Consider the following 57671-nt stretch of genomic DNA (forward strand, 5'->3'; position numbering starts at 1 on the left):
CCATGTTATCTCTAGTTGTGTTTCTTAATTATACAAAAAAGTACCCTATAGGTAGACTTTTTTTGGTGTCTACTCTATAGGGTACACTTTAAATCGAGGCTGGCTTTTTGTATTAGACGGGCTTGACGCGAATGCTCCATTCGGAGAGGTCAGGCTGCTCTTTTTTTATCAGTTCTCCTTGAAAAATAAACGTCCATGGTTTTGTTGTATTTCCTTTTACTTCAAAGGAATCAAAGTGGAACTGGCCTTCTGCAATGACTTCCTGCTGGCCGTTAAGCACTTGCAGCGGGAGCTTGTCAATGTGAATGGTCCGGCTGTGCCCGTTGCGGAGCAAGACGACTGTATGGAGCTGGCCATCTTCAGCAATGTTCGCCTGAAGGCCCGTCAGGTTCAATTCACTTTTGCGCGGGGCGCCGAGCTGCTCCACAATGTCTTCTAGCTTCCTTTTCTCCTCTTCGGGCAAGGAGGCTTCCCATGATTCGGCTAAATCTAACGTGTGCTCCTCTACTGACAAGTCAAAAGCAAGCGTCCAGTTTTCTCGGCCAAGCTCAACCTGCTGATCAACAGAGGCAGGTGGAAAAACAAATGTCCACGGCCGGCTGCTGGCCGCGGGGATTTCACCCAAACCGCTCAGGTCAAAATAATGTCTTGCTTTTACTTCTTCTTTCTCATTGATCAGAAGAAGGGGAATAGAAGTCAGCTTCACCCCATTGTTCACTGAGTTGCGGACAAAGGCAGTGACAGCCAATCCGTCCGGCTGTTCCGCCCATTCAATGCCGGCTAGTGCCAGCTGATTGGCCTTCAGCGGCGGCAGTTCGTTGTTTAAAAAGCGAAGTACATACATTTGCTCTTTTGAGATTTGAAAAGCAGGATGGAGGGAAAGCTCGGTTTCCACTTCCCGGGACGACTCTCCTGCATCCGTGCCAGTGATTTCACTGGACTGGACGGCGCTTTCCCGTCCTTCGTTCTTCAGCTGGTCAAGCTCTGTTTGTTTCTTCCTGAAAAAAGGAAACATTCCTCACACCTCTTTCTTATGCCACTCATTGAATGCCGCTCCGAACCGAATGGCAATGTCTTTATGGAGCTGGTGGTACATGTCTTTAAACAGCTGCAAGCCTTCCCGTGCATAGATTCTCATCGGGTCTTCCTGCTGGTAGTAGCGGAGACCGATACCTTCCTTTAAGCGTGTCATGTTCTCTAGGTGTCCCACCCATAGACGGTCCAGAGTCGACAGTATGACCCGCTTAATATATTCATCCCAATGAGACTCGTGAGCTGTGGACAATTCTTCCTTATATGCGGCTAGCGCCTGCTCGATCGGTTCCTTGATTTCTTTCCGGCTGATGACTTCTTCTGGAAGCTGAACCGGCCGGCCGCCAAGGATGGCGCTGACATTGCCTGCTAACTGATCGACCTGCCAGGTTTCCTCAGGTTCATCTTCCGGGCAAAGCCGGTCGATCTCGCCGTGGACCGCCTCATCCAAAATAGAGAGGAAACGGTCAAAGTGCTGCTCTTCATCCACCGCTTTATTGCGCAGCGTATAGATGATTCCGCGCTGCTCATTAATGACGTCATCGAGCTTCAGGTTATATTCCCGCATAGCATAGTTAGCGCCTTCCACAATGCGCTGGGTGCGGTCCACTAGTTCGTGAACCTTCTTATTCAGGACGAGGCCGTCCTCATCGGTTTCCATTTTCTTAGAAAACTTCTCAAGGTCGTCCTTCGCAAAACGGCGGAACATGTCGTCCTCGAGAGAAATGAAGAACTGACTCGTGCCGGGGTCGCCTTGTCGTCCGGACCGGCCTTTTAACTGATTGTCAATGCGGCGGCTTTCATGTCGTTCTGTTCCTAGAACGAACAGGCCGCCAAGCTCGGCTACGCCTTCTCCAAGGAGAATATCCGTTCCGCGGCCCGCCATGTTGGTGGCAATCGTAATATGATTTCTCTGTCCGGCTCTCGAAATTAGCTCGACCTCCTGCTCCACACTTTTGGCGTTCAAGAGCTCGAACTCAAGACCAGCATCCTTTAAGTAATCAGCGATCTTTTCCGACTGCAGAATGGAGGTTGTGCCGATTAAGATCGGCTGACCGTTAGCATGCCGCCTTTGCACCTCTTTCGTGACCGCTCTGTATTTCTCCTCTTTCGTGGCGTAGACGTTATCGTCCATATCCACGCGCTGCTTCGGCCGGTTCGTCGGAATCTGCACGACCTCCATATTGTAGACCTGCTGAAATTCCTTTTCTTCAGTTTTCGCTGTTCCTGTCATGCCGGAAAGGTACGGGTACATGCGGAAATAGTTCTGAATGGTAATAGAGGATTGAGTTTTGTTCTCCTCTGTGATTTCGAGGCCTTCCTTTGCCTCGATCGCCTGATGGAGGCCATCGCTTAATGTCCGGCCCTCCATGATTCGTCCGGTAAACATATCGACGAGCTGGATTTTGCCTTCCTTCACGATATAATCCACATCCCGCTCAAACATCACATGCGCGCGAACGGCTTGAATCATGTAGTGATACAAGGTCTGGTGCTCTAATTCATACAGGTTGTCGATGCCAAATGCTTTCTCGACTTTTTCAATGCCCTTCTCCGTTAAGCTGACGGCTTTCGTTTCTTCATCAAAGTGGTAGTCTTCGTCTCTGACAAAGCGTTTAGCGACACGGGCGCCGATCACATGCAAATCAGCGCTTGCCGGCATTTTGCCTGCGATGATGAGCGGTGTTTTGGCTTCATCAATGAGGACGCTGTCCACTTCATCAATAATGGCAAAGTGGTAGGGGCGCTGAACACGCTGGTTCGGATGCCACACCATATTATCACGCAAATAGTCAAAGCCGAACTCTGTGCCGACGCCGTAGGTGATGTCCGCATTGTAGGCTTCCTGTTTCTCATCCGGCGCTATTAAAGGTACGTTAAGGCCGACTGATAGGCCAAGAAATTCATGTACGGGGCCAATGGTTTCACGGTCGCGGTTAGCCAGGTACTCGTTAACAGTGATTACATGCACTCCCTTGCCTTCTAAAGCACGCAAATAGCTCGGTAAAGAAGCCACGAGGGTTTTTCCTTCACCGGTTGCCATTTCAGCAATATTTGCTTCTGTAAGCACGAGGCCACCGATGAGCTGCACATCATAATGGCGCATGTTGAGCACGCGCTTGGCCGCTTCACGGACGACGGCGAAGGCTTCTACCTTCAAATCATCAATCGTTTCCCCGTTGGCCAGCCGTTCCTTGAACGTTTCTGTCTGCTGCTTCAGCTCCTGATCGGAAAGCGCTTCGAAGGCTGGTTCAAGCTCATTGATTTTGTTCACTAATTTGTAATATTTTTTCAAACGTTGATCGTTAGAATTCCCCAGTTTCTTAAAAAACGAAATCATATATGTGACGCTCCCTTGAAGAGAATAATTCAATAACGGGCAGAAGTGTCATGCGTCTCGTCCCCCCGATTACGGCTTAACCCAGCCGTAATCAGGCTTTCCGCTTAGAGAGACAAGCATGGCCCATCGGCCCGGGATGTTCGGTTGACACAAGGCTTGTTAATAAAGGAAATATATAAAATCATTATTTTATTTTACCAAAAGGAGCATGGGATGACTAATATATCTTGAGGATTGTGACAATAAAGAGAGGGCTTTGTCGTTTTCTTGTTTAAAATGCCGAAAATTTGGGAAAGGAAAAATGACCGATTTTGGTCATTTTCTATGGAAGTTATTCCTATCAGGCATTATAATGTGAAAGTGAAGTGAGTTAATGAAGAAAGAACAGCAACGAAGCGGGAGCTTGTTTTTATAAATACACGAAATAACATGCACAATATTAAAAATGAACGAATAACAACATTAATTATTAGTCGTAACTGTCATTGCTGCAGTTGGAGGAGGTACTGCATGGTTTTCTTCGCTTTTATCATTTGTATATTAGCTTCATTGGCAATCACGCCGCTTGTGAAAAAGATGGCGATTGCTGTTGGTGCGGTCGACAAACCGAATTACCGTAAAGTTCACCAGAGAATCATGCCCCGTATGGGCGGCTTAGCGATCTTCTTTAGCTTCATGATCGGTGTGTGGATCCTGCAGCCGCAATCACCTTATAATGCAGCGATCATTATTGGTGGTCTTATTATTATCGTTACGGGTGTTTTGGACGATCGTTTCGAATTATCTGCTAAATTAAAGCTTGGCGGCCAGCTTCTAGCGGCATTGGTCGTTGTTGTATACGGCGGAGTGCACATGGAATTTATTACGCTGCCATTCGGCGGTGAGATGGAATTCGGCTTCCTCAGCGTACCGCTGACCATTCTTTGGATTGTCGGTATCACAAATGCCATCAACCTGATTGATGGGCTGGACGGGCTCGCTGCTGGCGTATCTTCTATTGCACTGTTGACCATCAGCTTGATGGCCGCGATGAAAGGCGACCTGTACGTTATGAGCATTGCGCTGCTTGTACTCGGCAGCACGCTCGGCTTTCTGCGCTATAACTTCCATCCGGCAAAGATCTTCATGGGAGATACGGGCGCGCTGTTTCTTGGGTACATTATCGCCGTGCTTTCTCTGCTCGGGTTCAAAAACGTTACTGTTATTTCATTAATCATCCCGATTATTATTCTTGGTGTACCGATTTCTGATACATTCTTTGCTATTATTAGAAGAAAGTTAAACAAGCAGCCGATTTCTGCTCCGGACAAATCGCACTTGCATCATTGCTTGCTGCGCATGGGCTACACGCACAAGCAGACGGTGCTGATCATCTATGCAATTGCTTCGATGTTCGGCCTGGCAGCGATCATCTTCTCTATGGCAACGGTATGGGGTGCATTCTTACTGATTGCGGTGCTCATCGTAGCCATTGAGCTGTTTGTCGAAAGTATCGGCCTTGTCGGCTCCAACTATAAACCACTTTTGAACTTCATGATGCGCCCGCGCATGAAGAAAAACTGAATGAAGTACTAAAGCCGCTGCGGTGAAAGCAGCGGCTTTTTCATGCTTTAAAGCAGTGGGGGACAGTCCCCCAGTACTTTAAAGCACAAAAGCATCAAGCAAAAATAAAAAGCGGGGAAGCCTTATGAGCTTCTCCGCTTTCGTTTTAGTGGCTAGTCGAGTTCAAGGTGTCGTTGGAGCTTGCGTTTGACGACTTCCAGCTCTACTTCGTCGAGGACATAAATATAGGCGCCGTTTGACATTTCGCCGTTGTCCCCTACTAAGGTTAACGATTCATAATCGAGCTTACCGCCGCTGCCGTAGCTGATCAGAGACTTCATTTCGCTGAAGGTCATATTCGTTCTCATGTTCGTGCCGACAGCTTCGAGAATTTCGTCGTACTTCGTAATGGAATTGAAGGAGAGGGCTTTTTTAATCACCGCCTGCAGCAGCTCCTGCTGGCGTTTGCCTCGTTCAATGTCATTATCGTACTGGCGTGTACGCGCAAGTGCGAGTGCTTCCTCGCCGTTTAGCTTTTGATAGCCTGGTTCAAGCTGAATGGCATTATGAATATCGTGGGAGTTTTTCTCAGAAATGGCGAATGGGACATCGTATTGAATACCGCCGAGAGCATCAACCACATCCATGAATGCATAGAAGTTCATACGGACATAATAATCAACTGGTACCTCCATCAGCTCCTCAACGGCTTCAATCGTTGCAGGCGGTCCGCCATAAGCATGGGCATGGTTGATTTTCGTCTTATACCCCATCGCTGGGACGTAGGCGTAGGAATCGCGCGGGATGCTTAATAGCTTGATGGACTTCTCTTCTACATTTAATGTAACAAGCATAAGGGCATCTGAGCGGGATAAGTCCTTTTTCTCTCGTACTTCGCTCTCATCTAAGCCGATAAACAGGATCGAGATGTTATCATTGAGCGGATGCACCTCGGCATCACGCAGCGGTGATTTCTCGCGTCCATCATCAGCATAGGAATCCGTGAGAACGGTTTCGGCTTTGTTGTATAAAAAAGCCCCATATCCAGCTGCGGTAAAAGCAAGAAACACAAGGGGCAGCAGGATAAAAAAGGCGACAAGCCGGCGTTTTTTTCGTTTTCTCTGCTTCTTCTGCATACGCTGTCTATCTGTTGACGCAGACATATCGTTAGCTCCTTTAGTAATAGTGCGGCTTACTGACCGCTACACAATATGAAAGAAAGTGACAAACTAACATCCATTTTACTACGAAATACGACCACCGTAAATTCTATTTCCATTTCTTTCATGAGTCGTTGGCGTCTGTGACGAGATGCTCCTGATAAAGAAGATCACCCTCTTTAATCTCAGCTTGTCCATTCGTCAATTCGGTTATCCACGCGGCAAACGCCTCTGTTTGGCTTTCCTCTACAAACGATTCGACCTTTACCGTATCCAGGTAATGAATATCCTTCAGCTCATAGACAGAGGAGCGGATTTCATTTTCGATTTTGCCAAGCCATGTATAGTCAATGGTCGTCTCCATCACCTTCATTAAGCGGCGTTCCACTACGCCGGCCGCGTTTACGCCTTCGGAAGCGGTTTTGCCATAAGCACGAATCAATCCGCCGGCACCGAGCTTAATGCCTCCGAAATAACGGGTCACGACAACGACCGTATCCTTCAAGTCGCGTTTTCTCAGCACTTCGAGTATCGGCAGTCCGGCTGTGCCGCTCGGCTCCCCGTCATCGTTCGCTTTCTGGATTTGGTTGTTCTCTCCGATCATGTAGGCGGAACAGTTATGCGTAGCGTTCCAATTCTTCTTCTTAATGTCTGCAATAAATGCCTGAGCCTCTTCTTCTGTTTCCGCTCTGGATACGTAGGCGATAAACCGGGATTTTTGGATGATAATTTCTGCTTCACCGTAGCCTTTTACTGTATAGTAATGAGGGAGCATCCTCCATTCCTCCAATCATATAGGGTACCATTTCAAAAATAGTGAAAAAATCTTAGAAAAAATAGGTTTACCGTTTAAAAAAACGGGTAATTAGTTTCTTTAGTGTGAACTACTTTATCATATATAAAAACAGATCAAGAGAAAAGTAATACGTCTAATGACCGGCAAGAGGAAATCTTTTTAATGTAACAGTCATGAAACTTTAATGTACGGATTTTGCAAGAATGATATAATGAACATGGTTTCATTATATGTATACCCGGCTGATGCCGGACAAGTCCCACGGCTTTACGTACTTGTTGGTGAATAGGCTGTACAGATGGGTGTCGGTTTTCTGAAGGAATCGCGCCGAGCTTGAACTTCTCTTGTCTCCATTACTTCAGGGGCGAACGGTCTGAACATCTGGCCTCAGGTGTTCTTTCTATGACATGGAACCTCTGGGATAGAATAGAAGTCGAGAAAGGGATTATACGATGTCTTTAAAAAATGTTCATACACCAGTACTTGATACAATCGTAGAGAAGATGATTGTAACGGTCGACCAAAGCAAAAAAGAGCTGTTCAGCATTGCTGAACAGAGCAGGGATGACTATGAGACGTTGTCTGCTGAGCTTGCACAAGTACGCACTCAAGTCCATGAATTAATTGAAGAGCAGGAAGAACTTGAAAGAAAAGCCCGGCTGGCAAGAAATCAGCTGTCTAGCGTAAGCAAGAATTTCCATACATATTCTGAAGCACGGGTGCGGGAGACATATGAAAGAGCTCATGACCTGCAGGTGAAGCTGCTTGTTTCCAGACAGCAGGAGAAACAGCTTCTTGATAGAAGGAACGAATTAGAGCGCCGCCTGCGCACGGTAGAATGCACCATCGAACGAGCGGAGCATCTCGTCTCGCAAGTATCTGTCGTCTTGAATTATTTAACCCAGGATATGAAGCAAATTGGCGAAGAGCTGGAGAATGCCCGGTTAAAGCAGGGATTTGGCTTGCAGATTATGGAGGCTCAAGAAGAGGAAAGAAAGAGGCTGTCTCGTGAAATTCACGATGGCCCGGCACAAATGATGGCCAATGTGCTGCTTCGTTCCGACTTGATTGAGCGAATCTACCGGGAGCGCGGCGGAGACGAAGCGATGAAAGAAATCCGCAACTTGAAAAAGATGGTTCATGCTGCGCTGTATGAGGTTCGGCGGATTATTTATGACTTGCGTCCAATGGCGCTGGATGACCTGGGGCTTATTCCTACATTAAAGAAGTATTTAGCCACCATCGAAGAACATATTCAGTCAGTCAATCAATCAACGACTATCCATTTTCACAATATGGGAAGTGAAAGACGTCTTCCTTCTAAATTAGAGGTAGCGTTATTTCGTTTAATTCAGGAATCGGTTCAGAATGCGCTGAAACACTCTGCAGCTACCGAGATTTCTGTAAAACTAGAAATTAAAGAACACCATGTGCTGGCTCTTATTAAAGATAACGGCCGTGGCTTTGATATTAAACAAAAGAAAAATCACTCATTTGGCATCATGGGGATGAAAGAGCGTCTAGAGCTGCTTGAAGGAGACTTATCCATTCGCTCTAAGCCGGATGAGGGGACGCTTGTCATTATCCGCGTCCCAATTGTTGAGTAGATGCTGAATTTTAAGGGAGGAACGACAATGACAACGAAAATCGTCATTATTGATGACCATCAATTGTTTCGAGAAGGGGTTAAACGGATTCTAGAATTTGAAGAAACGTTCGAGGTAGTAGCTGAAGGCGGAGACGGCAGAGAGGCAGCCGCTCTGATTGAACAATATCAGCCGGATGTGGTGCTCATGGATATTAACATGCCGGAGGTCAATGGCGTAGAAGCTACACGCAGCCTCGTGGATAAGTATCCGGACACGAAGATTATCATTCTCTCGATTCATGACGATGAGAACTATGTTACACATGCGCTCAAATCAGGTGCAATGGGTTACTTATTAAAAGAAATGGACGGAGACGCATTAATCGAAGCTGTTAAGGTCGTTTCAGAGGGAGGCTCTTACTTGCACCCGCGTGTGACTCCGAACTTAATTGCCGATTACCGCCGCCTGGCGAATGATGAAGGCAAGGGCAAAGGATTCCAGCAAGTGGAGGTTCGCCGCCCGCTTCACTTATTGACTCGCCGGGAATGTGAGGTGCTTCAGCTGCTTGCGGATGGAAAGAGTAACCGCGGCATTGGGGAAGCCCTGTATATCAGCGAGAAAACCGTAAAGAACCATGTGAGCAATATCCTGCAGAAAATGAACGTAAATGACCGTACACAAGCAGTGGTCACTGCGATCAAAAAAGGCTGGGTAGAAGTACGATAAAGTATAAGCTGCTTTGGAAGAGGTCTCTTCTGAAGCAGCTTTTTTTATGCTGTTTAAGCTGGATCGATGGCCTGCTATTTCCTTGTGATAAAAGTATTATGTAAATTGTATCACAGATCTCTCGAGATGAAAATACTGGATGTGAGTGAAATGATTCCCCTGGACCATTTCTCACAAGTAAGCAGGAAGAAGCAATGGTTGAGAAAGAACGGGCATGTAGCGTACAATAGGGCAAGAAAGGACGTGAAGACGCTGATGTATAGATGGATGGGCTGCGCGTTGCTTGCCGGTGTTCTTTTGGCGGGCTGCGGGGGCGAAGAGGAACAGCAGGATGCTCCAGAGCAAGAAGCAAAGACGGCGGAGGAAACAGAGTCAGAGACCGATGGAGCGGCTAACGGAACGACAACCGTGAAGCAGCCGATTGAGGAAGCAGATAATATTCCTCCGGAGGAAAAGGAAGCGATTCTTGCTGTACTGGATCAGTATGTACAAGCCTTCAATAATGAAGATATAGATGCTTATATGGAGACGATTTCCGAGAATGCTTCGTTCAACCATGAGGAAGAGCGGGCCTATGTGCAGCAAGTGTTCGACACCTTTGATGCGAAGATGAATCCCGAGCATGTGAAGATTATTCAATATAATGAAGATGAGAAGGAAGCGCACGTATTTGTAGTTATGAAATCAACGACCAAAGATGCCGACAAAGGAAAAGAACTAGAAGAAACGACACGGCAAATTATGGTGTTTGCAAAGGAAGAGGACGGCTGGAAGCATACCGCTTTATCCGCCATGAAATAGCCTGTGAAAGAACAGTAAAATTGATATAATGAAAATAACTTATAGAGAAGGAGCGAAGAACATGTCTGAACAAAAACGAATGAACGTAGAAAGCTTTAACCTGGACCATACGAAAGTAAAAGCCCCTTACATCCGGTTAGCCGGTGTTGTCGAAGGACAAAGCGGGGATAAAATTCATAAATATGACCTGCGCTTCTCACAGCCAAACAAGGAGCATATGGAAATGCCGGCTCTTCACTCATTGGAGCATATGATGGCTGAATTCAGCCGCAACCATTCAGACAAGATTGTGGATGTGGGACCGATGGGCTGTCAGACAGGCTACTATATGTCTCTCATTAATCATGACGATTACGAGGATGTTTTGCGCATTGTCGAAGCAACGTTGAAGGATGTGCTTGAAGCAGAAGAAGTCCCAGCCTGCAATGAAGTGCAATGCGGATGGGCGGCAAGCCACAGCTTAGAAGGTGCCAAGGAGCTGGCCCGTTACATGCTTTCGAAGCGTGATGAGTGGACGGAAGTATTTTAATCTAAATAGACCGTATAAAAAAACTGCCGAAGCCGGCAGTTTTTTTATTTATCTTCATCGACTGGGACGAAGAACTGTTCTTTTCGGTAAACAGTTGCTTCCATTGTAGCCAGGAGATTGCCTTCACTTTCCACAGCAATGCGGTACCAGGCGATACGGCGGGTTTTCTTTGCCTCTGTGGCTGTAGCGGTTAAAATACTCCCTTTTAAGCCGGGAGCCATGAAATTCATGTTAGTAGATAAACCGACCGAGACTTTGCCGTACGAGTTGCTCGCTGCCGCAAACACATAGTCAGCAAGGGCGAACATAACAGCTCCGTGAACAGTGCCGTGAGCATTCAGCATATAATCCTCAATGACCAATTCGGCGGAAGCCGTTCCCTTTCCAAGATCCGTTAAGCGAATGCCTAAATGATTGGCATACGGTTCCTTTTGCATAGTTTCCATAATCTGATCATAATGCGTATCATGAATCACTGCTTCATCTAACTGCTTCGTCAATGTCAACGCCTCTTTCTGTTTTTAAGAATAATGATCAAACGTTTTAAAAAACGGTCAATCTTATGTTGTTATTTATCACGTTACAAGTTAACATAAGTAAGAGAGAATGTAAACACAAGATTCAGACAGTTCAGTCATTGGTCTATTACTTAGTTAATCATTTATTTTCTGTTTAAGGTATCTGTAATTCTGCTTAAAACAAAGGAAAAGACTGTAAAAAATCAGAATAAAAACTATATAAAAATAAATTTTAATACCAATTTTCAGAATTTTGATATTGACAACGCTCTCATAAGATTTTAAAATTTACCTATATTACGTAATTTAATTTAGCGTTGTCAAAGTGTTATAAATGATGAGCACGCAAGACGGATTGTAGCAAGAGATTATTAAACAACGGAGGGGTATGCAGATGTATAATCCAGCATTTGAATCTATGGAACGTTCAAAGAAGGAAGAACTGCAAATTAATCGACTAAAAACGACGGTGGAAAAGGTTTATAATAATGTCGAATTTTATAGAAACAAGTTCAACGAGCTTGGCATTACGCCGCAGGATATTAATAGCTTAGAAGACATTCAAAAACTTCCTTTCACGAAAAAGCAAGATTTACGTGATAACTATCCATTTGGATTATTCGCTGTTTCCCAAGAGGAAGTGGTGCGTATCCATGGTTCCTCTGGTACAAGCGGAAAGCCGACAGTTGTAGGTTATACACAAAACGACATTGACATGTGGGGAGAAATCATTGCCCGTTCAATCGTAGCAGCAGGCGGACGGAAATCTGATATTTTCCATAACGCTTACGGATATGGATTATTTACAGGCGGACTTGGGCTGCATTTCGGAGCAGAGAAGCTTGGAGCAGCAGTTGTTCCAATTTCTGGCGGCAACACAGACAGACAAATTACGTTAATTCAAGACTTCAAGCCAAGAGGTATTGCTGGTACACCATCTTACGTGATGAATATTGCAGAGAAGATGGTCGACATGGGTCTTGATCCGAGAGAAACATCTTTAGAGTACGGCATCTTTGGAGCAGAGCCTTGGTCAGAAGCGATGCGCGAGAAGCTTGAGCAGACATTCAACATCAAAGCGGTAGATATTTATGGATTGAGCGAAGTCATGGGGCCAGGCGTAGCGATTGAATGTCAGGAAGCACAAGATGGATTACACATTCAAGAGGATCACTTCTTTGTTGAAGTCATCGATCCAGAAACATTGCAGCCCGTTCCTGAGGGACAAGATGGCGAGCTTGTTTTTACTAGCTTAACTAAGGAAGCGTTTCCAATTATCAGATATCGTACAGGAGACATTGCTTCCATCACACGCGAAACATGCGCATGCGGACGTACAACTGTAAGAATGTCCCGAGTAAAAGGACGTACAGATGACATGATTATTCTCCGCGGTGTAAACGTATTCCCTTCCGAAATCGAACGCGTATTGCTAGAAGTGAAAGGGCTTGCACCAAACTATCAAATTCATTTATTGAGAAAAGGCACAATGGATGGAGCAGAGCTGCACGTGGAAGTAGACGGACAGCTTTACGAAGAAATCGCGCAGGATCTCAATCATGAAACAATCATGAAAATGAGAAAGCAAATCCAGCATGCAATGAAAAACACTTGCCTCGTAACGATGGATGTTGTCTTTAATGTACCGAAAGCGATTCCAAGATCAGAAGGAAAGGCTATTCGTGTAGTAGACCTTAGAAATTCTGGCGCAGTCGGTGTATAATAAAAGAATATTCTGAAGTTAGGAGGAACGAAAGAATGTCTGACAACAACCAGCAAATTTTTGACACCACGATTATTGGAGGAGGGCCTGTCGGTTTATTCACTGCTTTCTATGCAGGGATGAGACAGATGTCATGCAAGATTATTGAAAGTCTCCCGCAGCTTGGCGGCCAGCTGTCTGCTCTTTATCCAGAGAAGTATATTTACGATGTGGCCGGCTTTCCAAAAGTGAGAGCACAGGAGCTCGTAGATAACCTCGTAGAACAAATGGAGCAATTTAGCCCAACGATCTGCTTAGAAGAATCTGTTCAGGAAGTGGAAAAGCAGGCAGATGGTGTATTTAAGATCACAACGAATGCAGGCACGCATTTAACGAAGACGATCATCATCACGGCCGGAAACGGCGCTTTCCAGCCGAGAAAGCTTGAGCTAGAAGGAGCCGAGAAGTTCGAAGGAAAGAATCTGCATTACTTCGTCAATGACTTAAACAAGTTTGCCGGCAAAAAGGTTCAAATCTTCGGCGGCGGCGACTCCGCTGTAGACTGGGCGCTTATGCTTGAGCCGATTGCGGAGCAGGTCACTGTGACTCACCGCCGGGACAAGTTCCGTGCACACGAGCACAGCGTAGAACAAATGAAGAATTCAGCGGTAAACGTTCTAACACCATTTGTACCGACTGAGCTCATTGGTGAAGACCGGATCGAACAAGTTGTGCTTGAGGAAGTAAAGGGCGAGCGCAAAGAAGTGATTGATGTAGATGACGTCATCGTTACTTACGGATTCGTTTCTTCTCTTGGACCAATTAAAGAGTGGGGACTCGAAATCGAAAAGAACAGCATCGTAGTCAATTCCCGTATGGAAACGAATATCGAAGGCATTTACGCTGCGGGCGATATTTGTACATACGACGGGAAAGTCAAGCTGATTGCCAGCGGTTTTGGTGAAGCGCCTACTGCAATCAGCAATGCGAAAGTGTACATTGATCCGAAGTCTAAAGTTCAGCCGCTTCACAGCACTTCTGTCATGGACCCGGAAACACAAAAGAAAAAAGCTGCCAAAGCGGCAAAATAATTCAAGACAGTACAGGGAAAGGAGAAGCAACACATCATGCCTAAATACACCATTGTAGATAAAGATACTTGCATTGCCTGCGGCGCTTGCGGGGCGAGTGCACCAGATATTTTTGATTATGATGATGAAGGTCTATCTTTTGTGATCCTCGATGATAACCAGGGGAAGGCAGAAGTGCCAGAGGAGTTATATGATGATTTAGAGGATGCAATGGAAGGCTGCCCTACAGAATCTATTAAAGTAGGCGACGAGCCATTTGATCCAGATGATTTGTAATCGGAAACATAATACTTCTTTTAGCATAGAATAAGAAAGAAAAAAGCGTTTGTCTCTAGGGGCGAACGCTTTTTTTAAGCGTGAATAGCAGCGGGTAGAAAAACTTGTTAGAAAAATGGATAAAAATTTTTAAAAAAGTTATCAGAATATAATTGCATTTAATATAACAATAAATTATAATAACGTTATATAAATGTTATATAAAAATGCTCTTTACTTTATAGGATAAATTTAAAGGAGGATTAGACAATGACTAATCTTGCGTTAGCAGCAACTGAAGAAGAAAAAATGGAACGGTTTATGGAGAAGATCGAAAAAGGAATCAAAATTGAAGCCGATGACTGGATGCCGGAAGAGTACCGTACAACGCTAATCAAGCTGATTTCCATGCACGGAATGAGCGAAATCATGGGAGCGCTTCCAGAGAAGGAATGGGTACCAAAAGCGCCATCTTTACACAGAAAGCTTGGCATTATGGCAAAGGTTCAGGACGAAATGGGTCACGGTCAGCTTCTACTTCGCGTAGCGGAAGACTTGCTGAAGCCTTACGGCAAAACACGCGGTGACTTAATGCAGGATCTGTTCACTGGCAAATTGAAATTCCACAACGTGTTCCATGCAGAAACGAGAACATGGGGAGACGCTGGCTTGATCGGATGGCTCGTAGACGGTGCGGCTATCATCACACAAACAGATATGCTGAACGCTTCTTACGGACCGTATGCTAGAGCACTTCACCGCATCTGTGCAGAAGAAGTATTCCACGCACAGCACGGTGAGGCGATTATTATGGCACTGGCTGAAGGAACAGATGAGCAAAGAGCGATGATCCAGGATGCGCTAAACCGCTGGTGGAACTCTCTATTAGTCTTCTTCGGACCGGCTGCAAAAGAAACACTAGGAACATCTAAACAAGACGTAACGATCAAATATAAAATCAGAACAAAGACAAACGAGCAGTTAAGACAGGATTTCTTCACTAAATATGTTCCACGCATTCTATCTCTTGGATTGGAACTTCCTGATAAGACAATGCACTACAATGAAGAGAAGGAAGTATGGGTATACCAGGAGCCGGATTGGTCAGAGCTGAAAGCGGTTGCCAGAAATGAAGGAGCACGCTCTCAGGCACGCCTGAACTTACGCAGAACATCTTATCAAACAAATGCATGGGTACGCGACGCGCTTGCAGCGACGATCAGCTAATAACGGAAAGGAGCAGATGAAACATGTCAGAAAAAACCTTCTATCAAGAATATGAAGTATTTAGCAAACGGACACCAAGCTCTGGTTTTCAACACCAGTTCAGCTTGCTTGCTCCAAATGAAGATATGGCGATGATTATGGCGCAGGAGAACTTTATGCGCCGTGAGCCGGTAGCGGACATTTGGGTCGTTAACCGCAAGCATATCAGAGGGATGAATGAGGAAGAGAAACTAACGCTTAACCGCCTTGATAATAAAGAGTACCGTACAGCAAAAGGCTACGGATACTTAAAGAAGAAGTGGCGTAAATACGAACAGCAAATGCTTGACGAAAAAGAAATCATGTCGTGGGGAGGAAAGAAGAAATGAGCAACGCAGAAAACGTATTAAGTCCGGAGTACAAAGAAGCTTTAAAAACTCTTTTATTCCAATTAGCAGATGACGATTTCTTACTATCTTTCCGCGGTTCCGAGTGGCTTGGACTAGCGCCTCATATTGAAGAGGACGTTGCTTCTTCTTCGATCAGCCAGGATACAATGGGTCATGCGGCTATGTACTATAAGCTTCTAGAAGATCTTGGTGAAGGGAACGCGGATGCACTTGCTCATGCGCGCCCGGCAGAGGAAAGAAAGAACAGCGTGCTAGCAGAGCGTGTGAACGGAGAAGGCTATTACTTGGAAACACCAGAATACGATTGGGCTTATGCGGTAGTAAGAAACTTCTTCTACGCACAAGCCAAAAAAGTAAAAATTGATTCCTTGCGCACAAGCTCTTACCAGCCGCTTGCTGAAACAGCCGTGAAGGTGAGCATGGAGCTTTACTACCACCTTATGCACTGGAAGCTTTGGTTCACTCAGCTGCTTAGCTCTACAGATGAAGCAAAGCGCAGAATGAACAATGCGATTGAGCTTGTTATGAAGGATTTCGGCGATATCTTCTCTTACGGAAACGCAAAGGATGCGATTGAGAAGGAAGGCCTGATCGCGAAAGAAGAAGAGCTTAAAGCTAATTGGACAGAAAGAATGAAGCCGGTCTTTGAATCTCTTGGCATGGAAGTGCCTGCTATCCCGGCAGCATCAGAGAAAAACGGCCGTAACGGTGAACATACGGAAGACTTAACAGAAGCGCTCACGACGCTTTCAGAAGTGTATCGCCTGGACCCTGCAGCAGCTTGGTAATTTAACAACTTATAAAGAGGTGTTCAATGATGGCTACACCTATTGAATCATTAAATGAACGGAAGATATACGAAGCGTTGAAAAACGTGAAAGACCCAGAGATTGATACAGTAAGCATTATCGATCTTGGAATGGTAGAAAGCGCATCCTTAGAAGGGGACGAAGTGAAAGTTGTGCTGCTTCCAACCTTCTTAGGGTGCCCAGCATTAGAAATTATTAAGAAAAACACAGAAAATTCTTTAAAAGAGCTACCGTTTATTGATAAAGTAGAGGTAGAGTTTATTTACAATCCGCCATGGACTTCCGATCGAATCACAGATGAAGGTCATAAAGGATTGCGCAAATTTGGGATTGCCCCGCCGCCGGAGCACTTTGAAGAGGATGGCAGCTGGCATGTAGATTGTCCGTATTGCGGCTCGACGTATGTCACGATGGATAACATTTTCGGACCGACCGCTTGCCGAAGCATTCTATATTGCAAGAGCTGTAAGAATCCATTCGAAGCAATGAAACCGGTTTCGACAATGATGTAGAGAGAGGAAGATGGAGAATGGCAAAGGTAGTTGCACTGTACAAACAGCCACAAGACAAAGAGAAATTTGATGATCATTACTTTAACGTACACAGCCCGCTTACAGCGAAGATCCCTGGCCTTCGCGAAATGAAAGTAACAAAGTTTACTGGTTCCGCGATGGGCGGCGAGCCGGAATACTATCTAATGTGCGAAATGATCTATGATAGCATGGAAGATTTAAAGAACGGCATGCGTTCAGAAGAAGGAAAAGCGTCCGGCAAAGACGTAATGGGATTTGCAGGTGACCTTGTAACCTTAATGATCGGCGAGGATGTTGAGTAATGAACCGTTTCGAATTCATTGAAACATCCGTAACAAACGGCACGGGGGTTATTGAACTGAATCGCCCCCGTCAGCTGAATTCTTTAAGACGGCAAATGGTAACTGAGATTGTCCAAGCCTTAGAAGCCTTTGATCGTGATGAAGAAGTCCGCGTCATTGTCCTTGCAGGAAAAGGACGGGCCTTCTCAGCTGGTGCGGATATTGATGAAATGGAAAAAGACGACCCGATTCGTCTGGAACTGCTGAACCAATTTGCCGAATGGGACAAAATCTCCCTTATTAAGAAGCCGATTATCGGAGCTGTTCAAGGCTTTGTGTTCGGTGGAGGCTTTGAGTTAGCGTTAAGCTGCGACATCCTGATTGCGGCCGACGGAACAGAGTTTTCTTTCCCAGAGGTATCGCTTGGCGTAATGCCGGGAGCGGGCGGCACACAAAGGCTGACAAAGCTGGTTGGCCGAACAAAAGCACTGGAGTGGTTATGGACAGGGGAGCGAATCCCAGCTGTAGCAGCGAAGGAGCATGGCATCATTAACAAGATTGTAGCACCTGAACTATTGATGGAAGAAACGCTGAAGCTTGCTGCAAGGATCGCCAAACAGCCGCCGCTATCCGTTCGTCTCATCAAGGATTCGGTCAACAAAGCCGTAGATTATCCGTTATATGAAGGCATGCAGTATGAGCGGAAGAACTTCTATCTGCTGTTTGCTTCTCAAGATCAAAAAGAAGGCATGAATGCGTTTGTGGAAAAAAGGAAGCCGAATTTTGAAGGGAAGTAAGGGGGATTTGTCGAATGTTTGAAACGATCCGCTATAATGTCGAAAATGGGGTCGCTTGGTTATATTTAAACCGGCCCGATAAGTTAAATTCATTCACAGCGCAGATGCTTCGCGAGGTAAAGGATGCGGTGAAGAATGCTTCTAAGGATGACGAAGTTCGCTGCATTGTTATTACTGGTGAAGGACGCGGCTTCTGTGCCGGTCAGGATTTAAGCGAAATCGAACCTAACACGGATTACGGCGATATGATCAGAAAGCATTATGCGCCCGTGATCAAGCAGATTAAAGCATGCGAAAAGCCGATCGTGGCAGCAGTGAACGGAGTAGCTGCCGGTGCAGGCTTCAGCTTAGCTCTTGCTTGTGACTTCAGACTGCTTTCAGAGAAAGCAAGTTTCGTTAATGCATTTGTTCATATCGGTCTGATTCCAGACTCGGGGAACATCTATTTCCTAACGCAGCTCGTTGGCCAAGCGAAAGCAGCAGAGCTTGCGATTTTAGGAGAGAAGATTCCTGCCGGCAAAGCGGAAGAGCTGGGCTTGGCGAACCGAGTGATTCAAGCAGAAACGTTTACAGATGAAGTAAATGAATTCGCTTCTCGTCTTGCGAACATGCCGACGAAAGCGATCGGCCTAATTAAGCGTTCATTGAAAGCAGCTTCTACTCTTTCATTTGAAGATTACCTGGAATTTGAAGCTCAAGGTCAGCGCACGGCTGCCCTGACAGTGGATCATCAAGAAGGCATTAATGCTTTTCTGGAAAAAAGAACACCTGTATTCACAGGAAAATAAGGGGAGTGGAATGACATGGCAACATCTCAACAAACAACTGTAGAACAAGAAGCAGTAAAGAGAGACTTTTATCATTTAGTTATCAACGGTGAAAAAGTAAAGAGCAGCACAGGCGAAACAATCAAAACATATAACCCGGCGACAGGTGAGTTAGTTGCAGAGGTAGCTAAAGCTTCTCAAGAAGATGCAGAAAGAGCTGTGCAAGCAGCGCGTGAAGCATTCGATAACGGCAAGTGGAAGAAATACCCTGTTGGCAAACGTGCTCGCGTATTAAATAAAATCGCTTCTATCATGCGTTCTCGTTTCAACGAGCTTGTAGAATTAGAGGTTCTAGATACAGGTAAGACAATCGCTGCTGCACAAGGACAAGTATCTCAAGCAATTGAAGATTTCGAGTTCTATGCAGGCGCTATCGTTGGTCATGGCGGTTCAGTAAACAACATGCCAGGCCAATTCCAAAACTACACAGAGAAAGAGCCTGTTGGTGTGTGCGCGCAGATCACTCCATGGAACTATCCGATGATGATGGCTGCTTGGAAGATCGCTCCAGCTATCGCGGTAGGATGCTCTGTTATCGTTAAACCGGCTTCTCTTACGCCGCTAACAACGATCGTTCTTGGTGAAATCTGCCTAGAAGCAGGCGTACCTGCTGGCGTCGTAAACATCGTTCCTGGATCTGGTTCACAAGTAGGTAACTACCTGGTTGAACATCCACAAGTAGACAAAGTGGCATTCACTGGTTCTACACCAACTGGTAAAGACATCATGAAGAAAGCATCTGACACGTTAAAGCGTGTAACACTTGAGCTTGGCGGTAAGTCTCCAAACCTAGTGTTCCCTGATGCAGACATCGATGCAGCTGTTGATGGTTCACTATTCGGAATTTTCTATAACAGCGGACAATCTTGTGAAGCACGTTCCCGCTTATACGTACATGAAGACATCTATGATGAGTTCATGAGCAAATTCGTAGAAAAAGCAAAACAAATTAAGCTTGGCGACCCATTCGATAAAGGTACACACATGGGTGCGATTATCGACCAAGATCAATTAGATACAATTGACGGCTATGTGAAATCAGCTATCGAAGATGGTGCTGAAGTCTTAGCTGGCGGTAAGCAAGCACATCCGGAAGGCTATGAAAATGGCTTCTGGTATGAGCCAACAGTTATCGCTAATGTGAACCATGACATGAAAGTGGTACAAGAAGAAATCTTTGGCCCAGTTGTTGTTGTCATGAAGTTTAAAGACGAAAAAGAAGCGATCAAGCTTGCGAACGATACAGTGTTCGGCCTTGGCTCTGCTGTCTGGACAAAAGACGGAGCACAAGCTACTCGTGTAGCTAAACAAATTCAAGCAGGTATCGTTATGGTGAACTGCCCATTCTCTGCTTTCCCAGGCACACCATTCGGAGGATACAAGCAGTCTGGATTCGGTCGCGAATTGTCTATCGAGTCACTAGACCTTTACACAGAAACAAAGAGCATTGTGTCTTACTTCGGTTCTCGTCCATTGAATCCACTAGGTTTATAAGATCATTATTTACTAGGGTCCTGAGGACAGAGTAATTTGTACGGGCAGAGGCTTTAAGCTATCTGTCCGTATCTTTACATTAAGGGGGAAAAGAAGAGAATGATTAAGAATCTTGTTGTAGTTGGTTCTGGTGTCATGGGTAGAGGAATTGCTTACGTTGGAGCAGTTGGCGGCTACTCTGTGAAGGTCGTCGACGTCAATGAAGCAGCTTTGAAAAACGCTGAGCAGGAAATCAACACTATTTTTGATAAAGGTTTATCACGCGGAAAGATTACAGAAGAAAAAGCGCAGGAAGCTCGTGCGAATTTAGCATTCGTTCAGGATTTATCAGTCGCTGCTTCTGATGCAGATTTAATTATTGAAGCGGTTCCAGAAAAAGCAGAAATTAAGAGAAACGTATTTGAAACGATTGAAGAGCACGCACCGGCGCACTGCTACTTTGCAACTAATACATCGACGATGAGCCCAACAGAGATTGCTTCTTATGCTAAACGTCCGGAGAGAACAATTGCGATGCACTTTTTCAATCCGGTACATAAGATGCCTCTTGTGGAAATCGTACGCGGCCTAGAAACAAATGATGAAACAGCAGATGTCATCCGGGAAGTGGCGGAGAATATGGGCAAAGAAACAGTTGTTATTAACGAGTTCCCTGGATTCGTTACAAGCCGCATCAGCGCACTTGTTGGAAACGAAGCCTTCTACATGCTGCAGGAAGGGCTCGGCACGCCAGAGGAAATTGATAAAGCGATCAAGCTTGGCTTGAACTATCCAATGGGACCATTCGAACTGGTTGACCTTGTTGGCTTAGATGCCCGCCTAAACAACCTGAAATACTTGCATGAAAAGCTGGGAGAAAAATATCGTCCGGCACCGCTGCTTGAGCAGTATGTAAAAGCAGGCCGTCTTGGCCGCAAGAGCGGAAAAGGCGTATACGACTATACACAGAAAGAAGAGCTGGTTAAAAAATGAGAGAAGTAGTTATTGTAGATGCTGTTCGTACACCTATTGGAAGGTACAAAGGCGCGTTAAAGGACATTCGTCCAGACGACCTTGGTGCCGTTGTCATCAAAGCACTGCTTGAACGAAACCCAAGTCTTCCGCCAGAGCAAATCGAAGAAGTGATCTTCGGAAATGCGAACCAGGCAGGAGAAGATAACCGTAACGTCGCAAGAATGTCTGCTTTGCTTGCTGGTCTTCCAGTTGAAGTCGGCGGAACGACATTAAACCGTCTTTGCGGTTCTGGCTTGGATGCGGTTCTTTACGCTTCCAGATCGATCGCAGTCGGCGAAGGAGATATCTTCATCGCCGGAGGAACAGAAAGCATGACGCGTGCCCCATTCGTTATGGGCAAGCCGGAGAAGGATTTCCCGCGTGGAAACATGGAAATGTTCGATACCACGATCGGCTGGCGCTTCATCAATCCAAAGCTTGAAGAAATGTATGGAACAGACTCCATGCCTCAAACAGCGGAGAACGTAGCTCAGCGCTATAACATTTCCCGTGAAGACCAGGATGCATTTGCTTACCAGAGCCAAATGCGCGCGAAGCAAGCGGTAGAAGAAAACCGCTTTGCCGATGAAATCGTACCTGTTGTCTATAAAGATAGAAAAGGCAATGAAATCGTTGTAGATACAGATGAGCATCCGCGTCCAGAAACAACAATGGAGAAGCTTGCGAAGCTGCGTCCATTGTTTGAAGGCGGCACAGTAACAGCTGGAAACGCATCAGGCGTCAATGACGGCGCATCTGCCCTATTAATCATGAGTGCAGAAAAAGCGAAGGAACTGGGCCTTAAGCCGATGGCGAAGTATGTAGTCGGTGCGACAGCTGGACTTGAGCCGGCGGTTATGGGCTTAGGACCAATCTATGCTTCTCGAAAAGCGCTGCAGCGTGCTAACCTGTCTGTAAATGACTTAGGTCTTGTTGAATTGAATGAAGCCTTCGCTTCTCAATCACTGGAATGCATCAAGCAGCTCGAGCTTGACGATTCCAAGGTGAACGTAAACGGCGGAGCGATTGCTTTTGGCCATCCGCTGGGCGCAAGCGGTGCCCGCATTTTAACCACACTTCTTTATGAAATGAAGAAGCGCAATGAACAGTACGGCCTTGCCACGATGTGTATCGGTGTCGGCCAGGGAATTGCAGCCATCGTTGAAAATATAAACGAATAAAGCAAACTATCGTTCTAGGAAGCGGTCAGTACGCCGTTTCCTGGACAACACTTTCACACGAAGCTGTCCTTCAAGCGCCGGCCCTCTTTTTCACAGCAACAATGGAAGAGCAGCGGCCTTGCCGGGCAGCTTTTCTTTATAAGGGGGAGAAGATTATGTCAACCATTCTATTTGAAAAGTCAAACAACATTGCTTACGTAACAGTTAACCGTCCTGAGGCGTTAAACTGCTTTGATTACCCGACATTGCGCAGACTTCAAGAGGTTGTGGATGAACTGGCTATTGACCCTGAAGTGCGTGTCGTGATCTTTACAGGCGCAGGGGAAAAGGCGTTCAGTGCGGGAGCAGATTTAAAAGAGCGCAAAACCTTAAATGAAACAGAAGTAAGACGGAACGTAAAAGCGATCCGCGATGTATTCAACAGCATTGCTGCTCTTCCGCAGCCGACCATTGCAGCGGTTAACGGCTATGCGCTTGGCGGCGGCTTTGAGCTGATGCTTGCTTGTGACTTCCCGATTGCAGCTGAAGGCGTGAAGATGGGTCTTACAGAAACAAGCTGGGCCATCATTCCAGGAGCCGGCGGCACACAGCGCCTTCCGAGACTAGTGGGACCAATGAAGGCGAAGGAGCTGATCTTTACAGCGAAGCGCTTTACAGCGGAAGAAGGCTTAGAGCTCGGCGTTATTTTAAAGGTAGCGAAGAAGGAAGAGCTGATGGCTGCATGTGAACAGCTGGCGCAGGATATTATGAAGAACGGACCGGTCGCTGTGAAGCAAGCGAAGTATGCCATCACGCAAGGAATGAACACAGACATCCAAACAGGCATGGCGATTGAAACGAAAGCATATGAATTAACGATTCCGACAGAAGACCGCGTAGAAGCACTGCAAGCCTTCAGTGAGAAGCGTGAGCCGCAGTTTCAGGGAAAATAAGCTTTTCAATATAACAAAATAAGCTTAAAATGGGGAGTAAGTGATAGACGAACAAGGGAAAGAGTGAAATCAACATGGCAAATACTCAATCGATGATTTTTACCATTTACGGCGACTATATTCGCCACTACGGCAACAAGATATGGATCGGAAGTTTAATTCGGCTGCTGAAGGAATTCGGCCATAACGAACAGTCTGTACGGGTCGCTGTGTCTAGAATGGTCAAACAAGGGTGGATACAGTCAGAACGAAAAGGGAATAAGAGTTATTATTTTTTAACGCCTCGCGGAGAAGTTCGTATAGAAGAGGCGGCGCGCCGGATCTTTAAGTTCAATGCGCATGAGTGGGATGGCAAGTGGCGGATGCTGATGTACACAATCCCTGAGGAAAAGCGTCATATTCGTGACGAGCTGCGGAAAGAGCTGCTGTGGAGCGGCTTTGGCAGCTTCTCTAACGGCTGCTGGATCTCTCCGAACGACTTGGCTAAGGAAGTCAAGCTGCTCATCGACAGGTACGAAATTAATGAGTATGTGGACTTGTTTAGGGCGGAGTACAGAGGGCCGAAGGAGGACAAAGCGCTGATTGAGAAAAGCTGGCCTCTGGATGAGATCCAAGGAAAGTATGAGGAGTTCATTGATGAGTACAGCAAGAAATTCATCGTTCACCAAAGCATGATGAACGATGGAAAAATGACGCCAGCGGAATGCTTTGTTGAGCGGGCAAACCTTGTTCACGAATATAGAAAATTCCTCTTTATCGATCCGGGACTGCCGAAGGAATTATTGCCGGACGAATGGAACGGCAATCATGCGGCGCTTTTGTTTGCCCAGCATTATAAGCTGCTGGCGGATCCTGCGAGCCAATTCTTTGAAGAGGTATTTAGCGAGGGGAACGACTTACGGAAGAAGGATAAATCCTATGATGCGGCGGATCATCCATATATGATTCATTAAGGATAACCGCTTCAACTTCATAACGGATGAAACAAAGCTGCCCTCAAATATGGAGGCAGCTTTGTTGTAGGTGTTTATTTGTTGTCTTCAAGAATTTCCCGAAAGTCGTATCCTTTTTGTACATATGTATCAATGGACAGTTGAATAAGTTCAAAATCTTTGTCCGACAGCTCACGGACGACTTTTCCTGGTGAGCCTACGACAAGTGAGCGGGGCGGGATTTTCGTGCCGTTTGTCAGGAGTGTGTTGGCTCCGATAATACATTCTTCACCGATCTCTACATGGTCAAGAATGGTTGATCCCATGCCGACAATAGAGCGTTTGCCGACCTTGCATCCATGGAGGACCACGTTATGTCCGACAGTGACTTCGTCCTCGACGACAGTGGGTGCTCCTTCGTACAAATGAATGGTGGAGTTATCCTGGATGCTGCAGCGCTTGCCAATGGTAATGGAGCCTTCGTCTCCGCGAAGAACGGCGTTAAACCAAATGGTCGATTCTTCGCCGATATGCACATCGCCAATGACATAAGCACCTGGAGCAATAAATACATTTTTCTCCACGGTTGGTGTTTTTCCGTTATATGGTATGTTCATAAAATCATCCCCCTCCATAAAAATTGACGTAATTGTTTTTCAATTTAATCTATTATACCATTATTGTAAGAGGAGGAGAAAGAATGAAACAGGTTTGTGAGAAACTTCAAATTGATTACCCCATCATTCAAGGGGGAATGGGCAACATCAGTAATGCCCAGCTGACAGCCGCGGTATCGGAAGCAGGAGGCTTGGGAACGATCGGCTGCGGAACGATGACGCCGGAGGAAGTAGAGAAAATTATCCTTGAAACGAAGGAACGGACAAATAAAAACTTCGCCATTAATATTGCGATTAGCGTCTCTCCTTATACAAAGGAGCTTATTGACCTGGTCATTAAGCATAACATTCCGGTTGTGTCACTTTCCGCAGGCAACCCGGCACCGTACATTCCCGTGCTTCACGAGCATGGGATAACGGTTATAGCACTGGTTGCTTCCGTCAAGCATGCCCAAAAAGCAGAAGCAGCCGGAGCCGATATTCTCGTCGCGGAAGGCTTTGAGGCAGCAGGAATTAACTCAAACCTCGAGCTGACGACGTTCACGCTTATTCCGCAGATCGTCAAACATGTCAATGTGCCGGTTCTTGCGGCGGGCGGCATTGGCGATGGGCATGGTCTGGCAGCTGCTTTCATGCTTGGAGCGAGCGGTGTGCAAATCGGCACGCGCCTGATCGCTACGCAGGATGCCCCCTTCCATGAGACGTACAAGAAGGGATTGGTTCAGGCGGGCGATACGGATACGATGATTCTTGGACGCAGTGTCGGCCGCGTCAGACGGGTGCTCAAGGCGCCGTATGCTCAGCAGATCGCAGAACGCGAGAACGAAGGCATTAGCGTAGAGCAGTACGCGGAGTGGACATCGGAGAAGCAGCATATCAAAGGTGCCATTGAAGGAGATTTGTACAATGGTTTTATTAACAGCGGGCAGGTCGCGGGCCTGATCGAGAGCCTGCCGACTGTGAAGGAGCTGCTCAGCAGCATGGTCACAGAAGCGCTCGAGCTGATGACAGACCGGGCGAAAGAGCTGGAAGAAATTAAGCAGCAGTCATAAGCAGCAAATGAATGCTTTCTGTTGCCGGCAAAGGGCGATTATGTTACGATACGCAAGTCTCCTTTTGTTGAGCCATGTTCTGTCATAGAAGCAACGTTCGAAAGGGAGAGGACACACTCGTGATCCTCTTTTTTTGCGTGAAAAGGAAGCAGAGAATTATTGTAAGAACATTTTTAAGACACAAAAAAGAAAAACTTATATAACAATAATAGTTGACTCTTATGAGACGGCTTGTTAGAATTACGGAAGAAAAACGCTAGATAACTAATTTGTAATATTCAGAAAAAATAATGTAAGCGTTTTCCTAAATTATGGAGAGGTGAAGACATGAAAAGTGAACAATGGTCATCTAAACTGGGGTTTATTTTGGCCGCAGCCGGTTCAGCAATTGGACTGGGTGCCATTTGGAAGTTCCCTTACGTAGCCGGTACGAGCGGGGGAGGGATTTTCCTTTTAATCTTTCTTTTATTTACCTTGCTTGTCGGTCTGCCGTTACTAATTGGGGAATTTATTATCGGCAGAAGCACGCAGAAAAATGCCATTGAGTCCTATAAAGAATTAGCTCCAAATTCCGCCTGGCATCTTATCGGGCGCCTCGGCGTGTTCACGTGCTTTGTCCTGCTGTCCTTCTACAGCGTGGTCGGCGGCTGGATCTTAGTTTATATTATGAAAGGGCTGCTTGGAGATTTAAGCGGCTTATCCGAGGCAGAGTACGGAGCGCTGTTCGGGGAAACGATCAGTGATCCGATCGTAGCTGTCCTTGCTCAGTTTATATTTATGCTGATTACTATCTATGTTGTGTCTAAAGGAGTCAACTCCGGGATCGAGCGGGCAAGCCAGATCATGATGCCGGCGCTGTTCATCCTGTTCCTGCTTGTGATTATCCGTTCCGTTACGCTTGATGGTGCGATGGAAGGAATTGAGTTCTTCTTGAAGCCGGACCTGGCCAACATTACACCGGAAACCGTGCTGTTTGCGATGGGTCAATCGTTCTTCGCCCTTAGTGTCGGTGTTTCCGTTATGGTCACTTACAGCTCTTACTTAGCGAAGAATGAAAGCATTCCGCAATCGGCGATTTCCATTGTGCTGATGAACCTGCTTGTGGCGATCCTCGCAGGCTTGGCGATCTTCCCAGCGGTATTTGCTTACGGGCTGCAACCGGATGCCGGGCCCGTCTTAATCTTTAACGTCTTACCGACTGTGTTTAACCAGATTCCATTCGGTGTGGTCTTCCTGGTTGCTTTCTTGATTTTATTCTTATTCGCGACACTGACCTCTGCGTTTTCAATGCTTGAGATCATTGTAGCGACGTTGTCGAAGGGCAATAGCGGGGAGCGCCGAAAGTTCTCCTGGATCATCGGCTTGTTGATCTTCGCGGTCGGTGTGCCATCTGCCTTGTCGTATGGCGTGCTGAGTGATATCACGATCTTCGGTAAATCGATTTTCGATGCAGCGGACTTTCTCGTCAGCAACATTTTAATGCCGCTTGGCGCTTTACTGATTGCCATCTTCGTTCCGTTGAAGATTCCGAGGCAGCGGCTGATCGACGAGCTGTCGACCGGCTCTTCTATCGGGCGCAAAATTTTCGCAACGTGGTTCCTGCTTATTAAATACTTGGCACCTATCGCGATTATCATCGTTTACCTCGATGTGCTGGGCATTATTTAAAGTGTTCTGTGTTCTCGAGTAAATGTCATATAATAAAATAAAGGCAAAGAGGGGAAGCGGTTCTATGTGAGAGCGGCTTCCCTGTTATTCACAAGATCTAGAAGATTGTGAGGGTGAGAGTATGGATGAGATAGATATTCAGCTGCTGAAGATTCTTCAAGAGGACGGCCGGATCACGTTAAGTGACCTGTCGAAGAAGCTGTCGTTAAGCCGTCCAAGTGTTGCCGAGCGATTCACGAGGCTGATGGAGAAAGGCATCATTGACAAAATCAGCGCGAAAGTGTCTCCTCCTTCCGTGGGCCGCCACATCCTGTTATTTATTCAAGTGAGTGAAGTAAGCGTTCCTTATGAGAAGTTTGAACAAATGACGGCCGAGCACCCTGACATCATTGAGTGCCACCGGGTAACCGGCAAGGTGAACTATTTGATGAAGGCAGCGGTCAATGACATGGAGCATTTAACGAGACTCGTTGATTACTTGATTCCGTACGGCATTATCAATACATCCATTGTACTTAAGTCACCTGTGCCAGAGAAGATTATGCTGCCAACTGAAGAAGAGCAGGCATGGCCTGCTTCTAAATGAACCCCGCCAGTGAATCGGCGGGGTGTTTTTTTATGCATAAAATCGTATGACTTTTCAAAAATGTAAGCGCTTTACAAAGTGTAGCCTATACGAAAAATTTCATGCAAAGTGTAAGGAAGCGAGAGAAAATTCGATCACTTTGATATATATTTTCCCCCTTTGCCCTTTTATACTTAAAGGTAATTAGAGAAGCTTCGGGAGCAGGCGTTTGACAGTTAATGAAAGGGCTTACAATTGAGTCACCTCCCGGCTGCTTCAAGAGTAAAGTAAGGCGAGGAGGAGTCAATATGAACGTAACAAAAAAGACATCCGTCATGGAGGATTTTACGCTGTTTGAAAAAATGTCAGAGCATGAGCAGGTGGTCTTCTGCAACGATCCGGATACGGGTCTTCGGGCGATCATCGCCATTCACGATACAACACTCGGTCCGGCACTCGGCGGCTGCCGGATGTACCCGTACGGAAGCGTGGAGGAAGCATTGGAGGATGTGCTTCGTTTGTCCAAGGGGATGAGCTATAAATGCGCAGCAGCCGATGTGGACTTCGGCGGCGGCAAGGCGGTTATCATCGGTGATCCGCAAACAGACAAATCGCCGGAACTATTCCGCGCGTTCGGACAGTTTGTCGAGTCTCTCGGCGGCCGTTTCTACACAGGGACGGATATGGGCACGACGATGGATGATTTCATTCATGCGATGAAGGAAACGAACAGCATCGTCGGTGTACCTGAAGCGTACGGGGGAGGCGGAGATTCCTCTGTTCCAACAGCCATGGGTGTGCTGTACGGCTTGAAGGCCACTAACTATATGCTGTTTGGCAAAGAAGACCTGGCGAACGCTTCCTACGCTATTCAAGGACTCGGAAAGGTCGGCTACAAAGTGGCAGAAGCTCTGCTTGAAGAGGGAGCTCAGCTGTTCGTTACAGATATTAATCAGCAAAGCCTGCAGGATATTCAGGAGAAGGCCAAGTCAACAAGCGGATCGGTCACGGTGGTAGAAAGCACTGCTATTTATTCACAGGAGGCAGATATTTTCGTTCCATGTGCCTTCGGCGGGGTGATCAATGACGAGACCATCGAGCAGCTGAAGGTAAAAGCAATTGCCGGCTCTGCCAACAACCAGCTTTTGACGGAAGAGCACGGCCGACAGCTGGCAAAGAAAGGCATCCTGTATGCACCGGATTACATTATCAACGCTGGAGGGCTGATCCAAGTTGCGGATGAGCTGTACGGCGTCAATAAAGAAAGAGTGCTTGCCAAAACGGCACGCATTTATGATGCGATTCTTGAAACCTATAAGCAGGCAGATCTCGATGGCATTACGACGATGGAAGCAGCAAACCGCATGTGCGAGCAAAGAATTCGGGCCCGCGGCAAGAGAAATCACTTCTACACAGGCAGCGTACAGCCGAAATGGAACATTCGCCGTTCATTCTAAAGGAGGAGGAAGATGATGAACACTCATTACCCGATCAAACAAGTGATGGATAAGGAAGGACGTATCGTTGATTCCTCTTACGAGAGCCTGATCAATGAGCAGCTGGTCAAGGACCTTTACTATCATATGTACCGCATCCGGACGTTCGACCGGAAAGCGATCAGCCTGCAGCGCCAAGGCCGGCTCGGTACGTATGCGCCGTTTGAGGGACAGGAAGCAGCTCAGGTCGGAAGCGCGATGGCCTTGCAGCCAGCTGATTGGATGTTTCCGACCTACCGCGACCACGGCGCCAAGCTGACATTCGGCGCAGACATGGCAGGAACGTTCCTTTACTGGAATGGGCGCGTCGAAGGGTGTGTACCGCCGGAAGGAAGGAACATCTTCCCGCCGGCTGTGCCGATTGCGACTCAGCTTCCGCATGCGGCAGGGGCTGCCTGGGCGGAAAGACGAAAGGGAACGAAAAATGCATCGATCGCTTACTTCGGGGACGGAGCCACATCAGAAGGCGATTTCCATGAAGGGATGAACTTTGCGAGCGTATTCAAAGCACCGGTTGTCTTCTTTAACCAAAACAACCGCTACGCGATTTCTGTGCCGATCGAGAAGCAGATGAACTCAGAAACCATCGCCCAGAAAGCTGTTGCTTACGGCATGCCGGGTGTGCGGATTGATGGAAACGATTGCTTGATTGTGTACTTTGAAGTAATGAAGGCATTAGAAGAGGCGAGAAAAGGCCAGGGGCCAACGCTGATCGAAGCGGTGACGTGGCGCACGGGCGCTCATACGACAGCGGATGATCCGACGAAATACCGTCCGGCGGATCAAGGAAAGGATATCGTGGATCCGCTTCTTCGGATGGAGCGCTTTATGAAGAATAACGGCTACTGGGATGAAGCATGGGTACAGGAGACAGCCGAGCGCATCACGGCGGAAATTGAAAAGGCTGTTGAGGACATGGAGAGCTATCCAACTCCTAACGTCGAAGACTTATTTGATTACGTGTTTGCGGAAATGCCGGCTCAGCTTGCGGAGCAAAAGCAATCTTATCTTACTCACTTGAGGGGGAATCAATAATGGCAATGGAAATGAGGGACCTGCCAAAGAAGGAAACGAAGGACCAGATGCTGACGATTGTGCAAGCGGTCAACGATGGAATGAGGACACTGTTAGAAACCGACGACCGCATCATGCTTCTCGGTGAGGACATTGGTAAGAACGGTGGCGTGTTCCGGGCGACAGAAGGGCTGCAGGAGGTGTTTGGCGCAGACCGCGTTGTGGATACGCCGCTATCGGAAGCGGGCATCATCGGCGCATCTGTCGGTCTTGCGGTGAATGGCTTTAAGCCGATCGCGGAAATTCAGTTTCTTGGCTTTATTTACCCGGCTTACGAGCAGGTGATGACGCACGTATCCCGGCTGCGGATGAGAACGATGGGCCGCTATACGGTGCCAATGGTCATCCGGGCCCCATACGGAGCGGGGGTAAGGGCGCCGGAAATCCATTCCGACAGTGTCGAGGCGTTATTTACGCACATGCCGGGCATCAAAGTGGTGTGTCCGTCTACGCCGTATGATGCGAAAGGATTATTAATTGCTGCCGCTGAGGATCCGGATCCCGTGCTGATGCTTGAGCCGATGAGAAGCTACCGGGCGAAGCGCGAGGAAGTGCCAAGCGGCCGCTATACGGTAGAAATCGGCAAAGGAAAAAGAGTGAAAGAGGGCACGGACATTACGCTGATTGCGTGGGGCGCTATGATGCCAGTCGTAGAAAAAGCGGCGGAACAAGCAGAGAAAAGCGGCATCAGCTGTGACGTGATTGACCTGCGTACGCTTTATCCGCTGGACCGCGACTTGATCGCAGAGTCTGTCCAGAAAACTGGCCGGGCCGTTATCGTGCATGAGGCACATTTCACAGGAGGACTCGGTAACGACATCGTTTCCATGATTAACGATACATCCTTCCTGTACTTGCGGGCGCCGATTGAACGAGTGACAGGCTTTGACGTACCGGTACCATTCTTTGCGCTGGAGGAGCATTTCCTGCCAACACCTGCCCGGGTCGTTCAAGCGATCGAAAAAGCCGTTCATTTTTAAGGAGGGGACAAAAGTGCTTGAAGTCAAGCTGCATGATATTGGAGAAGGTATGACGGAAGGGGAAATTCTTCATTACCTTGTCAAGCCAGGGGACGAGGTGAAGACGGATCAGCCGCTTGTGGAAGTGCAGACAGATAAAATGGTGGCTGAGCTGCCTTCGCCGGCCGCCGGCATTGTGAAGGAAATTATAGTGGAGGCCGGCACCACGGTACAGGTCGGCACCACGCTGCTTTATATTGAAGCGGAAGGAAGCGCTCAAGCGGCACCTGAACAGCCGAAACAGCCGGAGGAGCCTTCGACGGCACCGGTTGCGGAGAAGCAGGAAAGCCGTCCGTTCGTTTCCTCCTTCAACCGCGTGCTGGCGACACCGTATACACGGAAAATTGCACGTGATCACAACATCGATATTGAACAAGTCCTGCCGTCTGATCCATCCGGACGCGTCACAGAGGAGGACGTGTACCGCTTTTTAGAACAGAAGGAGGCGCCAGCGGTTGCGGTTGCAGAGAAGCCTGCCGCATCCACGGCACCGGCTGCTAGCCAGCCAACCGAAGCACCGGAAGAAATTCCGTTCCGCGGCTTGCGCAGGCAAATCGCGAAGAAGATGACGAAGTCGCTGTATACGATTCCGCATGTCACTCACTTTGATGAAGTGAACATGACAAATTTGATGAAGCTGCGCGAAGAGCTGAAGGGAGCAGGCCAGTCGGTTTCGGTGACCGCCTTCTTCGTGAAAGCGCTCGTGATTGCGCTGAAGGACTTCCCAATCTTCAATGCGGAGCTGGATGAGGAGAACGAAAAGATTTTGTTGAAGAAAAATTATAACATCGGCTTAGCGGTCGACACGGAAGACGGCCTCATCGTGGCGGTTGTTCACGATGCTGATAAGAAATCCATTAAGGAGCTTCACCAAGATATTAAACGGCTGAACGAGCAGGCAAGAGCCGGCCAGCTGTCATCAAAGGATATGAAAGGAAGCACCTTCACGATCAGCAATGTCGGCCCGCTTGGCAGCACCGGCGCGACACCGATTATTAATTATCCGGAAACCGCGCTGATTGCTTTCCATAAAACGAAGAAAGTGCCGATTGTGAACGAGCAGGACGAGATTGTGATTGGTCACATGATGAACCTGTCGATGTCCTTTGACCACCGGGTTGCGGATGGGGGAACAGCGGTGGCATTCACGAACCGGTTTGCGGGCTTAATTGAACAGCCGAATACCCTTATGCTGGAGATGATATAGATGGTTGTTGGGGAAATCAGTCAAGAAAGAGATCTGGTCATTATCGGCGGCGGTCCGGGAGGCTACAGTGCGGCGGTCCGGGCCGCGCAGCTTGGGCTTTCTGTCACATTAATTGAACGTGACAAGCTTGGCGGTGTCTGCTTGAACAAAGGATGCATTCCTTCCAAGGTATTTACGTACGCGGCGAAGAAAAAAGCAGAAATGAGCCACCTGCAGCAAATCGGCCTGCCGGCTGTGGAGGGCACATTCCAGCTGGATCAGCTCATCGCCTATAAGTCGAAGGTGACCGAGCAGCTGAGAAAAGGCGTAGAGGCCTTATGCAAAGCAAATAAAGTAGAAGTCATTCAAGGAAAAGCCGGCTTTACAGCAGAAAATAAAATCGGTGTGGAGTACGGCCATCAGTTTGATGTGTATGTTTTTAAGCAGGCAATCATTGCGTCGGGAAGCTCGCCGGTGCTGCCTGGAGGCATTACCGAGACCGGGAAACGTATCCTCCTGTCGCATAATATTTTCTCCGTGGAAGAGATGCCGACACATCTGCTTGTTTACGGAAGCAGCTACATATCCCTTGAGGTAGCATCCAGCTTCCATGCGCTCGGCGCGAAGGTGACGGTGCTATGGGAAGGGGCAGCTGACTTTTCGTTTGATGAGTCGGTGAATAAAGAGCTGGCCCGCCTGTTCAAAAAGAAGAAAATCAAGCTGATCAAGCAGGCGGCGATCCAATCGGCAGAGGAAACCGCGGCCGGTGTGCATGTCACGCTGCAGGCAGGCGGGAAGGAAGAAGTGCTTGAAGGTTCGCATCTATTCGTCGAAGGCAGCCGCCTGCCGAACACGAAGGAGCTCGGCATTGGCCGCTTTGCGATCGAGCAAACGGAGAAGGGCTTTATTCGAGTGAACAAGGACATGCAAACGTCCCTGCCGTCGGTGTACGCAATTGGTGACGTGACAGAAGGTCCACTTTTGGCGGTAAAAGCAATCAAGCAAGGTAAAGCAGCCGCTGAAGCGATCGCCGGCGAAAGAACCGAAGTGGATTTAACGTGCATCCCAACGATCGTGCATACGATTCCGCCGATTGCTTCCGTTGGCCTAACGGAACAGGAGGCACGTGAGAGAGTCGGCGGGGTTCGCACCAGCAAATTCAACCTCGGCGGCAACGGCTACGCCGCTATCACGGGAAAGAGGGATGGCTTTGTGAAAGTCATTTCAGATGCCTCCACGGATCTTATTCTCGGCATTCATATGATCGGTGAGGGTGCCGTGGAGCTGTCGAGCCACTTCGTCCAGCTACTAGAAATGGCGGCGAAGGAAGAAGACGCGAAGTTCCCGCTATATGCGCACCCAAGCTATAACGAAGGGCTGCTGGAAGCGGTCGAAGGACTCGTTGGCCAGGCTGTCCATGCGGTGACATAATCAATCTGTGAAACAGATCGCTTCCCGTTGGAATGGAAGACGCGCAGACTCCTGCGGAAAGCGAAGCGTCTGAAATGGAAATCAACAGCCCCTGTTTACAAGCAAAGTAAAAAGGCTGTAGGCGCTCGATTCCCATCGTTGTCTACAGTCTGAAGCTGTCTGTGAAACAGACGGCTTTTTTTGTGCTTCTATGTGTCTCGGTCTATGACACTTCCACTGGTTTTTTGTCGAAAGGGATGCAAAAAGGCAATATATCCACTAGAATAAGAGTAACGCTTCAGTTAAGTTAGCGGGACACGCTTAAGGAAGCACAAAACTGGAATAAGGAAGGTACACTTATGAGAACGGCAATTGTCACGGATAGTACAAGCTATATTCCGAAAGAATTGCGCGAAGAGTTGAATATACATATGATTCCGCTCAGTGTGATCATTGACCAGAAGACGTATAGAGAAGAGCTGGATATGACTGAGGAAGAATTCTATGAGCGGGTGCGGATGATGGACGAACTGCCGAAAACGACACAGCCGCCGATCGGTGAGTTTATGAAGCTGTATCAGCGTCTGTCAAAGGAATATGACGCCGTTATCGGCATTTACTTATCGAGCGGCATCAGCGGCACGTACCAGACTTCTATAGCGGCAGGAGAGCTCGTGAAAGAGATCGACGTGTATTCATTTGACTCCGAAATCAGCTGTATGCCACAAGGCTTCTTTGCGATCCGGGCGGCTGAATTAGCCCGTGAAGGAAAGGAACCGGAAGAGATTTTAAACGAATTAGAAGCGATGAAGCCATCCATGCGGGCGTACTTTATCGTGGATGATCTCAATCATTTAAAGCGCGGCGGCCGGCTAAACGGCGCGCAGGCCCTGATTGGCGGACTGCTTCAGGTGAAGCCGCTCTTGCACTTTGTGGATAAGGTCATCGTTCCATTTGAAAAGGTCCGCACGTCGAAAAAAGCGCTGAAGCGCGTGGCCGACTTATTTGCTGAAGACTATGAGAAGGGCGAGCCGCTGAAGGGATCTATTATACACGCGAACTGTGAAGAAGCGGCCCAGCGCTGGCTGGAAGAGCTGCAAGCCCGTTTCCCGAATGCGGAACTTGAATTGAGCCATTTCGGCCCGGTGATCGGTACGCATCTTGGCGAAGGCGCACTCGGCTTCGGCTGGATAAAGAAAGCTGATAAATAATCCTTAACGATCTGCATACACAAAGAGACCTATAAAGTTATTTTTTCCGATTTAGAGGATAAAGATGATATGGAAAACCCCACCAAAAAGGTTGATCTTTCTGGTGGGGTTTTAAGGTTAGCGAACAAGTTCATGAGGCTTACCTGCATGAGCAGCGATACGTCTTCCTTTTCCATGGGGAATACACATAGGCGTACCAAAGAGCGGATCAACGGTTATATCACAATTCATTTGAAACACCTCTTTTACGAGAAGAGGGTTCATTACCTCTTCTGGTTTTCCGTGAGCATACACTTTCTTATCTTTTATAGCGACGAGATGATGGGCGTAGCGGCAGGCCAGGTTTAAATCATGGAGCACCATTACGATGGTGCGTCCTTCGTTTTCATTTAGCTCAAATAAGAGATCCAGAATTTCAATTTGATGGGTCATGTCTAAATAAGTTGTCGGCTCGTCTAGTAAAATAATATCTGTATCCTGAGCTAATGTCATAGCGATCCACGCTCGTTGCCGCTGTCCCCCTGACAGGGAATCCACGAGACGGTCCGCTAGCTGTTCCATGCCAGTTGCCTGAAGAGCATGGTGCACGGCTCTTTCATCCTCCTCAGACCACTGCCGATACCACTTTTGGTACGGGTAGCGCCCCTGCTTGACTAACTGTAGAACGGTCAATCCTTCGGGAGCGATGGGGCCTTGCGGCAAGATAGCCAGCTGCTTAGCAATGTCGCCTGTCGTCAGCTTCGATATCATTTCTCCTTCAATAAAAATAGACCCTGACCGAGGCTTTAACAAACGGGCTAATGACCGGAGCAAAGTGGACTTGCCGCAGCCGTTGCTCCCGATAAAGACAGTAATCTCTCCCTTTGGAATGAGTAAATCCAGCTCCTCAATGATCATCGTATCTCCGTAGGCCAATGTTAGCGACTGTGTTTCTAATGACTGCATGTATTCTACGCTCCTTTTATGCGCTTCTTTGTTTGTATAAAAGATAAATAAAATAAGGGGCCCCAATCACAGCGGTAAATACACCTGCCGGCACCTCGACAGGCAGGAAAAGGGTGCGCCCGATTGTGTCTGCTACTAGCACTAAAATCGCTCCGATGATAGCCGATAAAGGAAGAAGGGCGCCAAAAGAGGACCCGACGAGCCTTCTCGCAATATGAGGGGCCATCAGTCCAACAAAGCCGATGCCTCCTGCAAAGGCGACTGCGCTGCCAATTAAGGCTGAACTGATCAGCAGCAGGAGAAAACGCTGCTTTTGAACATTTGTGCCGACCCCAATAGCGATTTCTTCTCCCAGCTCTTGAATATTAATGTGTCTTATCATAACCAGAACAACGGCCAGAAGAACAACGGTCACAGGGGCCAGTATCCATACATTTTGCCAGCTGGCACCGTAAATGGAACCGGTAATCCACACATTTGCCTGGCTTGCTTGATAAATAGGACCTAGAATCATAAAGAGGGTGGTCATCGCTTTCGTCAATGCCCACATTCCAATCCCAATAAGAACAAGGCGGACAGGCGATAAACCATTTTTCCAGGCGAGAATATATAGCAGAAACGTAACAATCGCCGCCCCTGCAAAGGCGCTTAACGGCAGCCAGTGAATGCTGACAGTCAATGCATTGCTTCGATCCGTAAAGACGGCCAAGAACAATACAACGGCCACAGAGGCGCCGCCTGTAATGCCAATAATGTCAGGGGAGGCTAAAGGGTTTCGTACAACCGCCTGCAGGATGGCACCGGCTGCTGCGAGACTCATCCCGACTAAAATAGAAATGATGATTCTTGGCATACGGAAAGAGTAGACAACCAGCTGCTCAAAGGCATCTCCTTGGCCGGATAATATGGTCAGCACCCGCCACGGCTGGAAGAACTGCTCCCCCATTCCAGTACTGACGACGAATATAGCCAGCAGCAAGAAAGTACAACCGATCGTTATCCAGAGAGCCTTTTGGTCAAGCAGGAGGGATACGCTTCCTTTTCCGAGGCGGAACGGGACATGCTTTTTCATGATGTATGCCCTCCCTTACGTGCAATATAAATGAAAAATGGGGTGCCGACAAAAGCAGTCATGACGCCAACAGGGACTTCCTCTGGCATAATGACATAGCGCGCGCCGATATCAGCGACTAAGAGCAAAATACCTCCAAGAACCCCGCAATAAGGCAGCACCCAGCGGTAATCGTTTCCGACTAATGATCGGACTATATGAGGAACGATAATACCTAGAAATCCGATTGGACCTGCCACGGCTACGGAACCTCCGGCCAGCAGAACAAAGGACACGGCGATCAGCAATTTGACGGTACCTGTGCGCTGGCCTAATCCCTTTGCTACGTCTTCCCCCATTGTTAAAAGGTTGATCTTCGGTGCCAGCAAAAGAGCAAGAACAGTCGCTGCCGCCAAATAAGGAAGAACGGAGAGAAGGATTTCCAATTTCCTGCCCTCCACAGACCCGGCAAGCCAAAATAACGCTTGATCGAGAGCGGATTCGTCCATAACGAGCAATCCTTGTGTTAACGATGAGAACAATGCTGCAATAGCTGCGCCTGCGAGTGTAAGCTTTAATGGAGTTAATCCGCCGCCTCCAACCCCGCTAAAGAAATAAACGATAATAGCAGCTGAAGCGGCACCGATAAAGGCAATCCATGTAAATGCCTGCAAGGAGTTCACAGAGAACATCATCATAGCGACAACGATGAAGAAGCTGGCTCCTGCATTGATCCCGATAATATCAGGGGAAGCAAGCGGATTTTTCATGAGTGCCTGCATAAGGGCACCGGCTATGGCCAAGCTGCTGCCGACCGCTGCTGCAATAAGCGCTCGCGGAAGCCGGACATCCTGGATAATAATATGTTCATTGGAACCATCAAAATCTTGAAAAGCTTGAATAGCTGTTTCGATACTTGTATTTGTATATCCCATTACAATACTAAGGCCGATGCATAGTAATAGACCGCACAGACCGATCAGTAATCCAATCAGCTTTCCCCCTGTATGTCTTAGAAGCATGCTGTTTCTCTCCCTAATCTCCCTATCGTTTTTTTCAAGTTTAAGAGATCAGGAAAGCGGTGTCAATGACCTTGATAATCATTTTCAATTATTTATTGACAAACCTCTTGCCATCGCCTACTATCTAATGTAAATGATAATCAATCTTGATTAGGAGGATAAGAGAATGGCTACATATTTTAAACGGAATGTTTCATCTTCGTGGCTTTTAGCTTCCATGCTCTTGCTAGTGATCGTGCTGGCTGGCTGCGGAAACTCTGGAAACGAAGCAGCGAATGAGAATGAAGGGTCAGATGAAGCTAATCAAACGGAAAGCCCATCTTATACAGTTGAGCATGCGATGGGGACAACAGAAATAAAAGGAACACCCGAACGCGTCGTGATCTTGACGAATGAAGGAACAGAGGCGCTGCTGGCATTAGGCGTAAAGCCGGTTGGAGCGGTACAATCCTGGACAGGCAACCCGTGGTATGCCCATATTGAGAAGGAGATGGAGGGCGTTGAAAGCGTCGGAAACGAAGGAGAACCAAGTGTAGAGACGATCGCTTCGTTGAAACCTGATTTAATCATCGGTAATAAAATGCGTCACGAGAAGATTTACGAACAATTAAGTGCGATTGCTCCAACCGTGTATGCGGAAACATTGCGCGGCGATTGGAAAGAAAATTTTGAACTTTATGCAAAAGCAGTAAATAAAGAAGAAGAGGGAAAGAAAGTCATTGCCGATTTTGATCAGCGTATTGAAGAGTTAAAAGGAAAGCTTGGCGACAAGCTAAACCAGGAAGTATCGATTGTTCGCTTCATGCCTGGAGATGTCCGGATTTATCATAAAGACAGCTTCTCCGGTGTGATCCTGGAGCAATTAGGATTCGCCCGTCCTGAGGGACAAGATCAGCCGGACTTCGCTGAGAAGAATGTAACAAAAGAGCGTATTCCAGCAATGGACGGAGACATTCTTTTCTACTTTACTTATGATCCAGCAGAGAATAAAGGAGAAGCTGTAAAGTTAGAGGAAGAGTGGCTGAATGATCCGCTATTCCAAAACTTAAATGTAGCTAAAAGCGGCAACGTGCATAAGGTGGACGATGCGATCTGGAATACAGCGGGCGGTGTAAAAGCAGCAAATCTGCTGTTAGACGATATTGAGAAGTATTTCTTAGAAGATAGGTAAAGTAGGAGAAGGTTGCAGACAAACCGGCTCCAACTATATAAAAAGCTCTCCCTTTTGATTGGGAGAGCTTCTTTATTATTCTGCCAATAAATCAAGCGCATCTTTCGGACGTTCTTCAATATCCGCTTTGCTTGTGCTAGATTGGTAGGTACTGTTAATCAAGTAGCCAAAGCCTTGTTCACGAAGCAGTTGAACGACAAAGTTAGGAATCGCTACATTGTTGTCGATCATATACGACGTTTTGGAGCGAATCATTGCATCGAACACGGTGCTGCGCGAAATGCCGGTTTCAGCAAATACGTTCTGGCTGAGAAGCAAGTCTGATAGCGTCAAGTGAGGATAGTCATCGCCGCCAAATACAAGATCCGGATTGACTTGATACCAGAGATCGCCATTGGATCGAATCCACTTCGGATGAAGATTCTCGATGCCGGCTTTAATTTCACGGGCCGTTTTTAAATAGGCGGAATTCTTCGTTTGCTTGTACGTTTCAAGCAGGAACCTCATTTCGCCGAGCGCATGGTTCAGGGAAGCATGCGTTTTTGAATGATTATGGCCAAGCCCGTAATAATCAGCGATCAAGTAGCTTGAGGCTGTAATCGGGATAATATTCCCGAGGCTCTTCTGCTGCACAAGGTAATCGGCATAACGGATATTTGTGCCCTCAAGCTCCGGAATGGACAGAGATTCTGAAGCATTCTTTAAGAACAGAGCGGCATTCTCATTCAGCCGTGTGTCAAAGTAAGGGGCCGTAACGCCATAGGCTCTCTTCAGCCACGTGCTTGTGTACTCGGTCGGGAAGATGGGACTTTTCCCAGCTTTTAAAGCCCCATTTGAGAACACATCCAGGTCGGCAATCGCATTGACTACGAGGTCGTAGAAATAGCGTTCCTTGTTACCGTTGTAGGCCGTTAAGTAGACGCCGCCTTGAAGACGGGTAATGTTACGACCGTAGCCCATCTGGTATCCCGGCTCAATGGACCAAGGCAGCTTCGTATAAGCTCCATCAGCTGTCAGCCAGTTATTGATCGTCGTATATTCGGCAATCGTGCGCTTGAACCAATCATCACGATTGGCGTCTTTGGCGAATAGGCGTTTATCAGATAACAGCAGCCAGTTTTCTGAGATGGCTTTCGAACGAACAGACATGTTCACATGCGTCGTTACAAGGCTGCGTGCTTTATCTGTGTATACTTGATAGCTTTCCCGCTCCTCCAGCAGTTCGCGGAGAACAGATGTGTCGCCATTCGAATAATTGTGCTGGCGATGAAGGGAAATATAATTTTTGCCGATCATCATTTCATTCGTAATCGTGCTGCCCTTCTTCGCAGACAGAATGCCGGTTGGGTGTGACGTTTCGTCCACACCGAACGTGCCGTCATGCTTTTGCTCTACTTTGCCAAAGGCTTCATATTTCGCTAACGAGTAGTTATCCGATTGCTGGAACGGGACAATAACGGAAGCTGAGTATGTATTGTCTCCATTATGGATGAACTTCGTAAAGACGAACACATCGCCGTTATCGAGCTTTCTGAGCGTGACCCGAAGCGAGCCGAGGGGGCTTGAGGCCTTACCCATATGATAGTAGTAATGGTGATCTGTTGAACGAATATGAGCATCTGTTGTGCGTTTATCATATGTAAGCGGCACGCCGCGCGTATTCATGCGGACTTTAATATATTGATAGTCATTCACTGGGACGACTACCTCTGAGGAATCAGCCGGCTCAGGCGGTGTGACAGGCTGTGGGCCGGAGGAGAACAAGTCTAATGTCTCCATTAATCGGTAAACGAACCGTGCGGAGTCCCCGCGCGTCGCTGTCTTCAGCGGCTCAAAGCGATTGTCCGCTGTTCCCTGGATGAGTCCGTAATGCGTCATGCGCTGGACGGATTCGTATGCATACTTTCCGATTTGTGATTTGTCTGTAAAGGTCAGCGTTGCTTTTTCTGTGTAGCTGCCTTTCAGCTGCATGGCGCGGTCAAGCATCACGGCCACATCTGAGCGTGTGACACGATCATTTGGCCGAGCATAGCCATTGTCGCCGAGAAGCACGCCGGCTTTCTTTGCAGCACTGATCTCTTTATATAAGGCGCTGCCAGGACTTACATCTTTAAATCCAGAATCCCCAGCTGGCAAATCCAACGCCCGTACTAAAAAGGCAGCGAATTGCCCTCTTGTCACGGCGGAATTCAGCCGAAGCGTTCCATCGTCATAGCCCTGCATCACTCCCGCATCCATCAGCGCTTGTACTTGCTCCATCAAGCTTGGATTGCTGGCGGCTTTTGCCGGGGAGGCAGATGACTGGACAAAAAAAGTGAAGAATAAAACAACCATTGCCAGGCTTGCTGCTAGCTTTTTCATAGTTACTCCTTCCTTGATAAGGTTTGAACACATGACATTATATCATACTAGTATTCTTCAGAAATAGAAGACTATGTGAAAATCCTTCTTATCATATAATGGAAGTGGGACCATTAAAAGAGAACAATTCCCTAGATTTACTTTGGTCCTATATTATAGAAGAAACTGATTCAAAAAGGAGATGAATGTATGAATTCTAATCCGTTATCCTCGGTGGCATCCTTCCTCTCTGGCCGCCTCCTGCTCGAAGAAGAGCTGCCTTTTTCGCTTCCTGATTCCTCGGTTGATATTCTCCAAGGTATCACTTCGAGAAACCATTCCTTTTATTGCAGCCGCTGCGGCAACGACAGAGAAGAGCGGTTTGCCTTCTTTCCGTGTGCCCGCTGCGGAACAAGCTGTCCTTATTGCCGTCACTGCTTAATGATGGGGCGTATATCAGGCTGCTCCCGGCTGATTCGCTGGACAGGGCCGGAGCCGCCGGTGGAGGGGGACGGTACGCTACAATGGAGCGGCCGGCTGTCTGAAGGGCAGCTGGCGGCATCGGTAGCGGTAAAAAAAGCCGTTCAAGAGAAAGGAGAATGCCTTATCTGGGCGGTGTGCGGCGCCGGAAAGACAGAGGTGTTATTCCAAGGGGTGGAAGAGGCCCTGCTTTCCGGCAAGCGTGCCTGCATCGCTACGCCGCGCACCGATGTCGTTCTTGAGCTTGCTCCTCGCCTCCAGCGTGTGTTTCCAGGCATCCGTGTGACCGCTTTATACGGCGGAAGTCCTGATCGCCATGTGTACAGCCCGCTCGTTGTCTCCACGACTCACCAGCTATTCCGCTTCCTGGAGGCATTTGATGTCATGATTGTCGATGAAGTGGATGCCTTTCCTTATTCGTATGATGCTTCCCTACAATTTGCCACGCAAAAAGCCCGGAAACCCGAGTCTTCTCTCATTTATTTAACAGCTACTCCGAATGAAGCCTGGCAGGAGGAATGCCGGTCAGGCAAACGACCCTTCGTGAAAATCCCGGCCCGATTTCACCGCCAGCCGCTGCCCGTTCCTGTAATGACCTGGTGCGGGCGCTGGCGGAGAGCAATTGAAAAAGGAAAGCTCCCGCCAGTAGTGAAGGAATGGACGCTCCAGCGGCTGAAGGATGGGAAGCAGGCTCTTCTTTTCTTTCCTCATATCGATCTTATGGAACAAGCGCTGCCTCTCTTTCAAGCTTTTCATCCTCATGTGGAGGCTGTGCACGCAGAGGATCTGAAGCGGAAGGAAAAGGTCACTCTTATGCGCGAGAAGAAGCTGGCGCTTTTATTGTCGACAACGATTTTAGAAAGAGGGGTCACGTTCCCGAACATTGATGTGGCGGTTATTGGCGCGGAGGATGATGTGTTTACGGAAAGCGCTCTTGTGCAAATCGCCGGTCGGGCAGGGAGAAGTGCGGAGTTTCCGGACGGAGAGGTGCGCCTTTTTCACTTCGGCCGGACAAGAGCCATGATGAAGGCCGTTGACCATATCCGTCAGATGAACAAGGAAGGCTTGGAGAAGGGGTGGCTGGACCGATGAGTCTTTGTTTACTATGCGAGGAGGAAACGAACCGCCAGATGACGTGGCGGCAGTTTTTCACGCTCGTGGAGCTGCCCCTGCTGTGCGGGAAGTGCCTGCAGCCGTTTGAACGGATCACGGGTGAATGCTGCCGACTCTGCTCCCGGCCGCTTGCGGTGCTGGATGCTTCATTTAGTATCGACGGCGTGTGTCACGACTGTGTGCGCTGGGAGAAGGAGTCTCTTTATAAAGGAGTTCTTTCGGGCAATGTGTCGCTTTATATGTATAACGAAGCGATGAAAGCTTTCATTGCCCGGTTCAAATACAGGGGAGATTACTTGTTAGCGAAGGCGTTTGCTGAAGAGGTGAGGCAGGCAGCAAGGAAGATCCCGCATGACATGGTCGTTCCGGTGCCGTTAAGCGAGGAACGGCTCCGTGAGCGGGGCTTTAACCAGGCAGAAGCTCTTGCGAGGGAGGCAGGCATGAAGCCGGTGAATGTCCTCGAGCGGAGCCATGCAGAGAAGCAGTCGAAGAAATCAAGAGAAGAGCGTCTGCGGGGCGCGCAAGTGTTTCGATTGAAAGAAAATTCATCGGTTCATCGTAAAACTATCCTGTTAATCGACGATATATATACTACAGGGGCGACGGTTAGATACATCGCCTATGTATTAAAACAAGCAGGAGCAGCCGGCGTCACTTCCCTCACTCTTGCCCGCGGGCAAGGGAGAGAAAGAGAGGCTGTTTTGGAGGAATGACGATGAGCGAAATTGCCAACTGCCCAAATTGCGGCGCCCTCTTCATGAAGAATGCTTTTCTTGATGTGTGTCCCGCGTGTTCGAAAGCGGAGGAAGAAGCGTATCAGCGTGTGTACCAATTCCTGCGCAAGCGGGAAAACCGAGCGGCGACCATTCCGCAATTGGAAAAGGCGCTCGGGGTGGAGCGGTCCCTTATTTACAAATGGGTGAAAAAAGGCCGGCTTCATACCGCCCATTTTCCGAACCTTGGTTACCCTTGTGACCGCTGCGGCGCGCTGATTATGCAAGGAAGCGTTTGCGAAAGCTGCCGCAACGAGGTGAAGGCGGACCTTGAACAGATCAAGCGTGAAGAGGCGTTTAAGGAGGAGAAGAACAAGCGCGCTACTTATTATTTAACAGAAGAATGAGTAGCACCATTGTAGGGAATAGGACCCGGTTTGTTGCTGAAGCTGGTGGGAGATGTTGGAGTGAAATTTGAGAAAAATCGCCTATAAAGCCGCTGTTAACTTTTTTTCTGTTCAGCCGATGATTATAATATAGTCAAGTAAGAAAACGGAAAAAACAAGAAAGCGAGGGATCCGCTATGAAAGTCGATCGACCACAACTGACGGGCGTCAATCCATACGATGCGCAGGCGAATAAGATACATACGCCGAAGAAAGCCGCCAGTGTGCAAACAGACAAAGTGGAGATTTCGGCGGCGGCGAAAGGCATGCAGGAAGTGTCGCAAATGTCCAATGAACGAATTGATAAAATCGCTCTTCTGAAGCAGCAAGTGGCATCAGGAGAATACAAGCCGGATCCGGAGAAAATCGCGGAAGGCATTGTGAAGTTTTATAAAAAGTAAGGTATGGAAGAGAGGTCAGCTGTTTTTGAGGCGCCTCTCTCTTTTTTCGGTCAAATACAAGAAGAAACGATGCGTGGGAGTGTGAAAAAACATGCAGGTCAAGATGGACCCGAAGCTTGCCGCTGCTTCCTCTGAGACACCGCCTCTTTCTTTAAAGGAAGGGGACGTCTATCAGGCAGCCGTGAAGGGAAAGCCGTCGGAGAAGGAAGTATTGCTGCAAATTAGAGGACAGGAAATCAAAGTCAAGGTCGAGGGCAAGCTGCCGGATTCCGGAAGAGTCACAGTAGAGGTCTTGCCAAGCAAGGACGGCACGCCAACGGTCCGGCTGGCAGAAACCGCAGGTAAACCGACGGGCCAGCCGACCGCTGATCAAGTGCTTACCCGCTTAAACGGCGGCCAGCCGTTATCTGCAGATATGAAGGCGGCAGTTTCGATCCTCATGGATAAAGGCATGCCGCTTAACAAGGCATCCCTTCAAGAGATGAAGCAGTTTCTCGGAGAAGTGAAGGGAACAATGGAACAAAAATTAGCCACGGTGACTCAGGCAGCGAACAAACAACTGCCGGTTACCGCCAAGCAGCTTCAGCATATCCATGCGGCGCTTCATGAAAGCTCCATCGGCGAAGCCGTCGGTGAGTGGCTGAAGGAAGCCGGAGTGGCTCCGAAAACTGTTCAGCCGGCCCGTTCGGACAAGCCGGCTGACCCGATCGTTCAGAAGCTCGTAAATGTTCTGCAGACGCTCTCGAAGCATCAGCCGAGCCACCCGGCACTGCCACGGCTGATGGAATCCTTAACCCGAGGCGCTAGTGTGCAGGAGGTCGGAGCAGCGATTCAGAAGCAGTTTGCAAAGGAGCTGAAGGCTTCCCCGCCGCTCGTAAAAGCACTTGCCGAAGCGATTCAATCGGCGGCTCAGCCTGAACGTACGGCTGTTCAGGTGAAGGAAGCGGTTCAGCCGAGTGTGCCAGTAGATAAAATTCAGGCCGCCGCGGTACAGAAAATAACTGCAGTTCTTAAAGCATTGGAGATCATGCGTCCCAATCAACCACTACTCGGAAAGCTGGCAGAACAAGTCGCACAAGGCATGACTGTGAAGGAAGCGGTGGAAGGGATCAAAGCGGGCTTTGCTAGAGAGCTGGCGGCTTCTCCGCCGCTCGTGAAAAGCCTCGCTGAAGCGGTCCAGTTGGAAGCGATCGCTGGCCGGGCGCCGGTTAAGGAGTCAGCTTCTGTTCAAACACCAGCTGCTCCCGTTCAGCCAGCGAAGACAGAGGCCGCCAGAGCGGCCATTCAAGAGGCGATCCGGCTCGTGAAGAAGAATCCGGATATGGGCGCCATACTGAAGCATGCTCGTCAAGAGGTGCTTCAAAGTGACAACGTACCAGAAGCGCTGAAGGCACCGATAGAGACAGGAATCGTGAAAGCAGAAAAAGCGTCCGAGGCAGGGAGAGAAATGGCGGCGAGAGGCGAGCTCATGCGGGTGCTTCAAGAAGTAGAGGCGAAGCTGCCCGCGCCAGCTCCGAGTGTACAGCCGGCTGAAGCGGCGTACACCCTTCCCGATGAACTGCTGGCGATGGTGCCAGGCCAGGCGAAGGACATTATTGTTACAAGAGTCACGGAAAAGATGTCGCAGCTGACGATTGACTTTAAGCATGTGAAGCGAGATTTATCCAGAAACCTGCAGACGGTCGATGTTATGATCCAGCAGTTTAAGCAGCGATCCATTCCACAAGTGAAGCCGCTCTTAGAGTCGACGATCCATATGCTCGACAAGGCGATATTAAAGGGCGAATTTGTGCTGTACACCGATATGGTAACGGAGAAAAAGCTGTTAAAAGCAAGCTCTCAGCTCGCGGAAGCGAAGCAGCTGCTCATGAAGGGCGAGGTGCATCAGGCGAGCCGGATCGTCGGTGAAGTGAAGAAAATGACCGACCAGCTCATCTTCAAGCCAGCTGACGTGAAGGTGAAGCACTTTGTATCGGGTGAACTCCTGAAGCTAGATGACGCTCCTTCGCCTATGAAGCAGACAGCCGCCCACGTGAGCCAGTCACTGCAAATGATGCACGAGGAGCCAACCGGACGGCGGGTGCTTGAGCATACGCGTGCCCTCGGGCTCACGTATGAACATGAGCAGGCCCAGTCACTTCTCACGAAAGGAAAGCCGCAGGAGGAGCTCAGCCAATCATTGAAAAGCATGCTGACGCGCATGGTGCAGGCGGATGAGTCAGCCATGAACGGAAAGGCTGATCAGGTGTTATCCCAGCTCACCGGCCAGCAGCTGTTAAGCAAGACGGATACGAGCGGGATGCAGAGTCTGATGCTGTCGCTGCCGTTCCTTTTGCAGGATAAGGTCGAGAACATGAAGGTGTTCATTCAATCGAAGAACAGCGGCCAGACGATCGACTGGGAGAACTGCAGCCTGTACTTCCTGTTTGAAACGAAAAAGCTCGGCGAGATCGGCGTGTCGTTAACCGCCCATGAGCGAAACTTGTCCGTGAAGATTAGAAATGACCTGCCGGGCTTTAAAGAGCGGATGGCACCGCTTGTCGATGTGGCGAAGGAGCGGCTGTCCGATGTGGGCTACCGCGTTGGATCCGTACAGTTTACTGAGCTGACACCGGCGAGTGAAGCAGTCGAGCCAGCGAGGGAAACGAAAGCCCCATCTGCTTCGCAGCCAACGATGACAGAGAAAGGATATGACTACACGATATGATGCCGCACTATTTCAACCAGGTGAAACGAAAGAAAGTGAACGGACCGTCCGCCGCTGTCATCCGCTACGATGAAAACGGCGGGGCGCCAACCGTGGTCGCTCAAGGAAGCGGGCAGCTCGCCGCGAAGATCATTGAGCTTGCGGACAAGCACAACATTCATATGGAAGAGGATGAAACGCTGCTGTCGAGCCTGTTGGATGTCGACCTCGGTGAAAGTGTTCCTCCTCAGCTGTATTCCGTCATTGCAGAAATTTTAATTCTCATTGAAGAAATGGAGAAATACCCAGGCAAAGACTTTTAAGAAATGTATTAAACATTTAAGGGAGCGGCCGATAAAAATGGTAGCTAGGAGGGAATCCCATGGAGTTTTTATCGAAAGAGATGATTTACCAAAAATCCCCGCAGGAACTAACGGCCTTGCTGTATGAAGCAGCCATTGCCAGCCTCAAGCAGGCCATCCGCTTCCTTGAAAATGAACAATATATAGATGCAAATAAAAAACTGCAAAAGGTCAACGATATTCTGCATCGCCTCGGTGCAGGATTAAACTATGAATCAGGCATTATTGCTGACCAGCTCGATGCCTTATATAACTACATAGCAGAGCAGCTGATCAAGGTGAACATGGAGAAGGACGCCGTTCTTGCTAAAGACATGCTTGCCATCTTAGAAGAGATTGCCGGCGCCTGGACAACGATGCTGAAGAACAAGCCAAGCACCCATCGGCCGGTGCTCCGCAAGCAGTCCAACGCGTACGAGAAGCACGTGATGGTAGCGGGAGAAGAAATGAACACAGTGGAAATGGGGAAATAACGAATGAGAATTAATCATAACATTCAGGCGCTGAATGCCTATCGCAACTTAAGCCAGACGATGTCCGCTACATCGAAGAGCTTAGAGAAGCTATCATCCGGCCTCCGCATTAACCGGGCGTCCGATGACGCGGCGGGTCTTGCTATCTCAGAAAAAATGCGCTCGCAAATCCGCGGCCTTGACATGGCGGAGCGGAACGCGTTGGACGCTATTTCACTCATCCAGACAGCAGAAGGCGCGCTCAGCGAAACACATAACATTTTGCAGCGGATGAGAGAGCTGTCGGTTCAAGCCTCCAACGGCACACTGACGGACACGGACCGTGAAGCGATCCAAAAAGAAGTCGATCAGCTGACATTCGAAATCGACCGGATTGCGGACCACACGCAATTCAACCAGAAGAAGCTGTTCCGCGGCTCTGAAGAAGGACGCGCCTTCGTGGAAATCAGCTCAGAGCAGGTCGCCTACACAAGTGAAGGCAAGTGGGCCGGCGTTGTAACGGCCGAGCCTTCTGAACCAGCGAGAGTGGATATAGAAGTGTCTGGGGAGCTGGGTGCATTAGGATCAGCTGATCTTGATGCAAAAACGTTTACGATTAACGGGAAAATTTACGAAATCGATGTAACAGGAACAACAGAAGGAGTTAATGCTGACAACATTGCGGTTATTGTGGACGGCTGGAGCGATGGTGGAGACGCAGGTGATCAAGCAGGCAATATCAACTTATTACTGAATGCGTTAGACACGGCGATCCAGCAAAATGACCCGACTCTTTCTGCTACACCAGTGCCTGCTGAAGTGACAGAGGTAGAAGGTGAAGAAGCGATCGTGAGCGGCAAGCTGCAGCTCGCTACAAATAACCCTATGTCGCCAGCCGACGTAGAAGCGGAAGATGATCTGTTCCAAGCGGCGATCCTTTCCGACTTAACGAGCGAAGAAGGACTCTCTTTCGTGAACCCTTACGCGGAAAACAGCGCAGCAGCCGGATTCTCTGCCAGCTTAACCGCCGACCTGGCCACCCCTGTATCCTTAACCTTCTCAGAGGTGCCGAAAGCAGGCGACAAGCTGGTCATTGACGGCTTGACGATCCACTTTGCAGACGAAGAGCCGGTCGAGGAGGAAGGGGAACCTTCTGAAGTACCGGCTGATGCACCAGTTGATGAACCAGCTCAGCCATCAAGTGAAGTAACGATCAACATTTCGGACAAAGACCTGGATACTGTTCTCCAGGAAATTGATGCGACGCTTACTCGTATACAAGTGGAACAGCCAGCGCTCTTATCTTCATTAGACCCTGTGCATACAGTGATTGGAACAACCATCTCCATTGGTACGATCAATACGAATGACGGACGGGACAACGGCATGACCCTTGAGCTTGTAGACGGCGATTTTGCAGCTGACCTGGGCAAGGATTTATCAGTATCGTTCCAAATCGGTGCGAATGAGGGTGAAAGAATGTCACTTTCCATCAGCGTGATGGACGCGGCATCGCTAGGATTAGCGAGAGATGACGACCGCGTCACGCCTCTTCCTACCGGCGTGAGAGCGAAAGCCGGTGTGGATGTCAGCACGGAATCAGCAGCGAATGCGGCGATTACGCTGATCGACGAAGCGATCCGCAAAGTATCTGATGAGCGCAGCAAGTTCGGGGCGATCCAGAACCGCTTAGAGCATACGGTGAATAACCTGCAATCTGCGAATGAGAACTTAACAGCGGCTGAATCCCGTATTCGGGACCTTGATATGGCGAAGGAAATGTCCACCTTTACGAAGAACAATATCTTGAACCAGGCGGGACAGGCGATGCTCGCGCAATCGAACCAGCTTCCGCAAGGGATTCTGCAGTTACTCAACTCATAATATCGAAGGGAGGTCCATCTTGATGGCTCCTCCCTTTCTTTTGTATACAGCAACGATCCATAATGGAGGGATCAATGAATGGAAGTACAGCGCATAGGCAAAGTCAGCGGCAATAAAGTACAGAAGAAAGAGGAAGTGGCCCAGGCATCGACGGCCTTCTCCGAAGTGATGGCGAAGAAGAGAGGGAACACGATGCTTGATAAGCTGACGGCGATGACGAAGGAAATCGAAGCGCAAGGGAAGAAGCTGAGCGAGTCCCAGACGATCGAGGACTTGAAGAAATATAAGAAGCTCGTCAAGAAGTTCCTGGAGGAAGCGGTGAACGGCGGCCTGCAGCTCGAGGAGCAGAGAGGCTTCAACCGCCGCGGCCGGACGAAGGTGTACAAGATCGTCAAGGAAGTCGACAGCAAGCTCATCGACTTAACGAACGCCGTGCTGGATAAGGAAAAGAAAGGCTTATCCGTACTCAGCATGGTCGGCGAGATTCAAGGATTATTAATTAACATTTACACGTAACCGGCGGCTAACTGTTCAGAAACGAATGAGGCAGCCGATATAAAAAAGGAAATGCATACATGCGAGGGGAGAACTAGTATGTCCGCTCAAACGCTCATTGACGTATTAAATAAGATGCTTCGATTGCAGAAAAGCTTATATGAAATTGCCATCCGAAAAACAGAAGTCATTAAAAAAGGCGATGTGGAAGCGCTCAGCGGCATCATGAAGGACGAGCAGGCGCACATCGCGGCGATAGATGTATTAGAACAACAGCAGCAATACGCCGCGGCTAGTCTGACCGGCTCTGTGAATAAGCGCTCCATCTCTGACTGCCTGAAGAAGGCAGAAGGCATCGAGCGGCTTCAGCTGGAGAAGCTGAGGGTGCAGCTCACCGATCAGCTGGCAGAGCTAAAGAACGTCAATTCACTGAACCAGCAGCTGCTCGAGCAGTCGCTGCAGTTTGTCACATTGAACTTAGATTTACTCATGCCGGCAGAAGAAGTGCCTGGCTACACAAAAGAAATGGACGACGATGACGGCCTATCGGCACGGTCATTGTTTGATTCCAAAGCTTAATCAATTAGAAACGGAGGTGCAGCGATGCGCTCGACATTTCACGGATTAGAAACCGCCAAGCGTGCGATGTTTGCCCAGCAGACGGCGATCAGCACGACAGGCCATAATATAGCGAACGCCAACACACCAGGCTACACGCGCCAGCGCGTCAATTTCCAGCAGACAGAACCGTACCCGGGGCTGTCCATGAACCGCCCGCAAATTCCGGGTCAGATGGGGACAGGCGTAGAAGCCGGTTCCATCGAGCGGGTAAGAGAAAGCTTCCTTGATGTGCAATTCCGTGGGGAGAACAACAAGCTTGGCTACTGGCAGGCGAGATCAGAATCACTGGAGAAAATGGAGAACATCTTAAATGAGCCGTCCGACAGCGGCTTAGCGGCAGTCATGGGCCAGTTCTGGCAGTCGCTTCAAGACTTAAGCGTCAACCCGGAAAATGAAGGAGCCCGCTCGGTCGTCATGCAGCGCGGACAAGCCGTCGTGGACACGTTCCATTATATGCATGACTCCTTATCAGCGATCAAGGCAGATATCGGAAGCCAAGTAGAGGTTGGCGTGAAGGAAATTAATTCAATCTTAGAACAGATCAGCGGCCTCAACCAGCAAATCAGCGAAATTGAGCCGAACGGCTACTTGCCGAATGATTTGTACGATGAGCGCGACCGGCTCGTGGATCAGCTATCACAGCACTTGAACATCAGCGTCACGAGAGAATCGACAGGCGGCAACCGTGTGCCAAGCGCTGAAGGCACGTACACGATTACGATGAACACCGCAAATGGCCCGGTAGAGCTCGTTAAAGGTGAACAAGTGAACAACATCGGCATTGCCGGCGGAACAGATACAGACGGGGACGGCTTAGGCGATCAGGTGAACGGCCCACTTGCCGGCTTCACGGTCGCGGGTCAAACGATCGATGTGCCGAGTTTTTCCCAAGGGAAGCTGAAAGCACAAGCAGAAGCGTACGGATACGGCGCAAATGGCAGTGAGTCTGGAAGTTATCCGGATATGCTCGATCAACTGGATCAGCTCGCTTATACGTTTGGGACACTCTTTAACGCGGTGCACGGTCATGATTATGAAATGACGGGCACACCGGCAGAAGGGAAAACACATTTCTTCGAACTCGGCGCTGGCACGTCCTACAAAGGTGCTGCTTCTGCGATTGAAGTGAATGCCACTCTTGATCCAAAAGACATTGCGACATCCTTCGGCGGTACAGGTGACGGCCGAAATGCGATTAACTTAGCGAACGTCACAAGCATGATTTTATCAGAATCCTCTGTCCAGCTAGAAGGCGGGACACAGCTGAACATTAGCGGCCTGCCGATTCAAAACGGCACGATCAACTCCTTCTATGAAGGCATGATCGGCAGCCTCGGGGTCGATGCCCAGCAAGCCGCCCGGATGACGAAGAACAGTGAAGTGCTTACACAGACAGTGGAAACAAACCGCCAGTCTGTCAGCGCGGTGTCGCTTGATGAAGAAATGACGAATTTAATTAAATTCCAGCACGCCTACAATGCCGCAGCAAGAAACATCACGATCGTCGATGAAATGCTTGACCGCGTCATTAACAACATGGGCGTCGTCGGAAGATAAGGCAGGTGACGAACAGATGCGCGTAACCCAATCAATGCTATCGAACAATATGCTGAGCTATTTATCGAACAGCTATGAACGTCTCGGTGACTTGCAGGACCAGATGAGTTCACAAAAGAAAATCACCCGCCCGTCGGATGATCCGGTTGTGGCGATGAAAGGCATGACGTACCGCCGCAACTTGATGGAAGTCGAGCAGTACGGCCGCAACTTCTCGGATGCGTACAACTGGGGAGAGAATACGGATGCGACGCTCGATAAAGCCACAAGCGCGCTGCAGCGTATCCGCGAGCTGACGGTGCAGGCAAGCAACGATACATACGAAGGCGACCAGCGGGAAGCGATCAATCAAGAGGTTGACCAGCTGAAGGAGCATCTCGTACAGCTTGCGAATACGAAGTTTGGAGACAAGTATTTATTTAACGGGACGGACACAATGACGCCGCCGGTGAGTGTGGAAGGGGATGTGGTTACGTCTGCGAACAGTAAGCCGGTCTCATTAGAGTTATCAAAAGGCGTCTATATTCAAGTGAATGCCGACCCGACGAAGGTGTTTTCGAATGACATGTTTCAGGATATCCAAGCGTTATCGACCGCGCTCCAGAGCGGAAGTACCGGTGAAGAGCTGAGCGGCTTCCTGACAAAGCTTGATACTCATATGGATGCCATCACCCATGAACGCGCGACGATGGGCGCCCGTTTGAACCGGATTGAACTGATGGAAGAGCGGGTCAGAGAACAGGAAATGATCGCGACAAAGGTCATGTCAGAGAATGAAGACGTCGATATGGAGAAGGTCATCATGGAGCTGAAAACACAGGAAAGTATTCACCGTGCCGCGCTCAGTGTCGGCGCTCGGATTATCCAGCCAACGCTGATGGATTTCTTACGATAAAATGATGTTGTTTATAGGTGAAAGCTGTTCCTTGAAGGAATGGCTTTCTGTTTAGGGAGGTAGAGACATGCAGCTGCCACATATACAAATCCACTCACAGCGTGGGCAAATCGCTATTCAAACACAAACGCCCGTGCAGCGGATGGAAAAGCCAGAGCCCCAGCAGTCCATCAGCCAGCCGAAAGCTACCTTAAATATCCAGAGCACACCGGTGAAGCTCACGATTGACCAGACGAAGGCATGGGAAGAGATGAACTTAAAGCATGTGTTTGTGTTGAATAGAGAAGCGGCACAGAAGGGAAAGCAAGCAGCTGTGCAGGCAACAGCCCGCATTGCGCAGGAAGGCGACGAGCTGATGAAGATTGAACAAAAAGGCAGCCCCATCGCTTCTCAAGCCAAGCGCAACAGTGAAGGGCCGGAACCCCAGTTCAACATCGGCTGGGTGCCGTCACCTGGCAGCGTGAAGGTGCATGTGTCGCAAGGAGACGTGAACATTCGCTTCAGGGCCAAGCCGGTCAAACACAATACGGAGGCACAAAAGGTGATTCATGACTACGAGCCGGGTAAAGTAACAACAGCGATGCAGCAGCGGCCTTCTTTAACCATTGATGTGATGAATGTAAAATAAGCACAGGAAATTTAATAAAGGAACGTGAAGAAGATGAACATCGAAACGAAATATCACGGACAAGTATCTATTAATGAAGAAGACATTTGGACATTCAGTCAAGGCATCCCGGGGTTCGCGGAGGAGAAACAGTTCACGCTGCTGGCGTTTCCGGATAACGATGCCTTTTTCGTTCTGCAGTCGACGAACACATCATCACTCGGCTTTATCGTCGCGAGTCCATTTGCCTTCTTCCCGGAGTATGATATTCAATTAGATGACGCGACCGTGGAAGCATTGGAGATTAAGAAGCCGGAAGAAGCAGCGGTGTATACGATTCTCACCGTCCGCGAGCCGTTTCATGAGACGACTGCGAACCTGCAGGCGCCAGTGATCGTCAATGTGAAGAACAAGAAGGCGAAGCAAGCGATTCTCAACGACCGCCGCTACCATACGCGTCATTCTATTTTCCCGGCCAGCGCCGCAAAGGAGTGAGCGAACATGTTAGTCTTAACGAGGAAGACAGGAGAAGCTATCCAGATCGGCGACGACATTGAAATCACCGTCGTCAGCGTGAAAGGTGACCAAATTAAGCTCGGCATCAATGCCCCGAAGCACGTCGACATTCATCGGAAAGAAGTCTACTTAGCCATTCAGGAGGAGAACGAACAAGCGTCAACCGGAGTAGAGGACATCTTCAGCTTACTTGGGAAAATGAAGGAATCATAGAAGAAGAGCTTCGCACAAGAGGCTCTTTTTTCTATGCGAAAAAAGCCAAAAAATATTCTCATAAACTATTAAATATTCCCTCCCCACTCCGATATTAAACATGTAGCAGGCAAGCAAACAGGGCGGCCGACCTGTAGCCCCTGCAACCACAACCGTTCACAAGGACGTGAACGACACATTCAAGGAGGAAATTATAAATGAGAATTAATCACAACATTGCGGCGTTGAATACGTATAACAAATTAAATAGTGCATCTAACGCTCAAGGCAAATCTATGGAAAAATTGTCTTCCGGTCTTCGTATTAATAATGCGGCAGATGATGCGGCGGGCCTTGCGATCTCCGAGAAAATGCGTGGGCAAATTAGAGGATTGGATATGGCATCTAAGAATGCGCAGGACGCAACATCTTTAATCCAGACGGCAGAAGGGGCCCTTAACGAAACTCAAGACATTCTCCAACGTATGCGCGAATTGGCGGTCCAGTCCGCTTCTGATACTAATACAGATGATGACCGTGCGAAAATTCAGTCAGAAGTTGATCAGTTAGCGAAAGAAATTACACGTATTTCTAATACTACAGAGTTTAATACACAAAATCTATTAGCAGGTGGTTTAGATAACACATACCAAATTGGCGCTAATAAGGGTCAAAACATTAATTTAATGGTAAATGCCATGGATGCTCAATCTCTAGGTGTTGCAGGAATGGCATTAACAGCCTCTGGAGCAACATCAGGTATGGAAGGTGCTAGTTTTAACGGTGATAAAGGAAGTGCTATCACTGATGGCAATGTATTAACTGTTACTGTAACTAATGTTTCTGGTGCTGCGCAAGGTACTACGGGTGCAGTTGGTGGGTTAACATTGACGACCGATAATAATACCGATGCACTAAATGGTATGACTATTAACTATGTTGATGGTGGCGATAGTGCAGCTGCCGAAGCTGTGTATGATAAAGATTTAAATCAGTTAACTATAACAGGAGATTTTAATAATACTGATAAGGGTGACACTTTTACATCTGCTTCTGATTTGACAACAGCTGTTAATGCAGCATTGGCTGGAAAAGGAATTACTGAAACTGTAACAATTAGTGGGACAGCAAGTGCTGCTACGGCTGGGGAAAATGCAGCTGTTGCAAGTGGATCACATGGTACAGCGACTATTAGAGTAATAGGAGCGGAAGCTGGAGCATCGGCAGAAACAACTGCAGTTGCTGCAAATGCAAATTCAGTTGAATTAACTGGTGCTAGATATGGCGGTGTTAAATTAGACTTAAGTGATGGAAATGATTTAACAACATCTTCAACAATTAAAGTTACTGTTTCAGGATCTAGCGCGGCAACATTAAATCCTGACGGGACAGTTTCAAAAGAAGCAGTAGCAGCTGCTGGGATTGATGTTTCTAGTCAAACATCGGCTGATAATGCAATTGAAACATTAAATAATGCTATAACAAAAGTATCAGAAGAACGTTCGAAACTAGGCGCGTATCAAAACCGTTTAGAGCACACTATTAATAACTTAAATACGTCTTCTGAAAACCTAACTGCCGCGGAATCACGTATCCGTGACGTAGATTATGTTTTAGCTGCTTAGGTAGTGACAAGCACAGTCGTCCTAGTTGGTAACGGCTAGCGATTATAATCGGGTGAATTGCTGGAACTCCCTTAGAGCTTTTCTTACCACAACGTAGTTGGAAACGACAAGCGTGAAGGGTAAAAAAAGAAAAGATTGGGCAATCAGCAGCCAAGCTCCTGTGAGGAAACTCTGGAGAAGGTTCAACGACTAGGGTAGACCATCTAAAAGCTAAGCTCAAGATGATGAAACCCATAGGTGAAACAATGTATCATCAGCATTGTGAATCCGAAGCGCCCGACCCCTACTAGCTTGACTAGAGGGTGAAGATATAGTCTGGTCA

The 57671-nt window shown here is 48.3% G+C and carries 55 protein-coding genes and 2 pseudogenes; 47 read left to right on the forward strand and 10 right to left on the reverse strand.

What is annotated here, in order from left to right; genetic code table 11:
* Positions 1 to 112 precede the first annotated feature (112 nt).
* Together QY97_RS10365 and secA2 are read right to left on the reverse strand one after the other, a co-directional pair.
* Complete coding sequence (locus QY97_RS10365) at positions 113 to 1015, reverse strand: accessory Sec system S-layer assembly protein (RefSeq protein ID WP_039229903.1); 903 nt, start codon at positions 1013 to 1015, stop codon at positions 113 to 115.
* 3 nt (positions 1016 to 1018) lie between these two features.
* Entirely contained in the window at positions 1019 to 3373 is a 2355-nt protein-coding gene (secA2, locus tag QY97_RS10370) for an accessory Sec system translocase SecA2 (protein WP_039229905.1), read from the reverse strand.
* 510 nt (positions 3374 to 3883) lie between these two features.
* On the opposite strand from secA2, the gene QY97_RS10375 reads away from it, so the two are divergent.
* On the forward strand, positions 3884 to 4936 hold the full coding sequence (locus QY97_RS10375) for a glycosyltransferase family 4 protein (RefSeq protein WP_039229908.1): 1053 nt from the start codon (positions 3884 to 3886) through the stop codon (positions 4934 to 4936).
* A 152-nt stretch (positions 4937 to 5088) separates the two neighbouring features.
* Here QY97_RS10375 and QY97_RS10380 read toward each other — a convergent pair whose 3' ends face one another.
* Together QY97_RS10380 and QY97_RS10385 are read right to left on the reverse strand one after the other, a co-directional pair.
* The gene (locus QY97_RS10380; RefSeq protein WP_046128503.1) at positions 5089 to 6078 is read right to left on the reverse strand and encodes an LCP family protein; all 990 of its coding nucleotides are present in this window, start codon (positions 6076 to 6078) and stop codon (positions 5089 to 5091) included.
* Between the two features lie 121 nt (positions 6079 to 6199).
* The gene (locus QY97_RS10385) at positions 6200 to 6850 is read right to left on the reverse strand and encodes a YigZ family protein (protein ID WP_039229912.1); all 651 of its coding nucleotides are present in this window, start codon (positions 6848 to 6850) and stop codon (positions 6200 to 6202) included.
* Positions 6851 to 7323: 473 nt separating this feature from the next.
* Here QY97_RS10385 and QY97_RS10390 point away from each other — a divergent pair, with 473 nt between their 5' ends.
* From QY97_RS10390 to QY97_RS10405, 4 genes are all read left to right on the forward strand, one after another.
* Entirely contained in the window at positions 7324 to 8478 is a 1155-nt protein-coding gene (locus QY97_RS10390; RefSeq protein ID WP_039229916.1) for a sensor histidine kinase, read from the forward strand.
* Between the two features lie 27 nt (positions 8479 to 8505).
* Complete coding sequence (locus QY97_RS10395; protein ID WP_039229921.1) at positions 8506 to 9186, forward strand: response regulator; 681 nt, start codon at positions 8506 to 8508, stop codon at positions 9184 to 9186.
* 198 nt (positions 9187 to 9384) lie between these two features.
* Positions 9385 to 9987, forward strand: a complete 603-nt coding sequence (locus tag QY97_RS19560) for a YybH family protein (protein WP_052728957.1) — start codon at positions 9385 to 9387, stop codon at positions 9985 to 9987.
* 61 nt (positions 9988 to 10048) lie between these two features.
* Entirely contained in the window at positions 10049 to 10516 is a 468-nt protein-coding gene (locus QY97_RS10405) for an S-ribosylhomocysteine lyase (protein ID WP_039229925.1), read from the forward strand.
* Between the two features lie 44 nt (positions 10517 to 10560).
* Here QY97_RS10405 and QY97_RS10410 read toward each other — a convergent pair whose 3' ends face one another.
* Complete coding sequence (locus QY97_RS10410) at positions 10561 to 11016, reverse strand: PaaI family thioesterase (protein ID WP_315849912.1); 456 nt, start codon at positions 11014 to 11016, stop codon at positions 10561 to 10563.
* 412 nt (positions 11017 to 11428) lie between these two features.
* On the opposite strand from QY97_RS10410, the gene paaK reads away from it, so the two are divergent.
* From paaK to paaX, 15 genes are all read left to right on the forward strand, one after another.
* Positions 11429 to 12757 carry a phenylacetate--CoA ligase PaaK gene (paaK, locus tag QY97_RS10415; protein ID WP_039229931.1) on the forward strand — a complete coding sequence of 443 codons (1329 nt, stop codon included), beginning with the start codon at positions 11429 to 11431 and terminating at the stop codon, positions 12755 to 12757.
* Positions 12758 to 12792: 35 nt separating this feature from the next.
* Positions 12793 to 13827, forward strand: a complete 1035-nt coding sequence (locus QY97_RS10420) for an NAD(P)/FAD-dependent oxidoreductase (protein WP_046128722.1) — start codon at positions 12793 to 12795, stop codon at positions 13825 to 13827.
* A 36-nt stretch (positions 13828 to 13863) separates the two neighbouring features.
* Entirely contained in the window at positions 13864 to 14103 is a 240-nt protein-coding gene (locus QY97_RS10425) for a ferredoxin (RefSeq protein ID WP_039229934.1), read from the forward strand.
* Positions 14104 to 14352: 249 nt separating this feature from the next.
* A complete protein-coding gene (gene paaA, locus QY97_RS10430) occupies positions 14353 to 15309 on the forward strand; it encodes a 1,2-phenylacetyl-CoA epoxidase subunit PaaA (RefSeq protein ID WP_039229937.1) in 957 nt (318 codons plus the stop codon).
* Positions 15310 to 15332: 23 nt separating this feature from the next.
* On the forward strand, positions 15333 to 15677 hold the full coding sequence (gene paaB, locus QY97_RS10435) for a 1,2-phenylacetyl-CoA epoxidase subunit PaaB (protein WP_039229940.1): 345 nt from the start codon (positions 15333 to 15335) through the stop codon (positions 15675 to 15677).
* The gene (paaC, locus tag QY97_RS10440) at positions 15674 to 16486 is read left to right on the forward strand and encodes a 1,2-phenylacetyl-CoA epoxidase subunit PaaC (RefSeq protein ID WP_039229942.1); all 813 of its coding nucleotides are present in this window, start codon (positions 15674 to 15676) and stop codon (positions 16484 to 16486) included. Before paaB ends, paaC begins: the two co-directional genes overlap by 4 nt.
* 29 nt (positions 16487 to 16515) lie before the next feature.
* On the forward strand, positions 16516 to 17019 hold the full coding sequence (paaD, locus tag QY97_RS10445) for a 1,2-phenylacetyl-CoA epoxidase subunit PaaD (RefSeq protein ID WP_408606263.1): 504 nt from the start codon (positions 16516 to 16518) through the stop codon (positions 17017 to 17019).
* Between the two features lie 17 nt (positions 17020 to 17036).
* On the forward strand, positions 17037 to 17342 hold the full coding sequence (locus QY97_RS10450) for an EthD family reductase (RefSeq protein ID WP_039229949.1): 306 nt from the start codon (positions 17037 to 17039) through the stop codon (positions 17340 to 17342).
* Positions 17342 to 18118, forward strand: a complete 777-nt coding sequence (locus QY97_RS10455) for an enoyl-CoA hydratase/isomerase family protein (RefSeq protein WP_039229952.1) — start codon at positions 17342 to 17344, stop codon at positions 18116 to 18118. Before QY97_RS10450 ends, QY97_RS10455 begins: the two co-directional genes overlap by 1 nt.
* Before the next feature lie 14 nt (positions 18119 to 18132).
* Entirely contained in the window at positions 18133 to 18906 is a 774-nt protein-coding gene (locus QY97_RS10460) for an enoyl-CoA hydratase-related protein (protein ID WP_039229955.1), read from the forward strand.
* 15 nt (positions 18907 to 18921) lie between these two features.
* Complete coding sequence (locus QY97_RS10465) at positions 18922 to 20439, forward strand: aldehyde dehydrogenase family protein (protein WP_039229958.1); 1518 nt, start codon at positions 18922 to 18924, stop codon at positions 20437 to 20439.
* A gap of 99 nt (positions 20440 to 20538) precedes the next feature.
* Positions 20539 to 21411, forward strand: a complete 873-nt coding sequence (locus QY97_RS10470) for a 3-hydroxyacyl-CoA dehydrogenase (RefSeq protein WP_039229960.1) — start codon at positions 20539 to 20541, stop codon at positions 21409 to 21411.
* Entirely contained in the window at positions 21408 to 22613 is a 1206-nt protein-coding gene (gene pcaF / locus QY97_RS10475) for a 3-oxoadipyl-CoA thiolase (RefSeq protein ID WP_039229962.1), read from the forward strand. Before QY97_RS10470 ends, pcaF begins: the two co-directional genes overlap by 4 nt.
* A 155-nt stretch (positions 22614 to 22768) precedes the next feature.
* Complete coding sequence (locus QY97_RS10480; protein ID WP_039229965.1) at positions 22769 to 23545, forward strand: enoyl-CoA hydratase-related protein; 777 nt, start codon at positions 22769 to 22771, stop codon at positions 23543 to 23545.
* 74 nt (positions 23546 to 23619) lie between these two features.
* A complete protein-coding gene (paaX, locus tag QY97_RS10485) occupies positions 23620 to 24498 on the forward strand; it encodes a phenylacetic acid degradation operon negative regulatory protein PaaX (RefSeq protein ID WP_039229967.1) in 879 nt (292 codons plus the stop codon).
* Positions 24499 to 24572: 74 nt separating this feature from the next.
* On the opposite strand, the gene QY97_RS10490 is transcribed toward paaX, so the two are convergent.
* Positions 24573 to 25094: a gamma carbonic anhydrase family protein gene (locus QY97_RS10490; protein WP_039229968.1), complete on the reverse strand. Its 522-nt coding sequence runs from the start codon at positions 25092 to 25094 to the stop codon at positions 24573 to 24575.
* 83 nt (positions 25095 to 25177) lie between these two features.
* Here QY97_RS10490 and QY97_RS10495 point away from each other — a divergent pair, with 83 nt between their 5' ends.
* The 9 genes from QY97_RS10495 (at position 25178) to QY97_RS10535 (ending at position 35775) form a co-directional block, all read left to right on the forward strand.
* Positions 25178 to 26146: an NAD(P)H-dependent flavin oxidoreductase gene (locus tag QY97_RS10495; RefSeq protein ID WP_039229970.1), complete on the forward strand. Its 969-nt coding sequence runs from the start codon at positions 25178 to 25180 to the stop codon at positions 26144 to 26146.
* Between the two features lie 327 nt (positions 26147 to 26473).
* Positions 26474 to 27814: a sodium-dependent transporter gene (locus QY97_RS10500; RefSeq protein WP_039229973.1), complete on the forward strand. Its 1341-nt coding sequence runs from the start codon at positions 26474 to 26476 to the stop codon at positions 27812 to 27814.
* 121 nt (positions 27815 to 27935) lie between these two features.
* Positions 27936 to 28400: an Lrp/AsnC family transcriptional regulator gene (locus QY97_RS10505; protein ID WP_039229976.1), complete on the forward strand. Its 465-nt coding sequence runs from the start codon at positions 27936 to 27938 to the stop codon at positions 28398 to 28400.
* A 287-nt stretch (positions 28401 to 28687) separates the two neighbouring features.
* Positions 28688 to 29836 carry a Leu/Phe/Val dehydrogenase gene (locus QY97_RS10510; protein WP_039229979.1) on the forward strand — a complete coding sequence of 383 codons (1149 nt, stop codon included), beginning with the start codon at positions 28688 to 28690 and terminating at the stop codon, positions 29834 to 29836.
* Positions 29837 to 29851: 15 nt separating this feature from the next.
* Positions 29852 to 30910, forward strand: coding sequence for a pyruvate dehydrogenase (acetyl-transferring) E1 component subunit alpha (gene pdhA / locus QY97_RS10515; RefSeq protein ID WP_039230068.1), 1059 nt, complete (start codon positions 29852 to 29854; stop codon positions 30908 to 30910).
* Positions 30910 to 31929 (forward strand): alpha-ketoacid dehydrogenase subunit beta, encoded by a 1020-nt coding sequence (locus tag QY97_RS10520; RefSeq protein ID WP_039229982.1) that lies wholly within the window; start codon positions 30910 to 30912, stop codon positions 31927 to 31929. Before pdhA ends, QY97_RS10520 begins: the two co-directional genes overlap by 1 nt.
* A 13-nt stretch (positions 31930 to 31942) precedes the next feature.
* Positions 31943 to 33175, forward strand: a complete 1233-nt coding sequence (locus QY97_RS10525) for a dihydrolipoamide acetyltransferase family protein (RefSeq protein ID WP_039229986.1) — start codon at positions 31943 to 31945, stop codon at positions 33173 to 33175.
* The gene (gene lpdA / locus QY97_RS10530) at positions 33176 to 34585 is read left to right on the forward strand and encodes a dihydrolipoyl dehydrogenase (RefSeq protein ID WP_039229987.1); all 1410 of its coding nucleotides are present in this window, start codon (positions 33176 to 33178) and stop codon (positions 34583 to 34585) included.
* Positions 34586 to 34923: 338 nt separating this feature from the next.
* Positions 34924 to 35775 carry a DegV family protein gene (locus tag QY97_RS10535; protein WP_039229990.1) on the forward strand — a complete coding sequence of 284 codons (852 nt, stop codon included), beginning with the start codon at positions 34924 to 34926 and terminating at the stop codon, positions 35773 to 35775.
* Between the two features lie 117 nt (positions 35776 to 35892).
* On the opposite strand, the gene QY97_RS10540 is transcribed toward QY97_RS10535, so the two are convergent.
* The 3 genes from QY97_RS10540 to QY97_RS10550 are packed head-to-tail and all read right to left on the reverse strand — an operon-like array spanning position 35893 to position 38793.
* Positions 35893 to 36720 (reverse strand): ABC transporter ATP-binding protein, encoded by an 828-nt coding sequence (locus tag QY97_RS10540; RefSeq protein ID WP_039229994.1) that lies wholly within the window; start codon positions 36718 to 36720, stop codon positions 35893 to 35895.
* 16 nt (positions 36721 to 36736) lie between these two features.
* Positions 36737 to 37792: a FecCD family ABC transporter permease gene (locus QY97_RS10545; protein ID WP_039229998.1), complete on the reverse strand. Its 1056-nt coding sequence runs from the start codon at positions 37790 to 37792 to the stop codon at positions 36737 to 36739.
* Positions 37789 to 38793, reverse strand: coding sequence for a FecCD family ABC transporter permease (locus QY97_RS10550; RefSeq protein WP_039230001.1), 1005 nt, complete (start codon positions 38791 to 38793; stop codon positions 37789 to 37791). The genes QY97_RS10545 and QY97_RS10550 overlap by 4 nt, the downstream gene beginning before the upstream one ends.
* Before the next feature lie 166 nt (positions 38794 to 38959).
* Here QY97_RS10550 and QY97_RS10555 point away from each other — a divergent pair, with 166 nt between their 5' ends.
* Positions 38960 to 39964: an ABC transporter substrate-binding protein gene (locus QY97_RS10555; RefSeq protein ID WP_046128723.1), complete on the forward strand. Its 1005-nt coding sequence runs from the start codon at positions 38960 to 38962 to the stop codon at positions 39962 to 39964.
* A gap of 75 nt (positions 39965 to 40039) precedes the next feature.
* On the opposite strand, the gene QY97_RS10560 is transcribed toward QY97_RS10555, so the two are convergent.
* A complete protein-coding gene (locus QY97_RS10560; RefSeq protein WP_039230004.1) occupies positions 40040 to 42325 on the reverse strand; it encodes an S-layer homology domain-containing protein in 2286 nt (761 codons plus the stop codon).
* A 189-nt stretch (positions 42326 to 42514) separates the two neighbouring features.
* Between QY97_RS10560 and QY97_RS10565 the strand changes: the two genes are divergently transcribed.
* The 17 genes and pseudogenes from QY97_RS10565 to QY97_RS21230 form a co-directional block, all read left to right on the forward strand.
* On the forward strand, positions 42515 to 43876 hold the full coding sequence (locus QY97_RS10565) for a DEAD/DEAH box helicase (protein ID WP_039230007.1): 1362 nt from the start codon (positions 42515 to 42517) through the stop codon (positions 43874 to 43876).
* A complete protein-coding gene (locus QY97_RS10570; RefSeq protein WP_052728958.1) occupies positions 43873 to 44610 on the forward strand; it encodes a ComF family protein in 738 nt (245 codons plus the stop codon). The genes QY97_RS10565 and QY97_RS10570 overlap by 4 nt, the downstream gene beginning before the upstream one ends.
* A gap of 2 nt (positions 44611 to 44612) precedes the next feature.
* The gene (locus QY97_RS10575; protein ID WP_039230010.1) at positions 44613 to 45017 is read left to right on the forward strand and encodes a TIGR03826 family flagellar region protein; all 405 of its coding nucleotides are present in this window, start codon (positions 44613 to 44615) and stop codon (positions 45015 to 45017) included.
* A gap of 176 nt (positions 45018 to 45193) precedes the next feature.
* Positions 45194 to 45457: a flagellar biosynthesis anti-sigma factor FlgM gene (gene flgM, locus QY97_RS10580; protein ID WP_039230013.1), complete on the forward strand. Its 264-nt coding sequence runs from the start codon at positions 45194 to 45196 to the stop codon at positions 45455 to 45457.
* Between the two features lie 91 nt (positions 45458 to 45548).
* On the forward strand, positions 45549 to 48164 hold the full coding sequence (locus QY97_RS10585) for a hypothetical protein (protein WP_039230016.1): 2616 nt from the start codon (positions 45549 to 45551) through the stop codon (positions 48162 to 48164).
* On the forward strand, positions 48161 to 48466 hold the full coding sequence (locus QY97_RS10590; protein ID WP_039230018.1) for an EscU/YscU/HrcU family type III secretion system export apparatus switch protein: 306 nt from the start codon (positions 48161 to 48163) through the stop codon (positions 48464 to 48466). The genes QY97_RS10585 and QY97_RS10590 overlap by 4 nt, the downstream gene beginning before the upstream one ends.
* 59 nt (positions 48467 to 48525) lie before the next feature.
* Entirely contained in the window at positions 48526 to 48978 is a 453-nt protein-coding gene (gene fliS, locus QY97_RS10595; RefSeq protein ID WP_039230021.1) for a flagellar export chaperone FliS, read from the forward strand.
* A gap of 3 nt (positions 48979 to 48981) precedes the next feature.
* Entirely contained in the window at positions 48982 to 50841 is a 1860-nt protein-coding gene (locus QY97_RS10600) for a flagellin N-terminal helical domain-containing protein (RefSeq protein ID WP_039230024.1), read from the forward strand.
* A 78-nt stretch (positions 50842 to 50919) separates the two neighbouring features.
* The gene (locus QY97_RS10605) at positions 50920 to 51357 is read left to right on the forward strand and encodes a YaaR family protein (RefSeq protein WP_039230027.1); all 438 of its coding nucleotides are present in this window, start codon (positions 50920 to 50922) and stop codon (positions 51355 to 51357) included.
* A gap of 78 nt (positions 51358 to 51435) precedes the next feature.
* Positions 51436 to 51915 carry a flagellar protein FlgN gene (locus tag QY97_RS10610; protein WP_039230032.1) on the forward strand — a complete coding sequence of 160 codons (480 nt, stop codon included), beginning with the start codon at positions 51436 to 51438 and terminating at the stop codon, positions 51913 to 51915.
* A 24-nt stretch (positions 51916 to 51939) separates the two neighbouring features.
* Entirely contained in the window at positions 51940 to 53514 is a 1575-nt protein-coding gene (flgK, locus tag QY97_RS10615) for a flagellar hook-associated protein FlgK (protein ID WP_039230034.1), read from the forward strand.
* Positions 53515 to 53530: 16 nt separating this feature from the next.
* The gene (gene flgL / locus QY97_RS10620; protein ID WP_039230038.1) at positions 53531 to 54409 is read left to right on the forward strand and encodes a flagellar hook-associated protein FlgL; all 879 of its coding nucleotides are present in this window, start codon (positions 53531 to 53533) and stop codon (positions 54407 to 54409) included.
* Positions 54410 to 54476: 67 nt separating this feature from the next.
* Positions 54477 to 55037: a DUF6470 family protein gene (locus QY97_RS10625; RefSeq protein ID WP_039230040.1), complete on the forward strand. Its 561-nt coding sequence runs from the start codon at positions 54477 to 54479 to the stop codon at positions 55035 to 55037.
* Positions 55038 to 55070: 33 nt separating this feature from the next.
* Positions 55071 to 55511 carry a flagellar assembly protein FliW gene (fliW, locus tag QY97_RS10630; RefSeq protein WP_039230043.1) on the forward strand — a complete coding sequence of 147 codons (441 nt, stop codon included), beginning with the start codon at positions 55071 to 55073 and terminating at the stop codon, positions 55509 to 55511.
* Positions 55512 to 55517: 6 nt separating this feature from the next.
* Positions 55518 to 55745 (forward strand): carbon storage regulator CsrA, encoded by a 228-nt coding sequence (csrA, locus tag QY97_RS10635; RefSeq protein WP_039230046.1) that lies wholly within the window; start codon positions 55518 to 55520, stop codon positions 55743 to 55745.
* Between the two features lie 197 nt (positions 55746 to 55942).
* Positions 55943 to 56296: pseudogene (locus tag QY97_RS21225) on the forward strand (flagellin N-terminal helical domain-containing protein); the annotation flags it as partial.
* A gap of 882 nt (positions 56297 to 57178) precedes the next feature.
* A pseudogene (locus QY97_RS21230) lies at positions 57179 to 57331 on the forward strand (flagellin); the annotation flags it as partial.
* Positions 57332 to 57671: the final 340 nt, after the last annotated feature.

It is taken from the genome of Bacillus thermotolerans (genome assembly GCF_000812025.2).
Lineage (GTDB): Bacteria > Bacillota > Bacilli > Bacillales > Domibacillaceae > Quasibacillus > Quasibacillus thermotolerans.

Excerpts from the sequence above, each read along its gene's own strand:
- QY97_RS10365 (WP_039229903.1), bottom strand. The coding sequence starts at position 1,015 with ATGTTTCCTTTTTTCAGGAAGAAACAAACAGAGCTTGACCAGCTGAAG.
- secA2 (WP_039229905.1), bottom strand. The coding sequence starts at position 3,373 with ATGATTTCGTTTTTTAAGAAACTGGGGAATTCTAACGATCAACGTTTG.
- QY97_RS10375 (WP_039229908.1), top strand. The coding sequence starts at position 3,884 with ATGGTTTTCTTCGCTTTTATCATTTGTATATTAGCTTCATTGGCAATC.
- QY97_RS10380 (WP_046128503.1), bottom strand. The coding sequence starts at position 6,078 with ATGTCTGCGTCAACAGATAGACAGCGTATGCAGAAGAAGCAGAGAAAA.
- QY97_RS10385 (WP_039229912.1), bottom strand. The coding sequence starts at position 6,850 with ATGCTCCCTCATTACTATACAGTAAAAGGCTACGGTGAAGCAGAAATT.
- QY97_RS10390 (WP_039229916.1), top strand. The coding sequence starts at position 7,324 with ATGTCTTTAAAAAATGTTCATACACCAGTACTTGATACAATCGTAGAG.
- QY97_RS10395 (WP_039229921.1), top strand. The coding sequence starts at position 8,506 with ATGACAACGAAAATCGTCATTATTGATGACCATCAATTGTTTCGAGAA.
- QY97_RS10405 (WP_039229925.1), top strand. The coding sequence starts at position 10,049 with ATGTCTGAACAAAAACGAATGAACGTAGAAAGCTTTAACCTGGACCAT.
- paaK (WP_039229931.1), top strand. The coding sequence starts at position 11,429 with ATGTATAATCCAGCATTTGAATCTATGGAACGTTCAAAGAAGGAAGAA.
- QY97_RS10420 (WP_046128722.1), top strand. The coding sequence starts at position 12,793 with ATGTCTGACAACAACCAGCAAATTTTTGACACCACGATTATTGGAGGA.
- QY97_RS10425 (WP_039229934.1), top strand. The coding sequence starts at position 13,864 with ATGCCTAAATACACCATTGTAGATAAAGATACTTGCATTGCCTGCGGC.
- paaA (WP_039229937.1), top strand. The coding sequence starts at position 14,353 with ATGACTAATCTTGCGTTAGCAGCAACTGAAGAAGAAAAAATGGAACGG.
- paaB (WP_039229940.1), top strand. The coding sequence starts at position 15,333 with ATGTCAGAAAAAACCTTCTATCAAGAATATGAAGTATTTAGCAAACGG.
- paaC (WP_039229942.1), top strand. The coding sequence starts at position 15,674 with ATGAGCAACGCAGAAAACGTATTAAGTCCGGAGTACAAAGAAGCTTTA.
- paaD (WP_408606263.1), top strand. The coding sequence starts at position 16,516 with ATGGCTACACCTATTGAATCATTAAATGAACGGAAGATATACGAAGCG.
- QY97_RS10450 (WP_039229949.1), top strand. The coding sequence starts at position 17,037 with ATGGCAAAGGTAGTTGCACTGTACAAACAGCCACAAGACAAAGAGAAA.
- QY97_RS10455 (WP_039229952.1), top strand. The coding sequence starts at position 17,342 with ATGAACCGTTTCGAATTCATTGAAACATCCGTAACAAACGGCACGGGG.
- QY97_RS10460 (WP_039229955.1), top strand. The coding sequence starts at position 18,133 with ATGTTTGAAACGATCCGCTATAATGTCGAAAATGGGGTCGCTTGGTTA.
- QY97_RS10465 (WP_039229958.1), top strand. The coding sequence starts at position 18,922 with ATGGCAACATCTCAACAAACAACTGTAGAACAAGAAGCAGTAAAGAGA.
- QY97_RS10470 (WP_039229960.1), top strand. The coding sequence starts at position 20,539 with ATGATTAAGAATCTTGTTGTAGTTGGTTCTGGTGTCATGGGTAGAGGA.
- pcaF (WP_039229962.1), top strand. The coding sequence starts at position 21,408 with ATGAGAGAAGTAGTTATTGTAGATGCTGTTCGTACACCTATTGGAAGG.
- QY97_RS10480 (WP_039229965.1), top strand. The coding sequence starts at position 22,769 with ATGTCAACCATTCTATTTGAAAAGTCAAACAACATTGCTTACGTAACA.
- paaX (WP_039229967.1), top strand. The coding sequence starts at position 23,620 with ATGGCAAATACTCAATCGATGATTTTTACCATTTACGGCGACTATATT.
- QY97_RS10490 (WP_039229968.1), bottom strand. The coding sequence starts at position 25,094 with ATGAACATACCATATAACGGAAAAACACCAACCGTGGAGAAAAATGTA.
- QY97_RS10495 (WP_039229970.1), top strand. The coding sequence starts at position 25,178 with ATGAAACAGGTTTGTGAGAAACTTCAAATTGATTACCCCATCATTCAA.
- QY97_RS10500 (WP_039229973.1), top strand. The coding sequence starts at position 26,474 with ATGAAAAGTGAACAATGGTCATCTAAACTGGGGTTTATTTTGGCCGCA.
- QY97_RS10505 (WP_039229976.1), top strand. The coding sequence starts at position 27,936 with ATGGATGAGATAGATATTCAGCTGCTGAAGATTCTTCAAGAGGACGGC.
- QY97_RS10510 (WP_039229979.1), top strand. The coding sequence starts at position 28,688 with ATGAACGTAACAAAAAAGACATCCGTCATGGAGGATTTTACGCTGTTT.
- pdhA (WP_039230068.1), top strand. The coding sequence starts at position 29,852 with ATGAACACTCATTACCCGATCAAACAAGTGATGGATAAGGAAGGACGT.
- QY97_RS10520 (WP_039229982.1), top strand. The coding sequence starts at position 30,910 with ATGGCAATGGAAATGAGGGACCTGCCAAAGAAGGAAACGAAGGACCAG.
- lpdA (WP_039229987.1), top strand. The coding sequence starts at position 33,176 with ATGGTTGTTGGGGAAATCAGTCAAGAAAGAGATCTGGTCATTATCGGC.
- QY97_RS10535 (WP_039229990.1), top strand. The coding sequence starts at position 34,924 with ATGAGAACGGCAATTGTCACGGATAGTACAAGCTATATTCCGAAAGAA.
- QY97_RS10540 (WP_039229994.1), bottom strand. The coding sequence starts at position 36,720 with ATGCAGTCATTAGAAACACAGTCGCTAACATTGGCCTACGGAGATACG.
- QY97_RS10545 (WP_039229998.1), bottom strand. The coding sequence starts at position 37,792 with ATGAAAAAGCATGTCCCGTTCCGCCTCGGAAAAGGAAGCGTATCCCTC.
- QY97_RS10550 (WP_039230001.1), bottom strand. The coding sequence starts at position 38,793 with ATGCTTCTAAGACATACAGGGGGAAAGCTGATTGGATTACTGATCGGT.
- QY97_RS10555 (WP_046128723.1), top strand. The coding sequence starts at position 38,960 with ATGGCTACATATTTTAAACGGAATGTTTCATCTTCGTGGCTTTTAGCT.
- QY97_RS10560 (WP_039230004.1), bottom strand. The coding sequence starts at position 42,325 with ATGAAAAAGCTAGCAGCAAGCCTGGCAATGGTTGTTTTATTCTTCACT.
- QY97_RS10565 (WP_039230007.1), top strand. The coding sequence starts at position 42,515 with ATGAATTCTAATCCGTTATCCTCGGTGGCATCCTTCCTCTCTGGCCGC.
- QY97_RS10570 (WP_052728958.1), top strand. The coding sequence starts at position 43,873 with ATGAGTCTTTGTTTACTATGCGAGGAGGAAACGAACCGCCAGATGACG.
- QY97_RS10575 (WP_039230010.1), top strand. The coding sequence starts at position 44,613 with ATGAGCGAAATTGCCAACTGCCCAAATTGCGGCGCCCTCTTCATGAAG.
- flgM (WP_039230013.1), top strand. The coding sequence starts at position 45,194 with ATGAAAGTCGATCGACCACAACTGACGGGCGTCAATCCATACGATGCG.
- QY97_RS10585 (WP_039230016.1), top strand. The coding sequence starts at position 45,549 with ATGCAGGTCAAGATGGACCCGAAGCTTGCCGCTGCTTCCTCTGAGACA.
- QY97_RS10590 (WP_039230018.1), top strand. The coding sequence starts at position 48,161 with ATGATGCCGCACTATTTCAACCAGGTGAAACGAAAGAAAGTGAACGGA.
- fliS (WP_039230021.1), top strand. The coding sequence starts at position 48,526 with ATGGAGTTTTTATCGAAAGAGATGATTTACCAAAAATCCCCGCAGGAA.
- QY97_RS10600 (WP_039230024.1), top strand. The coding sequence starts at position 48,982 with ATGAGAATTAATCATAACATTCAGGCGCTGAATGCCTATCGCAACTTA.
- QY97_RS10605 (WP_039230027.1), top strand. The coding sequence starts at position 50,920 with ATGGAAGTACAGCGCATAGGCAAAGTCAGCGGCAATAAAGTACAGAAG.
- QY97_RS10610 (WP_039230032.1), top strand. The coding sequence starts at position 51,436 with ATGTCCGCTCAAACGCTCATTGACGTATTAAATAAGATGCTTCGATTG.
- flgK (WP_039230034.1), top strand. The coding sequence starts at position 51,940 with ATGCGCTCGACATTTCACGGATTAGAAACCGCCAAGCGTGCGATGTTT.
- flgL (WP_039230038.1), top strand. The coding sequence starts at position 53,531 with ATGCGCGTAACCCAATCAATGCTATCGAACAATATGCTGAGCTATTTA.
- QY97_RS10625 (WP_039230040.1), top strand. The coding sequence starts at position 54,477 with ATGCAGCTGCCACATATACAAATCCACTCACAGCGTGGGCAAATCGCT.
- fliW (WP_039230043.1), top strand. The coding sequence starts at position 55,071 with ATGAACATCGAAACGAAATATCACGGACAAGTATCTATTAATGAAGAA.
- csrA (WP_039230046.1), top strand. The coding sequence starts at position 55,518 with ATGTTAGTCTTAACGAGGAAGACAGGAGAAGCTATCCAGATCGGCGAC.